Below are 55404 nucleotides of genomic sequence, written 5' to 3'. Positions count from 1 at the left end.
GGACGTCACCCTGCAGGGGAATCTGGTCCGGTTCGGGCCGGTGGATCTGGCCGATTCGAAGGTGCTGCGGCTCAACAGGCTGTACCCGAAGAGTCTGGTCAAGCCGCAACTGCGTACGATCCTGGTGCCGAGACCTGCCACCCGGCAGATCGGCGGTCAGCCGCTTCGCGACCAGGAGCTGCTGCAATGGTGTACCCGGTTGATCGACGACATCGTCGCCGAGCCGATCGTGGTACCGGCGTGACCTTTACTGGAGATGCGAGGAGATTTCGGTGAGCAGAGCGCTTAAGGCTCTCGGTGTGGCTGCGGCGACGATGCTGCTGGCGAGCGGCTGTGCGGCCGGCACCCACCCGGGTGCGGCGGCCGTGGTCGGGAGCACCGAGATCAGCGTCGGGGACGTCGACAAGACCTCGCGCGCGGTGTCCGACGCGCTCGGTCAGCCGTTCGAGACCAAGGTGACGCTGAGCGAGCTGGTCAACAACGCGCTCGTCAAGCAGGTCCGCGATCAGCGGTCGGTGGCCGTCAGCGACGCCGAGATCGCGACCGCGATGAAGCTCGTGGTCCGGGACCCGGCGGCGTACGCGAAGTTCGAGGCCGACCCGGTGGCGCGCGACTTCCTGTCCCAGGTGGCCTCGACCGCGGTGGCGACGATCAAGCTCGGCGGCGGCACCGGCGTGACCGACCCGCAGGTGGCGGCCGCGCAGAAGGCCGGTCTGACCGTGGTCAAGGACGCCTCGAAGAACATCAGCGTCGACATCTCGCCGCGGTTCGGCAAGTGGACCGACGGGGCCATCGACGGCGCGGTCTCCGGTTCGCTGTCCGACGAGTCCTCGCAGGCCAAGGCCAAGCGCGAGGCCGACGAGAAGGCGCAGCAGGAGCAGCAGCAACAGCAGCAGCCGCAGGGCTGAGGTTCTGCTGATGTCCGGTGCCCCCGGTGGGTCGATCACTGTTGTCCTGACCAGCCCCCGGGTCGCGCCGGGCCTGCTCACCCGCGTTGCATGGACGGCGTTGTCGTCCGCCGACCTGATCGGCGCCGACAGCGGTCCGTCGCGTGCGGATGTGCAGGCGATCGTGGGCGCCGGCTTCGTCGTGACCGCAGTGGTCGGGGACGTCCGCGACCACTGGGCGTGGCTCGCCGCTGCCGCGGTGGACGGCCGGCGCGTCGCCTGGCTCGTCGGTGAGGATGGCGAACCAGGGTTGCTCCGGCTCGTGGCCGAGCAACTCAGCCAGGAGCCGCGACCGCCGTACGAGGTGGAGATCCTGCACGGCTCGTACGACGTACCGGGTGCTCGGCTGATCGACCTCGTGCGCGTGATGGACCGCCTCCGCCGCAACTGCCCCTGGGACCAGGAACAGACCCACGAGAGCCTCGCGAAGTACCTCCTCGAGGAGACCTACGAAACCCTCGAGGCCATCGACACCGGCGACCGCATCCACCTCCGCGAGGAGCTCGGCGACCTGCTGCTGCAGGTCGCCTTCCACTCCCGGATCGCCGAGGACGACGGAACCTTCACCATCGACGACGTCTCCGGCGGCATCGTCGAGAAGCTCATCCGCCGCCACCCCCACGTCTTCGGCTCCGTCCACGCCCCCGACGCCGCCGCCGTCGAAGCCAACTGGGAATCCATCAAGGCCGCCGAGAAACAGCGCTCCTCAGTCCTCGAAGGCATCCCCACCGCCCTCCCGGCCCTGGCCCTCGCCGACAAGATCCTCGGCCGAGCCGCCAAGGTGAACCCAGCCGAACTCCCCGCCCCCACCGACGACCAGTCCCGCATCGGCACTCAGCTGTTAGCCCTGGTCCGCGAAGCCCGCGCCCTGGACGTAGACGCCGAACAAGCCCTCCGGACCACCCTGCTCCACCTAACCGAGCAAATCCGCGCCGCCGAGTCCTCCAGCTGACCCGGACCCCCATCACCCAGTAACTTCGCGTCACCTCACCCCCGCACGCTCAGCCCACGGCCCGGCCGCCCCCATTTCGGCACTTGGACGGTGGTGGCCGTCCGCCTGCTCCAGAGCACCGAGCCTGCACCCCCCCACTGACCAACCCGCGCCAGCTCCCGGCTCGCACGCTCAGCACCGGCTCGCCCGAGCCGCAATCCGCGACTTGGACAGTGTCAGCGGTCCGCCCACCCCAAGTAATCAGCTGCGGCCGCGGCTCCAGGGTGCCCAAAGGTGGGTCGCCTTCTCTTTGTGCACGAGCTTCATCTTTGGGTACCCACCAGTCGTTTTGGCGGGCTCTAGGTGGTTGGTGGGTTCCCAAAGATGAGCTTGGTGCACAAAGAGCGGCGGGGCGGGGCGGGGCGGGGCGGGGATTAGGGGTGGGTGAGGGAATGGGCGATGGCGGCTTCGGTTGTGGGCCAGTCGCGGAAGAGATAGCGGTGGGGGACTACTGGGGTGATCGCGGCGATCACGTCGGGTTTGTCGTCGACGAAGTGGGTCAGGCCGAGATCCGAGCAGTGGAGGGCTTTTTCGGGGCGGCGTAGGCAGAAGCGGACGTGGTCGGTGGGGATGCCGGTTCGGCTGAAGAAGTCGTGGTGATGGAGCCAGGCGAGCGACCGGGCCTGGATCCGTGGGCCGCATTTGGAGACGAGCCAGGTGTCGGTGAAGCGCGGGACGAGGCGGGCGATGGTTTCGAAGGCTTCGGGGACGGCGGGGGTTCGGAGCATGGCCGCGGTGTCGCCGGCGAAGAACGAGGTGTCGCCGGGGCCTGTTGTGCCGTTGATGATCACCCGGCCGATGTCGATTCCCCATCTGTTCATGGATCCAGGGTCGCGGCGCGAGGAATTCAGCGGAACTAGTAATTGTCGATAGAGCTATAGTTTGAGGCGATGACTCTGGTGGCTGAGGATCTGCGGGTGTTCGCGGTGTTCGCGCGGCATCGGAACTTCACGCGGGCTGCGGTGGAGCTGCACGTGAGCCAACCGGCGTTGCACACGCGGATCCGGAAGCTGAAGGAGCGGCTGGGGCACGACCTGTATGTGAAGCGCGGTCGCCTACTGCACCTCACCGACGCGGGCGAGCGGCTCGCGTTGTTCGCCAACGAAGAGGCGGACCGCGCGACCGACTTCCTGAGCACGTTGGGCGCCGCGCCACCGCGGCCGACCGTGTTGATGGCGGGCTCCGGCGCCTACCTCTACCTGCTGGGCGAGCCCATCCGCCGGTATGTCGGCAAAGGGCGCGAGCTGCGACTGCTCACCGGCGACGCCACGCGCACGCTGGAGGCGGTGCGCGAGGGAACCGCTGATCTGGGAGTGACCGCGCTGGGCGTCCCACCGGGGGATCTCGACTGCGAGCTGCTCGGGCAATACCCGCAGACGCTCATCACTCGCGCGGATCATCGCCTGGCGAAGCGGCGGACGGTTCGGCTCAAGGACCTCCAGGACGAGGCCCTCGTCGTACCGCCGAAGGGGCGGCCGCATCGGGAGCAGTTGGAGCGGGCGTTGCTGGATCAAGGGGTGCGGTGGTCGGTGGCGGTCGAGGCGGAGGGGTGGGATCTGCTGGTCCACTTCGTCCGGCTCGGGATCGGGCCCGCGGTGGTGAACGGCTCGGTCCGGACGACAGGCGCCGTACGGCGGATTCCGGTCAAGGATCTGCCGCCGATTCGGTACTACGTGGTGTCGCGTGGTGAGCGTGGTGCGGAGCTCAGGGGGATGCTGGTGTGAGCGCGGACAGCCGGGCGCTGTCGAAGCTGCTGCGGCACACCGCGGGTGAGCGTGGACTCGCGATGAGTGCGGACGGCTGGACCGCGATCGCCGACGTACTGAAGATCCTCGAGCTGGACCGAGCGCGGCTCGACACGGCGGTTGTGGAGAACGACAAGCAGCGGTTGCAGGTGGACGGCGACCGGATCCGGGCCTGCCAGGGGCATTCGCTCGCCGGGATGCCGGTGACGCGTGAAGCCTTGGAGAACAGTTGGGAACGCGTGCACCCGGAGCAGTTGCTCTGGCATGGAACTACTCAGCGTGTGGTTCCGGTGATCCGGCGTGAGGGACTCAGGCCGGGACGGCGTACACATGTCCATCTGGCGCCTGATCACCGCCGCAGAACCGGTGCCGACGTGCTGCTAGGTGTGAACCCCGTTAATTTGGCTGTGTATCGGGCGCCCAACGGGGTGTTGCTGGTTCGGGAGGTCCCGCCGGATGCGATCGTGGACGCGGTCCACCCTGCTCGGTGGTCTCAACGATAGGCTCGGAGCCGATTCGTCATCGAAACCTGGGAGTCAATTGTGGCCACCATCGAGGCCGTCGGCGCCCGCGAGATTCTCGACTCGCGCGGCAACCCCACTGTCGAGGTCGAGGTTCTCCTCGACGACGACACCGTTGCCCGCGCGGCAGTACCGTCGGGTGCCTCCACCGGTCAGTTCGAGGCCGTCGAGCTCCGCGACGGCGACAAGGCCCGGTACGGCGGCAAGGGTGTCCTGAAGGCCGTCACGGCCATCCTCGAGGACATCGACAAGGAGATCGTCGGGTACGACGTCCACGAGCAGCGGCTGATCGACTACGCGCTGCTCGACCTGGACGGCACCCCGAACAAGGCCAAGCTGGGCGCGAACGCCATCCTCGGCGTCAGCCTGGCGGTGGCGAAGGCGGCCGCGGAGAGCTCCGGCCTGCCGCTGTTCCGCTACGTCGGCGGCCCGAACGCGCACGTCCTGCCGGTCCCGATGATGAACATCCTGAACGGCGGCGCGCACGCGGACAGCAATGTCGACGTGCAGGAGTTCATGATCGCCCCGATCGGCGCCGCGACGTACGGCGAGGCCCTGATGCAGGGTGCGAGCGTCTACCACGCGCTGAAGGCGGTCCTGAAGGAGCGCGGCCTGTCCACCGGCCTCGGCGACGAGGGCGGCTTCGCGCCGAGCCTGGCCAGCAACCGTGAGGCGCTCGACCTGATCGCCGTGGCGGTCGAGAAGACCGGCCTGAAGCTCGGCACCGACATCGCCCTGGCGATGGATGTCGCGGCCAGCGAGTTCCACACCGACGGCGTCTACGCGTTCGAGGGCGGCAAGAAGTCGGCCGACGAGATGATCGCCTACTACGCCGACCTGGTCGCGTCGTACCCGATCGTCTCGATCGAGGACCCGCTGAACGAGGAGGACTGGGAGGGCTGGAAGAACCTCAGCGCCCAGCTCGGTGACAAGATCCAGATCGTCGGCGACGACCTGTTCGTCACCAACGTCGAGCGGCTGCAGCGCGGCATCACCGAGAAGTCGGCGAACAGCCTGCTGGTCAAGGTGAACCAGATCGGCTCGCTGACCGAGACCCTGGACGCGGTCGACCTGGCCCACCGCAGCGGCTTCACCTGCATGATGAGCCACCGCTCCGGCGAGACCGAGGACACCACGATCGCCGACCTCGCGGTCGCGACCAACTGCGGCCAGATCAAGTCCGGTGCGCCGGCCCGGTCCGACCGCACCGCCAAGTACAACCAGCTGCTCCGGATCGAGGAGGAGCTCGACGACGCCGCCACGTACGCGGGTCGCTCGGCCTTCCCTCGTTACCAGGGCTGACGTAGGAGACAGGTATGTCGTCCCGACGGGATTCCGGTGCACGTCCAGGTTCACGGCCGTCCAGCCGTACCCAGACGCGTCCACCGGCCCGCCGGGGTGACCAGCCCAAGCGCCGGCCGGCGGTCTCGGCCGGCTCCGGTCCGGTCCGGACCAGGGGCTCCCGCAACCTCACCGGCCGGGCAGCCGTCGTCCTGCTCGTGCTCGGTGCGCTGGTCGTGTCGTACGCGCAGAGCCTGCGGGTGTGGTTCGACCAGCACCAGCAGATCACCGCGCTGCAGCAGGAGATCCACGACCGCGAGAAGCGCGTCAAGGAGCTGAACGACGAGATCGACCGCTGGGACGACGACGCGTTCGTGAAGGCCCAGGCGCGGCAACGGCTCGGCTGGGTGATGCCGGGCGAGGTCGGCTACCGGGTGATCGGCGCCGACGGCAAACCGCTCGGCGCACCGCCGGAGCCGGGGACGCCGGTCGAGCCGGGCGACGAGGTCGCGAAGCCGGTTTGGTACACGAAGTTGTGGGGGAGTGTCGAGGGCGCCGGGAAACCGCCGGCGGCACCGACGAAGCGGCCGGTCACACCGACGCCGAAACCGATATTGACCCCCTCACCCGAAAGGTGATCCGTTGAGCGTCAGCCCCGACGACAGCGAAACCGTCGGCAAGCAGCTCGGCCGGACCGCGCGCGGTATCCGGTCCATCGCGCACCGCTGCAGCTGCGGCCTGCCGGACGTGGTCGAGACCGAACCCCGGCTGCCGGACGGTACGCCGTTCCCGACGACGTACTACGTGACCTGCCCGCGACTGGCGTCGGCGATCGGCACGCTCGAGGCCGAAGGTGTCATGAAGTCGATGACGGACCGGCTGGCTGAGGATGTCGACCTGGCCGCGGCCTACCGGGCTGCGCACGAGTCGTATCTCGCGCACCGGGAGTCGATCCAGCACGTCGACGAGATCGACGGGATCAGCGCGGGCGGGATGCCGACCCGGGTGAAGTGCCTGCACGTCCTGGCCGGCCACTCACTGGCTGCCGGGCGTGGCGTGAACCCGCTGGGCGACGAGACGCTGGACGCTTTGGAGGACTGGGGTCGTCGTGGGCCCTGTGTCTGAGCGGGTTGCCGCGATCGACTGTGGCACGAACTCGATCCGGCTGCTGATCGCTACGGCGGGCCCGGACGGGCTCGTGCAGCTCGACCGGCGGATGCAGATCGTTCGGCTCGGACAGGGCGTCGACGCGACCGGGCGGTTCGCTCCCGAGGCGCTCGAGCGGGTCTTCAAAGCCTGTGATGAGTACGCCGAAGTGATCCGCGCGGCCGGTGTGGTTCGGACTCGGTTCGTCGCGACGTCCGCAGCGCGTGATGTGAGCAACCGGGACGAGTTCTTCGCCGGGGTCGCCCAGCGGATCGGGGTGCAGCCGGAGATCATTTCCGGTGCGGAGGAGGCCGAGCTGAGCTTCCGTGGAGCCACCGGCGGGCTCGGGGCACTCGCCGTACCGGGGCCTTATCTGGTGGCGGATATCGGTGGTGGCTCGACTGAGCTGATCCTCGGGGACGCTTCCGGGGTGCTTGCGGCGGAGTCGCTGAATGTCGGGTCGGTGCGGATGACCGAGCGGCACATCAAGGCGGATCCGTCGACTGCCGGCGAGCTTGCGGCGACGATCAAGGACATCGACGCGCTGCTGGACTCGACGCGGGTGCCGGTGACGACTGCCCGGGCGTTGATCGGGGTTGCGGGGACGGTGACGACGGTCGCGGCAGTGGTCGGGAAGCTGGTCGACTACGACTCGGCCCGGATCCATCACGCGCGGATCTCGGGGCCGCAGTTGCGGGAGACGACGTACTGGCTGACGCGGTCGACCAAGGCGGAGCGCATCCAGAACCCGGCGATCCATCCGGGGCGGGTGGACGTGATCGGGGCGGGCGCGCTGATCCTGCAGCGGCTCTACGACCGGATGGCGGTCGGCGAGGTCATCGTCTCCGAGCACGACATCCTGGACGGCGTCGCGCTCTCCTTGCTGTAGTCAGCGGGCGCGGACGCCGTCGAGGGCGATGTGGAGGACCCGGTCGCGCTGGGCGTCGTCGACGAAGCCGGCGCCGGTCAGGCCGCTGACCATCCGGAGCATGTCGTCGAACGAGACGTCGGTGCGTGCTTCACCGGCTGCTTGCGCGCGCTCGAACAGCGGCGTACCGGCCGCGTACATCGCGTCGCGGGCCTCGCGGAAGCTGTCGGTCTCGCGGTTGAGCGACTCCCAGATCGCGCGCTTGGTGGCGACGTAGGCGACGAAGCGCTGCAGCCAGGTGGTGAGCGCCTCCCACGGCGGCAGGTCGGCGACGTCCTCGGCTGCGATGCAGAGCTCCTCGATCTCGCCGAAGTAGACCGCGGTCAGCAGGTCCTGGCGGGTCGGGAAGTTCCGGTAGAGGGTGCCGATGCCGACGCCCGCGCGGCGGGCGATGTCCTCGAGCGAGGCGTCGACGCCTTTGGCCGCGAAGGCCTCCCGGGCGGCGGTGATCAGGGCGTCGAAGTTCCGCCGGGCATCCGCGCGCTGGGGCCGCTTGATGTCGACCCGGAGCGCGGGCCTGGTCGTCTCTGTCGCCATGGCATCACCTTCCCACCTCTGCCCCGGTTGATACCGGAGGGGTGCCTCCGTTATAGTGGAGGCATACCTCGACTTTACCAGGCCGAGAAACTCCACACTTCTTTCGAAGGACTCACGCATGCCTGGAAACTCCTCGCGGCTTACGCTTGCGGTGCTCGCCACCGTGGTGGCCGCGTTTTCGATGCTGCAGTCACTGGTCAGCCCCGCGCTGCCGGTGATCCAGCACGATCTGCACACCACCCCGACGACCGTCACCTGGGTGTTCACCGCTCTGCTGCTCTCGGTCTCGGTCTCGACACCACTGCTCGGGCGGATCGGCGACATGTACGGCAAGGACCGCACCCTGCTGATCGGGCTGACCGCCCTCGCAGTCGGCTGCCTGCTCGCCGCCGTCGCGCCGAACATCGGCGTACTGATCATCGCCCGGATCATCCAGGGCGTGGGTGGCGTCGTCTTCCCGCTGTCGTTCGGGATCATCCGGGACGAGTTCCCGGCCGAGCGCGTCCCGGCGACCGTCGGGGTCGTCTCCGCGATCATCGCCGCCGGCGGTGGGCTCGGCATCGTCCTCGCCGGTCCGATCGTCGAGAATCTCGGCTGGCGCTGGCTGTTCTGGCTCCCGCTCGCTGTCATCACCGTCGCGATCGTGCTGGTACGGCGCTACATCCCCGCCTCCCCGAGTCGCGCTCCGGGCCGGATCGACTGGTTGGCCGCCGCCCTGCTGTCGAGCTGGCTGATCGCCTTGCTGCTGCCGCTGAGCAGCGGACGGTCGTGGGGCTGGGGATCGTTGCGGACGATCGGGCTGTTCGCCGCGGCCGTCGTACTGGCTGCTGCTTGGGTGACCGTGGAGCTGCGGTCGAAGAACCCGCTGATCGACATGCGGATGATGCGGCTGCCGGCGGTGTGGACGACGAATCTGGTCGCGCTGCTCTTCGGTGCGGCGATGTTCGCGGTCTACGCGTTCGTGCCGCAGTTCATGCAGATCCCGACCGCGGCCGGGTTTGGCTTCGGCTCGACCGTTTCGGAGGCTGGGCTGCTGATGCTGCCCATGCTGGTCACGATGGCGGTCACTGGCTCACTCAGCGGCCACCTGGCGCCGTACTTCCCGGTGAAGCTGCAGGTGATCGTGGGCTCGGCCCTGATCCTCGTCGCCTCGCTGGCGTTCGCCGAGTTCCACGACGACCCATGGCAGGTCGCACTCTCGACCGCCGTCTTCGGAATCGGTCTTGGTCTTGCTTATGCCTCGATGACCAGCCTTATCGTGCAGAGCGTTCCCCGTGAGCACACTGGCGCCGCGACTGGCATGAACGCCAACATCCGCACCATCGGCGGCTCCATCGGCACCGCACTGGCCAGCTCCATCATCACCGGCCACCTTCAACCCAACGGCCTCCCCGCCGAGTCCGGCTTCACCAACACCTTCCTGCTCCTAGCCACCTTCTCCGCCGCGGCCGTCGTACTAGCCCTAGCAATCCCGACCGCCCGCCGCACGGCGCTGCTCCAGCCCGTCGAGGAACTAGTGGTGCGTCGCGTCTAAACCTTGGCACTGGCGGCGCCCAGGCGGGCACCTCGCTGCGTTGGAGGAAAGGGCACGATGGAAAAACATCGAGCCCTTCCCTCCGCCTTGCGATGCACCCACCTGGACACCGCCAGCACTCAAGTTTTAGACGCGACACACCACTAGTCTGAACATGTGAAGTTGCCGCATCCGTTGACTGGGGAGTTGTTCGAGAGTCCGGTGCCGCCGGGGAGTGGGTGGCCGGAGGATCCGGCGGGGGCTGGTACGGCGGTTGCTCGGTCGGCGGGGGAGGTGCGCGAGCTGGCGGTGGGTGGGCTGGCTGAGGTGGAGGCTCGGGTTTCGGTGTGCCGGGCTTGTGAGCGGTTGGTGGAGTGGCGGGAAGAGGTTGCCCACAGCAAGCGTGCGTCGTTTGCGGACCAGCCGTACTGGGGCCGGCCCATTCCCGGGTGGGGAGCTGCGGAACCGCGGATCCTCATTGCAGGACTCGCACCGGCCGCGAACGGAGGTAATCGGACCGGTCGGGTGTTCACCGGCGATCGGTCCGGCGACTGGTTGTTCGCGGCGCTGCATCGCGTCGGCTTGGCCAACCAGGCGACGAGCGAGCATGCGGGGGATGGGCTGCGGTTGCACGCCACTCGGATGATCGCCGCGGTCCGGTGCGCTCCGCCGGCCAACAAACCCACACCGGTCGAGCGCGACACCTGCGCTCCGTGGTTCCGCCGCGAACTCGAGCTGGTGCTCCCTTCCACCCGCGTCATCATCTGCCTGGGGAAGTTCGGGTACGACGCTCTGCTGGCCGGGCTCGGTTCGCTGGGCGCCGCCGTACCGAAGCCGCGGCCGAAGTTCGGTCACGCCGTCGAACATCAGATCGACGGCGTCACCGTCATCGGCTGCTTCCACCCCAGCCAGCAGAACACCTTCACCGGCAAACTCACCGAGGCCATGACCGACGCGGTCCTCAACCGCGCGCGCGAGCTGGCTGGCGTCTGATCGGCGCGTAGTGATCGAGTTGCGCATCCACAACGGCCAGTCCGTGGGCCGCGCCGGTCAGTTCGTTGCGTAGGGCATCGACCGAACCGGTCCGCACAGCACCCTGTACGACGGCGAGCTCGCTCGACAGGGTGGTCGTTTCGCCGATCGCGCCGTACCGGCCGAGGACCTTCAGCACCTCCGGCATCGTGTCGCTCGGGAACTCGACGTTGACCCGGTCGATCGGTTCGCACACGGTGGTCCCGGCGTTCTCCAAGGCCTCCTTGACGACCAGGGCGGTCGTGTAGCGGACGTGGGCGGGGTGCGGGGCGGCCGGTGGGTAGCCGCTCTCGACGACGGTGATCTTGACGTCGGTGACCGGCCAGCCGTTCGGCCCGGCGGCCAGGGGCTCGTCGAGATACCGGTAGACGGCTTCGCGGAAGCCCTCGATGGTGCCGTAGACGTGCAGCGGAAGGCTCCCGTGCTCGGCGGCGACGACCAGCGAAACGCCGATTCCGGGCGCGGCCGGCTCGACGGTGACGCCCAGCGTGAACGGATACTGGTGGTCGGGTTCGCCATACCGCAGTACGGCGTGGCCCACCCCAGCCGGGCGTTCGACGCAGATCACGGACGGTTGGCCGAGCAGCACCTCGATGCCGTACTCGGTGGCGAGCGTCTCCGCGATCACCTCCTGCTGCACCCTCCCGTACAGACTCACGTGGAGTTCGTCGTCGCGGACCCGCAACGTGATCAGCGGATCGAGGTCGGCGAGCTCGGCCAGCGCCTTGTGCAGGTCGTGCTGCTGCCCGGGGTCTCGCGCCGTGATCGTGGACTGCAACGCGGGCGGCAGGAAGTTCGGAGCCGGTACGCCGCTCGGTCGCGGACCGATCCAGTCGCCGATACGCGCCTGATCGAGCCCTTCGACCTGCACGATCTGGCCAGCCGTCGCCCGCGTACCGGGCACCGCACCACCTGGCTGATGGATCTGCATCGCGGTCACGACGCCCTGCGCCACATGATCCCGTACGGCGAGGGATCCGGTTCGGAGGCGGATCGAGCAGAGGCGTGCCCGCTTGCTCGTGCGCTCGATCTTGAAGACCTGCCCGGAGGTCGGACCGCCGGCGTCGCCGCTCGAGGTGGGGAACAAGCGCCGCGCCGCGTCGATCACCTGCTGAACGCCGACGACTGTCCGCGCCGAACCACACAGGACCGCAGAGGCGTGCGTGAGCGACCGAAGGCTCTGCCAGAGCCGCTCCCGCGAGGGCAGCCCGTGGTCGATCCACTCGGCCAGCAGTTCGTCATCGTGGCCGGCGAGCTCCGCGCACAGTTGCTCGCGTCCGACATCCTCGACCCGCGCGTCCGGCGTACCGGCGTTGTGCACGACGCTCAACGGGACAACGGATTCGGTGAGGTGCCGTTGGATCTGCCGAATCGTCCGGCCCGCATCGGCGCCCATCCGGTCGACCTTGTTGACGAAGAAGATCGTCGGTACGTCGAGACGCCGCAGCGCACGGTGCAGCACGATCGTCTGCGCCTGAACGCCTTCGACCGCGGAGACCACCAGCACGGCGCCGTCCAGGACGGACAACGATCGGTCCACCTCGGCGATGAAGTCCGGGTGGCCCGGGGTGTCGACGAGGTTCACGCCCACATCGGCCACGTGGAAGGTCGCGACGGCGGCGCGGATCGTGATGCCCCGGCGGCGTTCCATCGCCAGGCTGTCCGTCTGCGTCGTACCGTCGTCGACCCGGCCGGCCTGCGCGACAGCGCCGCCGAGCTGCAGCAGCGCCTCGGTCAGGCTGGTCTTGCCGGCGTCGACGTGCGCCAGCACGCCAAGATTCAGCCAGCGTCGGGGGAGATCGGGAGTGCGGTCCATGTGTGTCCTCGTGAGCAGTAGGTGCGGGGCAGCAGGCTCACGAGTTGGCGCATGGGTTGATCGACTCCTTGATCGGTGAGTTGCCACGGTCCTCGACCGCCGTCACCCATGTCAACCGAATAAAGGCCGGGGAGAACTGGGGGCGATCCCGGGTGCTCTTCGTTCGTCGGCCCGGTCAGGGTGGAGGAATGATGAGACGTGTCGGGTTGGTTGTCGTCGCGATCGCCTTGCTGGCTGCGCCATTGCGGGCCGAGGCAACGCCGTACGGGCTGCAGCGCGGGCTGGACGAGGTGGTGAGCGCGGCCGGGGTCGGAGCGCAGGCTCAGGTGCGGGACGGCGCCACGGTCTGGCGTGGGCGGAGCGGAGTTTCCGAAGTCGGGACTACGCGGCCGGTGCCGTTGGCGGGGAGGTTCCGGATCGGGAGCGTCACGAAGACGTTCCTGGCGACGGTGGCGCTGCAACTGGTTGCCGAGAAGCGCCTCGGGCTGGACGATCCGGTCGACCGTTGGCTGCCGGGGCTGCCGACCAACGGAGCCACGGTGCGGCAGTTGATGAACCACACGAGCGGCCTGTACGACGTGCTGTACACACTGCCGCGACCGCCGCAGCCGGAGTTCTACGCGAACCGCTGGCGGACGTGGACCGCGGACGAGCTCATCCAGCGAGCGCTCGCGAATCCGCCGACCTCAACCGTTCCTGGCAAGGTCTACAAGTACTCGAACACGAACTATCTGCTCCTCGGCGAGATCGTCGAGAAGGTCACCGGCCACAGCTATGCGTTCGAGATCGAGCGTCGGGTGATCCGGCCCCTGCATCTCCACGACACGAGCGTCCCGGGCACGGACCCGCGGCTCACTGGCCCCCACGCTCACGGCTACGTTCCGTCTCCGGATGGCAAGCTGCTCGACTTCTCCGTGATGAACCCGTCGATCTTCGGTGCGGCCGGCGAGATGATCTCGTCGACCCACGACCTGGATCGCTTCGTCACGGCTCTACTCGGTGGCCACCTGCTCCCGCGGGGGCTTCTACGGCAGATGAAAACCCCCGGAACCGAGAACGGCCACTACGGCCTGGGGCTGGCCTGGCGCACCACCACCTGCGGAACCACCGTGTACGGCAACGACGGTGACGCCCTTACCTACCAGGCCTGGTCATTCGCTTCCGAAGACCTCCGCCGCCGCGCGACCCTCGTCCTGACCCCCAACTTCGCCGCCGACTCGGACGGCCCCGTAGACACCTTCCTCGACAAAGCCTTCTGCGACTGAGCTGCCAGCGGGTGACGCGGACCTGCGCCACTGACCAACCCGCCGCCGAGCCCTCCAGCGAGGGCATGCTGAGCGTGAACCACGCGGGCCGCGAGCAGTTGGTGAGTGGTGGCGGTCCGCCGGGGCGAGTGCTGTCGGTGCCCGGGACGGGATTCGAACCCGTACGCCTTTCGGCTGCGAGGTTTAAGCTCGCTGCGTCTGCCGTTCCGCCACCCGGGCGCGGGTCGAGGGTACGTTATTTGTAGACCTTGCGGGGGTGTACGGCGTGCGCTCCGGCGACTCGGTCGAGGAAGAGTTTGCCGTTGCAGTGGTCGATCTCGTGCTGGAGGGCACGGGCTTCGAAGGCGTCGGTGGTGATGGTGACCTGGTCCGTCGTACCGGGGAGGACGCCGGTGACCGTCAACCGGGTGGCGCGTTTGACGTCGCCGGTGAAGTCGGGGACGGACATGCAGCCTTCGCGGGCCTTCTCCTGGCGGGAGGATTCGACGACGACGGCGTTGCAGAGGACGAAGACGCCGTGGCAGGTGCGGGTCTTGGGGTGGCCGGTGACGTCGAGGGCGAACATCTGGGCGGAGATGCCGACCTGAGGTGCGGCCAGGCCGACGCAGCCGGGGGAGACGCGCATGGTGGCGACCAGGTCGGCCGCGAGGGCGACCATCACGGGGTCGAGCGGGTCGACGGCCAGACCGGGGGTGGCGAGGACCGGGTGCGGGGCGCGGACCACTGCCAGTACGTCGCCGACCGCGGCGAGCTGGGCGGGGCTCCAGGTGGCGAGGGTCTGGTTGAGGTGGGCGACGCTCACAGGTCGTCGCTCTCCGCCGGGCTCAGGCTGACGCCGACGCCGAGCTCTTCGGCGGCGATCTCCAGCGCGCGGTCCAGCGTCTCTAGGTCGGCAGTGAGCGGCAGCTCGACCTCGGCGGTCAGGACGTAGAGGTCGCCGCTCAGCCGGGTGGCCAGGTCGGTGATGGTGCCGCCGGCGGCCGCGAGCATCCGGGTGACCGCGGCGACGATGCCCGGGCGGTCGGCGCCGTGGACGCTCAGCAGGTACGACGGCCCGATCGCGGCGTGCTCGTTCTCCGGGCCCATCGCGCGGACCGTGATGACCAGGTCGCCCCGCAGCGGTTCGATGGCCGCGGCCACCTCGTCCAGCGAGCCGGAGCAGACGATCATCATCGCGAAATGACCGCGCAGGAGCGTCATCGTGGAGTCCTCGAGGTTGACCCCGGTCCCGGCGAGGGCCTCGGTGACGTCCGCGATGATGCCCGGGCGGTCCGGGCCGATGACGGTGACTGCGAGCTGGCTCATGCCCGGGAACCTACCGCCAACCAAAGGAGGAGATCACCTCGACTTCGGTATCCGGACAGCCCGGAACGCGGCGGAGAGCGGTTTCTCGGCGGTACCGTCGTCCTCATGGACCGGTCCGCGCAACGTCGCCGCAGTACGCGGGACTGGATCGTGGACAGTGTCGTCTTCCTGGTCGCGGTGGTCTTCGGTCTGACGGTCTGGGACGAGAGCAAGCAGACACTGCACTCCGAGACGCTGGCCGCGCTGGACCTCTGGGCCGGGCTCGCGATGTGCCTGACGCTGTGGTTCCGGCGGCGGTGGCCGGTGCAGTTGGCGCTGCTGGCCTCGGTCGTTTCGACCTTCTCCGACATGGCCAGCGGCCCGACGCTGGTGCTGATCATGTCGGTGGCGATCTACCGGCCGTGGCGGACCACCGCGCTGGTCTTCGGCGTGAACGCGCTCTCGCTGATCGCCTACCTCCAGATCCGGAAGCAGGACGACGACGCTGCGCTCGTCATCGCCGCCACCTCGCTGTACCTCGCCACCGCGGGCTGGGGCCTCTACATCCGCTCCCGCCGCCAGCTTCTGCAGACCCTGCGGGACCGCGCCGACCGGGCTGAGACCGTGGCCCGCCTGCAGGCCGAGCAGGGCCAGCTCCGAGCCCGGGAAGAGATTGCCCGGGAGATGCACGACGTACTGGGCCATCGGTTGTCGTTGCTGAGCGTGCATGCCGGAGCGCTCGCCTATCGTCCCGACGCGTCCGCCGAGCAGGTTGGCGAGGCTGCCGAGGTCATCCGAGCCAGCGCGCATCAAGCGCTCCAGGATCTGCGCGAGGTGATCGGCGTACTGCGAGCTCCGGTCGGCGAGCTGCCGCAGCCGTCCTTCGCGGACCTTCCCGCGTTGATCGAGGCGTCCCAGGCGGCCGGCGTACCGGTCGAGCTCGAGCGGGAGGTGGCCGGGACGCTCCCCGATCACATCGGCCGTACGGCGTACCGGATCGTCCAGGAAGGTTTGACCAACGCGATGAAGCACGCGCCGGGCGAGCGGGTCACGATCGGCGTGACCGGTGCCGCAGGCAACGGACTCGAGGTCGAGGTGCGGAACCCGGCTCCCGGCCTTCGACGCGGCGAAGGGCAAGGGCTACGAGGCCTGCAAGAACGCGCGGCCCTCGTCGAAGGCCGGCTGGAACACGGCCGCACCCCCGACGGCGACTTCCGGCTCTACGCCTGGCTACCGTGGCCGTCATGATCCGGGTACTCATCGTTGACGACGATCCGCTGCTGCGCGCCGGCCTGAAGCTGATGCTGGGCGGCGCGCCGGACATCCGCGTGGTCGGCGAGGCCGGCGACGGGACCGGTGTCACCGGGCTGATCGAGCGGCTCGCGCCGGACGTCGTACTGATGGACATCCGGATGCCGAACACGGACGGCCTCACCGCGACCGAGACGGTACGCCGTCGCCCGGGCGCGCCCGAGATCATCATCCTGACCACGTTCGACGCCGACGAGCACGTCCTGCGGGCCCTGCGCGCCGGAGCCGCTGGGTTCGTGCTGAAGGACACCCCGCCGGCCGAGATCGTCGAGTCGGTACGGCGGGTCGCAGGCGGGCAACCGGTGTTGTCGCCGGCCGTCACCAAGCGACTGATCACCCGGGTCGCGGCCTCGGGGCAGGACCAGCGCAAGACCAAGGCGGTCAAGCGGCTGGCCGACCTGAACGAGCGGGAGCGCGAGATCGCCGTCGCGGTCGGCGAGGGGAAGTCGAACGCGGAGATCAGCGCGACCCTCTATCTGAGCGTCCCGACGGTCAAGACCCATGTCTCGCGGATCCTGACCAAACTCGATCTGAACAACCGCGTGCAGATCGCGCTGCTGGTTCACGACGCGGGCCTGCTGCACGAATAGACCTTGCGCAAGACACCTACCGGTCACCTGCGGCTTCTATCGTTGGAACGTTCGTCCGCCCACCGGGAGGCCTCCCCATGCGCTTGGTCGCAGCCGCTCTGACGCTCGCTCTGCTGGTCCCCGCAGTACCCGCCGAGGCGACGTACCGGCCTCCGTCTTACGACCCCGCCGCTTCTGTCGATCCGCTGATCGGTTCGCAGCGGGACGGGACGACGTGGCCGGGCGCGGTCCGGCCGTTCGGGATGATCTCGTGGAGCCCGACGAGCACGCGCGGCGACCAGACCAGCACTGGTGCGGCGAACGGTTATCAGTACGACGTGACGCGCGTCCGCGGGTTCAGTCTGACCCACCTCAGCGGCGCGGGCTGTAACCCCGGTGCGGCCGGTGACATCCCGATCCTGCCGTACGTCGGGACGGTCGATTCGTCGCCGACGGCCGACACGAAGGATGCGAAGTACGCGTCGAACTTCAGTCACGCCAACGAGAAAGCGGTCCCGGGCCGCTATACGGTCACGCTCGATTCCGGCGTGAAGACCGACCTGGCGGTGACCACTCGCGCCGGGGTCGGCGAGTTCACCTTCCCGGCCGACCAGACGCCGAACCTGCTCTTCCGTACGTCGAACTCGCTGAACGGCAGCGAGGACGCGGAGATCACCATCGACCCGAGTGGGCGGAAGGTGACCGGATCCGTGCTGACCGGAGCCTTCTGCGGTCGCCGGGCCAATGGCGGGGTGAACAACCGGAAGACCTACTACCGGCTGTACTTCACCGCGTCGTTCGATCAGCCGGTCGTTGCCAACGGCACCTGGAAGAACGGCGACCTGGCCGCGGGCAGCACGCACACCACCGGCGGTGAAGGTTACGCGACCGGTGCTGATCGGGCCGGGCGTGGTTCGGGCGGTTACGTGACGTTCGCGCCGGGCGCCAAGGTGCGGATGCAGTTGGGGATCTCGTACGTGAGTCTGGCCGGCGCCGAGCAGAACCTGCGCACCGAGGTACGGCGGTCCGCGACTGTGGACCGGATCGCGGCGGAGGGGTACGCGGCGTGGCAGCGGGAACTCCGGGCGATCGACATCACCGGCGGCACGGCTGCGCAGCGGACTACTTTCTATACAGCGCTCTACCACGTGCTGCTGCAGCCGAACATCTTCAATGATGTGGACGGGCGGTATCTGGGGGCCGACCTGAAGATCCACCGGCTCGCACGCGGTCAGAAGGCGCAGTACGGGACGTTCTCCGGGTGGGATCAATATCGGGCGCATATTCAGTTGCTGGCGCTGCTCACACCGGATGTCGCGGGCGACTTCGCACAGTCGATGTATCAGTTTGCCCAGCAGAACAAGGGCGTTTGGGATCGCTGGCTGCACAACAACGGCCCGACGCACGTGATGACCGGCGACCCGGCCGCGCCGACGCTGGCCACGTTTGCCGCGATGGGGGTGCGCAACTTCGACGTACGGGGTGCGTTCGAATCTCTTGCGGAGCAGGCGCGGGTGCAGAACGCCGATGCCGAGAACGACGGTGGTTGCCCAGGGCAATGTACCGGGCAACGACCTGCGCTGGACAACTACCTGGCACATCAATACGCACCTCAAGATGCCTGCCACTGTTGGGGCGGTGCCGCCGAGACTTTGGAGAACTCCCTGGCCGACTACTCGTTGGCGCAGTGGGGGCAGCGGCTGGGCGCCGACGTACAGGATCTGAAGGCACGGGGGAGTTGGTGGAAGAACACCTTCGACCCGGCCGTCGGCTACCAGCGTGCGCGCCGCTCCGACGGGACCTGGGAGCCGAACTTCACCCCGTCCACCCAGACGGGATTCGCGCAGGGCTCGAGCGCGACGTACACGTGGATGGTTCCGCAGGACGTCTCCGGCCTGGCCGCGCTGATGGACGGCAAGGCGGTTGAGCGGCTCGATGCCTTCTTCCACGACGAGAACGGCAACTGGGCGGTCAAGGGCGGTAGCGCGGTCCGCTACGACCCGACCAACGAACCCGGTCTGCACGCGCCCTGGCTCTACAACGGCCTCGGCGTACCGTGGAAAACCCAAGCCACCACCCGCGAGATCGTCGACACCGTCTACGGCACCGGCCCCGCCGGCCTGCCCGGCAACGACGACCTCGGCACGCTGTCGGCCTGGTACATCTACGCCGCCATCGGCCTCTTCCCCCAGACCGCCGGCCGCGCCGAGCTGCTGGTCGGCAGCCCCCTCTTCCCGAAGGTCGAGCTGCGCCGCAGCAACGGCGTACGGATCACTGTGGAAGCACCAGCAACCTCAGACACCAACCAGTACGTCGCCGCCCTCCGCCTGAACGGCCGCCCCCGGACCGAGTCCTGGCTCCCCGAGTCCTTCACCACGCACGGTGGGCGGATCGACCTACAGATGGGAGCGGCGCCCACGACCTGGGGCACCGCTCCGATCGACCGCTAGTCAGGACTCGGTGGCGCGGCGGAACTCTTCTCGGGGGGCCTGGAGGGTGCCCAGGGAGGTGACCTCGCGGCGGAAGAAGAGGGCCAGGGTCCAGTCGAGGATGACGCGGGCCTTGCGGTTGAAGGTGGGGACGCGGCTGACGTGGTACGTGCGGTGCAGGAACCAGGCCGGCCAGCCCTTGATCTTGATGCCGAACAGCTGGGCGACGCCCTTGTGCAGGCCGAGGCTGGCGACCGAGCCGACGTACTTGTGCTCGTAGTCCTGCGGCGGCTTGCCGTCGACGGTCCGCAGGATGTTGGCGGCGAGGCGGTTGGCCTGGCGGACGGCGTGCTGGGCGTTGGGTGCGCAGTACGCGCCGGTGTCGGAGGTGAGATCCGGTACGGCGGCGTTGTCGCCGGCGGACCAGGCGTCGGTGACACCCTCGATCCGCAGGTTGGCCAGGCACTTGACCCGGCCCTTCTCGTCGAGCGGGAAGTCCGTCGCGGCCAGTGCCGGGTTCGCCTTCACGCCGGCGGTCCAGACGATCGTGTCGGCGTCGAACTCCTCGCCGTCACTGAGGACCACGCGGCCCTTCTCGCAGGACTCGAGCCGGGTCTCCAGCTTGATGTCCATGTTCCGCTTGCGCAGCTGGTCGACCGTGTACTTGCCCAGGTCCGGGCCCACCTCGGGCAGGATCCGGTTGGTCGCCTCGACGAGGACCCAGCGCATGTCCTCGGGCTTGATGTTGTCGTAGTAGCGGGTGGCGTAGCGGGCCATGTCCTCGAGCTCCGCGAACGCCTCGACCCCGGCGTACCCACCGCCGATGAAGACGAAGGTCAGCGCGGACTTGCGCAGCGCCGGATCCGGCTGCGAGCTCGCGACGTCCAGGCGGTCGAGCACCTTGTTGCGCAAGGCGATCGCCTCTTCGACGTTCTTGAACCCGGCCGCTTCCTCGGCCAGCCCCGGGATCGGCAGCGTGCGGGCGATCGAGCCGAGCGCGACCACGACCTGGTCGTAGGCCAGCTCGTACTCCGGGCCCTCCTCGGGCATCACCTTCGCGACCTTGTGCGCGTGGTCGATCCCGACCACCCGGCCGGTCACCACCCGGCATCCCTTGAGGGTCTTGCGCAGCGGCACCACCACGTGCCGCGGTTCCACCGAACCGGCCGCCGCCTCCGGCAGGAACGGCTGGTAGGTCATCACCGACCGCGGGTCCACCACGGTCACCCGGATCTTGCCTTTCCTGGCCGCGCGACGCAGTCCGTACGCGGTGTACATCCCGACGTAACCGCCTCCGACGACGAGGATGTGCGGCACCTGGGCTGTCATGCGGTTCACTCTCCCTGAGTGGTTCTACGACTTCATGTCTACTTCAGGTTATCGGCTCGTGAAAACTTTCACAAACCCTCTGGGGAGTGATCTCACCCACCGGAATCCCTCGCTGGAGTGATCATCCACAGCCCTATCGTGACCCTGTTCCCCACCCACACCGAGCTATCCACCCACCCGTCACGCAACCGCAAGACACCACCTACTCGGTAGGCCCCTCCAACGCCAGCCGATACCCGCTCGGCGTCCGCAACAGCAACCGCCGGTACGTCCAGTCCGGCGCCGGCCGATTGACCTCCAGCTCGAACTCCAGCCCGGCCGCCCGGCACCGCTCCGCCGCCAGGTCGACGTCGGACACGCCGATCTGCCAGGTCAGCACACTCGGCGGATCGTTCTCCCGGCTCGCCTGCTGGATCCCGAAGTGGATCGTCTCGGTCCCGAACGCGATGAACTCCGGATACTCGTCGCCCTCGTAGATCACCGGCAGCCCGAGCTTCTCGTAGAACGCCCGCTCCGCAGCCAAGTCGGACACATTCAGCACCGGCGCCAACCGCGTGAACAACGCTTCCTCACCCATGCACAGCAGTATGCGTGGGACTGCAACCCGTTCGGTCGATCGAGGTGCACGTGGCTTGTGGTTCCGTGTTGTTGTTCAGGTCAGTGGAGTGAGCGGACCCCAGACACTCACCAATCGCCGGCGTGCCCGTCGGCCGAGCGTGGCTTGGGCTCCGAACGTGGAGGAAACGTGGGTTGGTGAGTGGGGGCGGTCCGTTGGTGTTGTCGCGTTCCACGCCGAAGTCGAGAGGTACGCCGCGGTCGGGTCGGCCGCCTACTACTCGTTCTCCGGTACGGCGTCCAGTCGGTAGGTGGAGATGTGGGAGGGGGAGTCGGCGGTGAAGGCGGCTCCCTGCCAGTTGGCGTGGCGGGAGGCGAGGGTGAAGCCGGCTAGTTGGGCCATGAGGTCCAGTTCGGCGGGCCAGATGTAGCGGTGGGGGGAGCGGTCGAGGTGGGCCTCGGTGGTGTCCGGGGTGAAACGGAAGTGGTACGAGGTGACGTGCTGGTTCAGGACGTCGTAGGTGTCCAGGAGGATGTAGTCGGGGTCGGCGATGCCTACGGTGGCGGGGGTGCCGGGTGGGAGGCGGCGGAGTTCGGGGACCCAGAGTTCGATGACGAAGTGGCCGCCGGGGGTGAGGTGGCGGGCGGCGTTGCGGAAGCAGGCGACCTGGTCTTCCTGGGTGAGCAGGTTGGAGATCGTGTTGAAGACCAGGTAGACGAGGGAGAACTCGCCGGGCACCCGGACGGCGGACATGTCGCCGATGGTGACCGGGATGGTGGCCTCGTCGGCCTTGGTGCGTAGTTGCTCGACCATCGGCGGGGAGAGCTCGATACCGCTCACCGGTACGCCGCGTTCGGCCAGCGGTACGGCGACTCGGCCGGTTCCGATCGCGAACTCCAGGGCGCGGCCGGTGCCGGCCAGTTCGGCCAGGCGGGCGGTGGTCGGGCCGAGGAGATCCGGCGACCACATGCCCACGCCTGGGGTGTCGTACTTCGAGGCGACGTCCGCCGTCCAGATGTCGCGGCGCCAGCGGAGTTTGTCCTCGCGGTCGTCCGCGGCGAACTGCCGGAATCCGAGGCGCTCGTAGAGGCGGCGGGCGTTGGTGTTGTCGCGTTCCACGCCGAGGTCGAGCGGTACGCCGCGGTCGGCCGCTTCCTGCTGGAGTTCGCGGATGATCGCCGTACCGATGCCTTGGTTCTGGACGGTGGGGTCGAGCTGGATGCCGCAGAGCTCGATGGAGGCGGGGTGGCGGGCGACGCGGAGGCGGCCGATCGGGCGGCCGGCGAGCTCGATGACGCTGGTTCCGGTGGGATCCGCGGCGAGCTGCTCGCGGGTCAGGTCGTCGAATCCCTCGCGCCAGCCTGGTTCGTCGGCGGCGGCCGAGAGGCGGCCCTGGGCGCGGGTGGCCTCGATGGCGACGTCCAGCAGGAAGTCGACGTCGTCGAGCGTGGCCGGGCGAAGGGTGTGCATAACTGAGCACGGTAGGACCCGGCGGCCGGAGGTGGCCACTGGATTACGGCTGATAGACGTTTGCGAGAAGGGTTGAACCGAAGCGGGTCGGCGAGGCTCAATGGAAGTGTGAATCGCAATCGGGTGCTCGCGGTCGGGCTGGTGGTTCCGCCGGCGGTGTGTGGTCTGCTCGCGCTGCTGCGCGACAGCTTCGACAACGCGAACGCCGCGTTGCTGCTGGTGGTGGTGATCGTCGCGGTGGCCGCCTCCGGGTACCGGTCGGCGGGTGTGCTCGCGGCAGTGTCGAGCGGAGTGTGGTTCGACTTCTTCCTGACGGTTCCGTACAACCGGCTCACCATTGACAGTCGCGACGACATCGAGACCGCGATCCTGCTGGTCGTGATCGGTGTCGCGGTGAGTGAGATCGCGATCTGGGGCCGTCGGCAACAAGCCCGCGCGTCCCGGCACCGCGGCTACCTGGACGGCGTGATCACGACGTCCCAGGCCGTCTCCGAGGGCGGTTCCACCCAGGATTTGATCGACCGCGTCTGCGCGGAACTGACCGTCGTACTGGGGATCGACGGGGTGAAGTTCGTTGCTGGCGGCAACCGTACGTCGGCCCCGCAGCTCAACTCCGACGGCACCGTCACCCGCGGTGGCCGGGTCCTCAAGGTCGAACGCGACGGCCTGCCCACCAATGCCGAGATCGAGCTGCCGATCCAGCACGCGGGCCGGGTCCGGGGCCGTTTCCTCCTCACCGCGGCGACCCACATCGCCCGCCCGGACCTGCAGCAACGCCAGGTCGCGGTCGCCCTGGCCGACCAGGTCGCGACCGCCCTCATCGCTCAACCCCACTGACCGGCCTGCGGGAGCACGACGTCCTGGGTGGCCGCCGGCAAGCGTCGTACCTGCCCATACAGGTACGACGCAAAGCCGCGTTCCCGGCGGAAACTCCATTGGTGCCCGATTGAAATGCGCAACCTGTTATGGGGTTGGGTTTCGGTTGGGGAACGAGCGCCGGTTTCTCAGATGTTGTTAAGGGTGGGAACGTAGTATTTCGTCACGGCCCCGGATGTGGGTCACCAGGAGGAATCTCATGCAGAGCAGTAACCCGGTCCTGAACCGGTCGAGTGCGTTCGCGCCTGGCCATGGCCAGGCATATCCGGGGGCCGCTCCGTACGGTCAGCAGCCCGGTCAGTACGGCGGACCGGGTGTGCCGCCCCAGCAGTACCAGGGTGCACCGGCCGGCAGCCGCCCCATGACGCTGGACGACGTCATCGTCAAGACGGCGATCACGCTGGGTGTCGTGGCCGTGGTCGGCGCCATCGCGTGGAACAGGGTGCCGGACAGGTTGGTGCTGCCGGCGTTCCTCGGCGGTGCGCTGCTGGCCTTCGCGCTCGCGATGGTGCTGTCGTTCTCGCGCAAGATCAATCCCGTGCTGGTGATGGTCTACGCGGCGTTCGAGGGTGTCTTCCTCGGTGTCGGCAGCAAGGTCATCGTCAGGTGGGTCGGTGGCGACTCCAGCATCGTCGTGCAGGCGATCCTGGCCACGCTGGTGACGGCCGGCCTGACACTGGCGGCGTACAAGTACTTCGCGATCAAGGTGACACCGCGTTTCCAGAAGATGGTCATCCTGGCGACGATGGGCTTCGCCGGGGTGCTCCTGGTGAACTTCGTGCTGGGACTGCTCGGCTTCAGCACCGGGATCAGCGGGATGGGCCCGATGGGCCTGCTGTTCGCGGCGCTCGGTGTCGGCCTCGCGGTCTTCAACCTGATCCTCGACTTCGACATGGTGGAGCAGGGCGTCCGCGCCGGAGCCCCGCAGAACGAGGCCTGGCGGGCAGCCTTCGGCCTGACCGTGACACTGGTCTGGCTGTACTGGAACATGCTGCGCATCCTCGCCATCCTCCGCGGTGGCGACTAACCCCTCAGCACCACGACAATCCGAAGGGCCGGCTCACCACGAGCCGGCCCTTCGGCCGTTGTAGGTAACAAAGTCCTCCGAACGACGAAGGCCCGCCCCTCCACCTGTAGGGGCAGGCCCGCGCCAAAAACTCTTCTCCTGTTCGGCTGTCAGCTCATTCGCCGGTGCGCCTTGACCAGGTCGTACTCGTGCACGATGGCGGTGGCGTGCCCGTGCGCGAGTTCGTACTCGCTGGAGAGCCACCGCACTCTGTCGTCAAAACGCAGGAACGACGGACCGTCGTTCATCAGCTGGAACCACTCGGTCATACCGCGTCCGGTGCATCTGGGCACCTTCTCCACCAAACGCTGGTGCGTTTCCTCGGAGTGGTTCAAGCCCATCTTCGCCTCCCGATATCGGGGTACCACGTTGCTATCGACTGTGCACCACGAAGACGCCTACAGGCAAGGGGTTCTTCATGAAAGTACCGTTGCGGGAGGCCAGATTTCAGGAATCGCCGCTCAGTACTTGGTGTAACGGGCCCAGTCGTACGTAGCGGTCAGTTGTCCGGTGTACTTGAACGGGCCGAGCCAGCCGTCGACACCGATGCCCGGCCAGAGGTTCAGCATCATCCGCATCGGACGAGTCGGCAACGGTCCGCGGGAGCCGTTCTCCTGATGGACGAGCCGCCCGTCGACGAACCAGTTGATGGTGCCCTGGTTCCACCATTCGATCGCGTAGTCGTGGTAGCCGGCCGCGGCATCGAAGCCCAGGTTGATGATCGTCTCGTGGCCGCCGGTGCCGTTGGTGAAGTAGTTGGTCTGCATCTGCGTGGTGTTCTTGCCGAGGATCTCGACGTCGATCTCGTCCCAGGGCTGGTTGTCGCTCGGGCCGGTGTAGGTGAAGAACGACGTCACCGTGCCGGATGCCCTGACCGCCTTCATACGGGTCTCGAACCGGCCGTACGAGAAGAGGTCGTTGGTGCGGTACTCACCGGAGGCGTAGGGCTTGCCCGAACAACCGCCCGGGCAGGACGCGTTGTCCAGGTTCAGGCCCATCACGCCGCCGTTGAACCAGACGTGGTCGGCACGCCAGCCGACGTTGAACATCGAGCCGTTGCTCCAGCCGTCGGCCTTGTGCCAGCGACCGGTGTCGAAGCCGTCGAAGTTGTCGGTGAAACTGCCGCCGATCGCGGTGACGGCGGCCTGACTGCCGGTGGGCGTCAGGACGCCGCCCAAGAGCGTGAGCGCGGCCAGTGCGAGCAGGGCGGGGCGGAACCTGGTCATGAAGACCTCCGGAGCGGTGGGGGCGGGGTCCGATCGTGTGACTGGAAGCGCTCCCAGTCAACGGCCCACCGGTTCCGGAACTTGATTCAGATGTTGATCAAAGGCTCGGATCCAGGCTTGCTGTCCGACTCGGCCACCCGGTCGACCTCGGCCTTCGGGTGCCGGCGGCGGTGCCGCAGCGCGGCCCAACGGCCCCGCGGACCGCGCTCGCGCCCTGCCACCTCGGTCGCCGCGACCTCGGTGCCCGCCGTCCGGGCAGCCTGTACGGCGGCCTCGGCGATCGGCAGGATCGCCTCGCCCCGGAAGGACTCGGGGTGCACGAACGACTCCGGCCCGACCCCCATCGCGGCCGCCACGGAAGGCAGTAGCGCGGCGGAGGCAGCGGCGTACCCGATCGCGGAGGGGTGGAAGTTGTCCCGGCCCCACATCGTCGGGTCGGCCTTGAAGGCCGGTCCGAGCATCGAGCCGAGCGAAACCGTCCGCCCACCGGCCTCGACCACGGCGATCGTCTGCGCGGCGGCGAGCCGGTGGCTCCAGGCGCGAGCGAACTGCCGCAGCGGCGGCATCATGGTCGGTACGACGCCGAGATCCGGGCAGGTGCCGACGACGACCTCACAGTTCGCCGCGCGCAAACGCCGTACCGCGGCCGAGAGCAGCCGGACCGAGACCGACGGCGACATCTGCGCCTTCACGTCGTTCGCGCCGATCATGATGACGGCGACGTGCGGGCCGGCCTGCAGCGCGGCGTCGACCTGCTGGGCCAGATCGGTCGACTTGGCGCCGGTCTTGGTGACGTCGACCAGCCGGACCGGGCGCTCGGCCAGGTCGGTGAGGCCGGAGGCGAGCATCACGCCGGGCGTCTCGTCCGGCGAATCGGTGCCGTAGCCGGCCGCGCTGGAGTCGCCGAGCATGGCGAAGGTGATCGGAAGTCCTGGGTATCTGCCGTACAGACCGCTCCCCGGAGTGGGGTAGTAACGCATCGGGCCGATCACGCGCTTCGCATACTCGGCCTCTGCGGTCAGTACGCCGTACAACGTGGCACCGATGAGTCCGAGTCCCCCGCCCCCGAAGGCAGCGGCCTGGGCGAGCCGCTTGGCCGCCCTGGCTTTGCCTTTACTCATGAGTACAAGGATTACACGCTGTCACGTACAAGCAAGCGAAATAGGGGAAACGACACGAGGATCGGACGGCTCGTCGAGGAGCATTCGGCACCAATGCCCCTCGACGAGCCGCTACCCTGAAACCGTGCGCTACGCAGAATCTCTCCTGGACCTCGTCGGCAACACCCCGCTCGTGAAGCTGGGAAAGACCACGGACGGGGCCACCCCTCTCGTCCTGGCCAAGGTCGAATACTTCAACCCCGGCGGCTCGGTGAAGGACCGGATCGCGGTCCGGATGATCGAGGCGGCGGAGGCCTCCGGCGAGCTCAAGCCGGGCGGCACGATCGTCGAACCGACCTCCGGCAACACCGGCGTCGGCCTCGCGATGGTGGCCCAGCAGAAGGGCTACAAGTGCGTCTTCGTCTGCCCGGACAAGGTCAGCGAGGACAAGCGCAACGTGCTCAAGGCGTACGGCGCCGAGGTCGTGGTGTGCCCGACCGCGGTCGCCCCCGAGCACCCGGACTCCTACTACAACGTCTCCGACCGCCTGGTCCGTGAGATCGAGGGCGCCTGGAAGCCGAACCAGTACGCCAACGAGAACAACCCGCGTTCGCACTACGAGACGACCGGTCCCGAGCTGTGGGAGCAGACCGAGGGAAAGATCACCCACTTCGTGGCGGGGGTCGGCACCGGCGGCACCATCAGCGGCACCGGCAAGTACCTCAAGGAGGTCTCCGGAGGTCGCGTCCAGATCATCGGCGCGGACCCCGAGGGCTCGGTCTACTCCGGCGGCTCCGGCCGGCCGTATCTGGTCGAGGGCGTCGGCGAGGACTTCTGGCCGGAGACCTACGACCGCGACATCTGCGACCGGATCATCGAGGTCTCGGACGCCGATTCGTTCGCGCTGACCCGGCGGCTGGCGCGTGAAGAGGCGATGCTGGTCGGCGGCTCGGCCGGGATGGCGGCCGCGGCCGCGATCCGGCTCGCGCACGAGATCGACGACCCCGAGGCCGTGATCGTCGTGCTGCTGCCCGACGGCGGCCGCGGCTACCTGACGAAGGTCTTCAACGACGACTGGCTGGCGCAGTACGGATTCCTCGCGCACGCCAAGCAGGGCACCACGCTCGGTGACGTGCTGGCCGGCAAGGACGGCAGCCTGCCGCCGCTGGTGCACACCCACCCGCACGAGACGATCGCCGAAGCGGTCGCGATCCTGCGCGAGTACGGCGTCTCCCAGATGCCGGTGGTCCGCGCGGAGCCACCGGTGATGGCGGCCGAGGTGGCCGGCGCGGTGTCGGAGCGGACGCTGATGGACGCGTTGTACTCCGGCAAGGCGCGGCTGGCCGACATGGTCGAGCAGCACATGGACCCGGCTCTGCCGTCCCTGGGTGCCGGCGAGGCCGTCACCAAGGCGGTCGAGCTGCTCGAGGGTCGCGACGCCCTGATGGTGCTGGACGACGGCAAGCCGGTGGGCGTACTGACCCGGCAGGACCTGCTGGTCCATCTGTCCGCCGACTGACCTCTCCCAGATTCGGGAGAGGACTTGGAATCAACGGTCTACGACCGAAGGCACGATGGCGAGCAGGGCCATCACGATGATGCCGATGACGATGGCTGCTGCTCCCGCGATCTGAAGGATTTCCATATCTCAAGGTTCTTTCAGATCGCCCTCGCGGACATCGGTCTCTGGACCGGTCTTGCCTTCATCCCAAGGTCGTACGTCCGACCCTGAGGTGTCATCCTTCCGGAGTCCGGGCTACCCCTACTTGACCAGCACGAAGTCGGAGGGATCGAGCTTGCGGGTACGGCGCCAGTAGGCGACGGTGAAGTCCGGCCAGATCGCCGAGTTCCGGCCGCTGGCGTCCAGGTACCAGCTCGTGCAGCCGGCGTCCCAGACGGAGCCCTTGAGGTCGTCCTGGAGACCGTCGACGAACTTCTGCTGGGACTCCTCGCGGACCTCGACGTAGCTCGCGTCCCGGCGCCGGAGCAGGTCCAGGGCCTGCATGACGTACCGGACCTGCGCCTCGATCATGAAGACCGAGGACGAGTGGCCGGTCGACGTGTTCGGCCCGACCAGGAGGAACAGGTTGGGGTAGCCGGCGACGGTGATGCCGAGATGGGCGCCGACGCCCTCGCGCTTCCAGTGCTCGCCGAGATCGGTGCCGTCCTTGCCGAGGATCGGCATCCGGGTCAGGTTGTCCATCACCGAGAATCCGGTGCCGAACACGATCGTGTCGCAGGGCCGCTCGATCCCGTCGGCGGTGACGACGCCGGTCGGCGTGACCCGGGTGATCGCGGTGGTGACGAGGTCGACGTTCGACCGGTTGAAGGCCGGGTAGTAGTCGTTCGAGACCATCACCCGCTTACAGCCGATCTGGTAGTCCGGGGTCAGCCGGGCGCGCAGGTCGGGGTCCGGGATCTGCTTGCGGAGATGCTGTTTCGCCTGTCGTTCCAGGACTTTGATGAACTTCGGGTTGGCCGCGAAACCGGCGCCGCGGGCCTCCAGCGCCCAGTAGATCGTGTTCCGGATCAGCCGCTGCCCGGCCGGGAAGGCGGCGTGCACGCGGCGTTCCAGCGGTCCGATCCCACGGTCCGGCTTCGGCGTGATCCACGCCGCCGACCGCTGGTACACATCCAGCTGCTCGACCTGCGGGGCGATCTGCGGCACATACTGGACGGCCGAGGCGCCGGTCCCGATCGCAGCCACCCGGCGGCCGGTGAGGTCGTGGCTGTGATCCCAGTGCGCCGTGTGGAACGCCGTACCGGCGAACGAGTCGAGGCCCGGGAGGTCGGGCAGCTTGGGCTCGTGCAGGCCGCCGACCCCGGTCACGAGCACCTGGGTCTCGATCGTCTCGTCGCCGTTGACCGTCACGGTCCACCGGCCGGTCGCCTCGTCGAACGCCGCCTCGGTGACCTCCGCGCCGTACCGGATCTTGTCGGCGACGCCGTACTTGTCCGCGCAGTACTCGAGGTATTCGAGGATCTCGTGCCAGGGCGCGAACATCCTGGTCCAGCGCGGGTTCTGCTCGAACGAGAACGAGTAGAGGTACGACGGGATGTCGCACGCGCAACCGGGATACGTGTTGTCCCGCCAGGTGCCGCCGAGGCGGTCGGCCTTCTCCAGGATGACGAAGTCCTCGCATCCGGCCTGCCGCAGTTTGATTCCCATGCACAACCCGGCGAACCCGGACCCGATGATCACGACCTCTGTCATAGGGCCCGAGGTTACCGGTGAGTCATTCCGCAGGGAACGGTTCTGTCCGGTTCATGCAGACAGTTCCCACCGCCGGCTGCCTATTTCAGGCGGTGCAGGACCTCACCGGCATTCGGTACGACGAGGGTGTCCGGATCGGCCTCGTAGTCCGCGAGAGTGACGGTGGCCGGGTCGAGGTAGTTGAGGTTCGCCCGGCGGACGACGTCCTCGGGGATGCCGGTCGCCAGGGTGACCTGGACGCGGAGGTGCTCGCCGGTGACCGGATCCCAGGTGCCGGCGCCGCGGAGGTGGGTCGAGTGCGCCAGGACGCCCCAGTGGACGTCGCGGAACTTCTCCCACTGGCCGAGGAAGTAGTCGCGGCAGTGGTAGCCGATCTCCTCGATCTCCGGGTGCATCGCGGCGATCCGGGTCACGTGCGGCGCGTAGAGGATCACCTCGCCGCCGTCGGCGACCACCGGCTCGAGCTTGTAGAAGCCCTTGGCCGCGGTCCAGATGTCGGCGTACTTCGCGGGCATCACCGAGACGACCCGGCGGACCGGACGGTCGAGATAGGTCACGTGGGTCTGCGCGGAGACCTTGGCGGCCTCCTCCCAGGCCTCGACGGTATCGCCGAAGGCGACAGCGTGCAGGGCGTCCGTGCCGGACTGGGCGACCACGGCGAGCGCGAGCTTCTCTGCCGGGATCAGCGCGGCCGCCTCGTTGATCAGCGCCCGCACCGGCGTGACGCCGAGGGTGCCGATGATGCTCGCGCTGGTGATCAGGGCGCCGAGCCAGTGCGAGACGTCGATGACCTCCTGGCCGGCGACACCGGGGAAGAAATACTTGTTGCCGCCGGAGAAGCCGACCACCTCGTGCGGGAAGACCGGGCCGACGACCAGCGCGACGTCGTGCTCGACGACCGCCTTGTTGAGCCGGACCGGCACCTCGTCGGTCAGCAGCCCGCCGGAGATCTCCTGGACGCGTTCGGCGCTGATCGTGCCGAGGTCGACGAACGTCTCCGGCTTCCACCACTCGTGGTTCAGCACACCGTCGTACTCGGCGCCGAGGTGTTTGCTCAGCTCGTCCGGGGTCATCTCGGCATGGGTGCCGAGGGCAATCAAGATGGTGAGCTTGCTGACGCGCTTGTCCAGCGCGGTGTGGACGGCGCGGATCAGCAGGGGGAGCGGGCAGCTGCGGGTCGCGTCCGGGACGATCACGCAGACGCTGCGGCCCTCCAGGCCGGCGCCGGCCAAGGCGTCACCGACGAAGGTCGTCACCTCGTCCTCGCTGAGGACCTGACCCGGGCCGCCGATGATGCTCACGGGTCCGACCTTACGTGGTTGAGTTCTGCTCCGTCTTGGGCGTCTCGTTTGCAACGGTTGCAGCCTTGGTCCACTGGACGTGGGTGACGACGGCGAACGTGATGGCGGCGAGCGGGGCCGCCCAAAGACGGAAGAAGGGCAGTTGGCCGGTGACGGCGGTCGCCACGAAGACCACGCCGTAGAGGATGGCGCCGGTGGCGGCGCCCCGGCGGCGGCTGGCGAGGGCGGTGCTGGGGAGCGGGCCGGTGTGCCGGTCGAGTACGACGGCGAGCGCGGCCAGGAGGAGGACCGCGGCGAACGCGAACAGCACGCCGCCGATGATCTCGCCGAAGATGATCGCCGCCGCGTTCAGCGCGGTCAGGACCGCGACAACGACCAGTAGGTCGAGGGCGCCGTACAGGAGGTGGTTGCGGTGCCGGCGGGTCAGGTCGACGCCGTCCGCCGATCTGATCGGCCCGGGCTCGCCCTTGAGGCTCTGGAGGGTCAGGACGATGCCGGCCACGACGAGCGCTCCCACCAGGATGCCGATGACCGACAGGACCACCGATTGGGTGGTGCTCAGGTAGTCGCGGACGTCGCCGCCGCCGAAGTCGCAGGTCGCGGACGGCGGGAACCAGCCGGTGTGGACGGCCGCGTCCGGGCCGACCAGCGGGCCGAGCTTCTCGAAACAGGACTTGCTCGGGTCCCACCAGCTCGGCATCGAGGCCGACACGACCGCGGCCCAGATCAGTCCGAGCACGAGTCCGGCCGCCAACGACCACCGCTTGAATGCCTGCACGCGTCCAACCCTCTCATTCGGCGCAATGTCGGCGGTGCTGGGTCGGATCAGAGCTCGTAGCAGCGTTTGGTGCCGTAGGCAACGAATCCGATGCGGCGCAGGATGGGGGCGCTGGTCGTCACGCGGGCGCTGACGAGGGCCAGGTCGGCTCCGGCGGCGAGCGCGATCTCGCAGCGGGCGGCGATCAGGGCGCGGTAGACGCCGCGGCCACGGGCCTTTGCCAGCACGCCACCACCCCACAGGCCGACCGTGTCGCCCATCAGCCGGTATCCCGCCGAGCCCACGACCTCGCCGTCGAGCTCCGCCACGAATCGCTGCGACAACAGGTCACCGCGGGCTATCGTCGCGGCTTCGCTGTCGAGCTCGTTCCGGCTCGGCGGCGGCCAGTCGAACACCTCGGAGTCCACCAGCGCGGCGCGCTCGATCGTCTCGGCGTCCAGTGCCTGCCGCACCACGACATCCTCGGGTACGGCGAGCTCCTCGGTCAGCTCTGCGCTGATCGGGCGCGCGAGGATCTCCAGGTCCTCGACCTCGGTGAACCCTTTGCCCTGGAGGAACTCAGCCGTGTTCGCTGGTTGCGTCTGCGCGTCGACCCACCAGCGCAGCCGCGTACCGGCCGGAATCCGCTCCCGCATCTCGGCATGCACCACCTCGAGCGGCCGGGTCGTGGATGACCACTGCACAACCGGCCCGCGGCTGTACACGATCAGCCGGTAGTCGTCCGCGACGATGTCCTCGGCATCGTCCGGCACCCAGACCCACTCAGCGGCCGCCTTCAACACACGCTCACGCATCAATACCTCCGTCAGTCAGTACGGCGTACCGCAGCAAACCCGCGAATGGGCTCCACTTGAAGGTATCCAACGCTTGCACGAGATCCTGCCGCTCGTCAGGGGTGAGGTAGCCCAGCCGCGCGATGTAGGTCGCGGCGCAGGCGTTCAGTACCGGTTCGTCCTGCCGCCGCGAGTCCCGGTTCACCGCTGACACCGCCGCTACCAATCCCAGCCGCGTCGCGCCACCCGGCCACCTCGGTCGGAACAGCGCCCGGTCAGCCGGCCGAAGCTGACGTTGCCCGTTCCGCTTCTCCACGGCCCGCCGGGACGCGAGCTCGCGCATTTCGGACAGCCGGATCGCGCGGCTCGCCTGAATGATCGCCACGACCCGCGTCAACGCCGCCGCGTCGTACCGGATGTCGCCGTCCGGCCGCGCCTCCGCGGTCACGTAGGCCCAGCTCGCGGTGTAACCCAGTGGGGAGTAGTCGGTCATCGCTTCCCGCAACGACAAGTACCGCCGACCCATCGGCAGGGTCTCGTCGAGCACCTTCCGGATCTGTACGCCGTACCCCATCCCGAAATCCTAAGGCGGGTTGCGGCTCAGGCTGACATGCTTTTGCGATGGTCACTCGCGCTGAGATCGCTGACGGGTTGCGTCAGCTGGGGCTGGATCGGTCGTCCGACGTGCTCGTGCACTCCTCGTTGAGTTCCTTCGGGTACGTCGACGGTGGGGCGGAGGCGGTGTGCCAGGCGCTGGTGGACACCTGTGGGACGGTGCTGATGCCGGGGTGGACGTTCGACCTGACCAGCGTTCCGGCGCCGCCTGGGCTGGTGCGGCCGCACAACGCTTATCCGCCGGCCGCGCACTGGGAGACGTTCGACGCGGCGGTCGCGCGGGCGACGGCGTACCGGGATGGCCTGCCGGTCGATCGGTGGCTCGGGCGGATCCCCGACGTACTGCGGACGTCGTTCGGACCGCTGCGGAACTCGCATCCGCTGATGGCGTTCCAGGCGGTGGGGGAGCGCGCGGCGGAGGTGCTGGCGGCGCAGCGGTTCGACTTTCCGCTCGGGCCGATCGAGGCGCTCGACGGGGACGTCCTGCTGCTGGGCGTCGGGCACACGTCGAACACCACGATCCACCTGGCCGAGCAGTATCTGGGGCGGTCGCGCTTCCACCGCTACGCGAAGATCGGCGACGGGTCGTGGGCGGAGCTCCCGAACATCTCCGGCTCGAGCGAACACTTCGATCTCCTCGAGCCATTGTTGCGTCCGGCAACGACCGAGGTGATGATCGGCGCCTGCCGAGCCCGCCGGGTGCCGATCGCCGCGGTCCTCGCCGCGACTAGGCAGGCAGTCCTCGACGATCCGGGCGCGCTGCTGTGCACCGACGATCACGACACCCGCTGCCCCGCCGCCATCCAGCAGCGACTACAGCAGCTCTAGGTCGCGCTCGGCGTACAGGGTTCAGCTCAGGACCTTGGTGAACATGAGGGTGAGGGAGTCGTCGTTGCGGACTGTCTCCATGGGGGCTACCTGGCGGCCGTCGTAGATGAGGCCTCGGCCGTCGGGGAGGTAACCGCGGCGGACGTACATGCGTTGGGCGTTGCCGTAGTCGGGGTAGAGGCCGACGCCGATGCCGACGGTGGTGGAACGGGTGGCGACGCGGGCCTCGGCGGCGTCCATGAGGGCGGTGCCGATGCCTTGGCGGCGGAGTTCGGGGAGGACGTTGAAGTCCTGGATCTCGGGGATGCCCTCGAACGGCTCGTACGGCGATTCCCAGCGGATCGTGACGTAGCCGGCGTACTGGTCGTCGATCCACGCCACGAGTACGTCGCGGGTGCCTTCGTGCTGGTCTTTGAGGTACTGGTCGTACTGGGAGACCGGTTTGGGCCAGCCGAGCTGCTCGAACGCGGCGGCGATGACGGGCGGGTCCTCGGGCTGGAGTGCGCGAATGGCCAGGTTCATGGGGCGCAGCCTAGGTTTCGGGCTGTTCGGAAGTCTTCTGGATTTCGTTTAGTAGAGGACACAAGCTGACCGCTACCCCTTCTAGAGTCGAAGCATGACGACGAACGAGCGGGACGACATCATCGACTTCCTGGGTAAGCACCGGCAGTTCCTGCGGTACTCCGCGCAGGGGCTGACCGACGAGCAGGCCAGCACGCGCAGCACGATCAGCGAGCTGACGATCGGTGGGCTGATCAAGCACGTGAGCACGGTCGAGCAGCACTGGGCCGACTTCGCGCAGACGGGTGAGAGCGCGGCGACGCCGACCGAGTACACCCCGGAGGTACTCGCCGCATGGGCTGACCAGTTCCGCCTGACCGACGGTGAGACGCTGGCCGACGTACTGGCGGCGTACGAGAAGATCGCCGCGGCCACCGACGACCTGGTTCGCACTCTCGACCTCAACGCGAGCTACGAACTCCCCGCCGCTCCGTGGCAGCCGCCGGGTGTCTTCTGGTCCGTGCGCCGCGTCTTCCTGCACATCACCGCGGAGACCGCCCAGCACGCCGGCCACGCCGACATCATCCGCGAAGCCATCGACGGTCAGAAGTCGATGGGCTGACCTGCTGGACAGTCCCGGAGGACTAGGTACGGTCCTCCGGGTCGACGTACGCGAAGGTCGGGCCGGGGGTGGTGCCGTCGGCCTCCTTCAGGGCGAGGAGCTGGAGCATGTTGGCCTTGAGGGCGAACATGGTGCGGGTCGCGTCGCGGATGAGCGCGGGCTCGCCGTTGAAGGCCTGCTCCAGCAGGTAGAGCACCACGCAGTACGTGTTGTCGAAGGCCTGCTGGGCCTTGCGGATCTCGGGGTCCTCGGACGGGCGCGGGTTGGCCTGCATCGGGATGATGCCGGCTGGATCCACGACGACCGGATCGCCGGTCGGACCGGAGCGCGGGTTGTCGCCGCGCTGATACCGGCGACCGAGCTTCAGCTCCTCGAACCGGTAGTAGTGCGCGACCTCATCGCGATCGGGGTGGAAGAAGTCGCCGTCGCCGTCCCAGATCGCGCCGCTCGACGTCCCCTCGCCTTGTTCGACGATCTCCTCGAGTGCGGCCAACGCCGACTTGAGATCCGTGACCTCGCCCAGCTTCCCATCCGTGTGATGGAACGGGCCTGCAGTCACCTGCCGAGCCGGGTCGCCGGTGAACACCTGGTCCTCACCGAGCTGGTCGCACAGATACCGCAGCCCGGCCTCGATCGCGTCGTAGAACTGGCCGATCGTCTCGTAGTGGTCGCCCTCCGCCGGCGCACCGGCAGCCTCCGGCTTCTCCAGCCGCAGGAACATCTCGAGCGCCGCCGCCCCGAACGGCAGCAGCTCCAACTCCACCTCGCCATGTGGCAACAGCCGCGGATACCTCGGCAGCATCTCCGCCGTATCCAGGCGCGGTGCCCCGCCCACGGCGTTCAGCAGATTCGCCGCCAGGGAGAGGTGGATCATCTCCTCCACGAACACACTGCTGACCAACTCGACCGCATCCTCGTTCACCCCAGGATCCAGCGAGTACAAGGCACACAGGTACGGCGGCAACGTCGCATGCTCCAGCTCCACCGCCCACTGCAAGTGCTCCCGCAGGTCCGCAACCGTCTCGATCATTCGCTCCTCGCTCTGTCCGCCCGTCCTTACAGAGCCAAGACAGAAGAGGGTCGCCACCTGTGACAGGGCCGGAGCGGTCGGGAAGGACACGTAGTAGTGGTCGCGTGCTCACTGGGTCAGGCGGGGGTGGAGCGGCGCGCGGCGGGAAACCTGGACTACTACGTGTCCTTGGCGACGGTCATCACCGCGCGGCGACACACGCCCAACGACAGGACATAGTCGTCTGCGTAGATGCCGGCGCCCGTCGGAGATTGGTGCGCGCCAACGGTCGTGGGCGTATATGTCCTGTCGTTGCGCAGATTGCCGGCGAACCATAGGCGAGCGGACAGCGTCTCCGGAAGGTGAACGAAACCGATGCGCGCTACCTCTACCTGGTCAGACATGGCGAGGCCCTGCCGGACGAGAGCGGCCTCACCGAACGCGGCCGGCGCCAAGCAGTCCTGCTCGGCCAACGTCTACGCGACATCCCCTTCACCGCGGTTCACCACAGCCCGCTCACACGGGCCGTCGAAACCGCTCAGCTCATCAATCACCAAGCCCCACTCCGCCCCTCCGAAGCAGCCGGCGACTACATCCCATACGTTCCGCGGCGAGAAGACCTTCCGGTGGACTCGGCCGACTATTACCTTGACTTCCTTCACCAGGCCACCCCCGAAGAACTCAGCCAAGGTCCCCACCTGGCCCGCGAAGCCCTCGCCCAGTTCACCGCCCCCACCGGCCACGAGCTCCTGGTCACCCACAACTTCCTGATCGCCCACCTCGTCTGCAACGCCCTGGACGCCCCACCCTGGCGCTGGCTGACCCTCAACCACTGCAACGCAGCCCTAACCGTCATCCGCCACACCCCCAACCGCCCAACCACAGTCCTCCTCTACAACGACATGACCCACCTCCCCGAACCCCTCCGCTGGACCGGCTTCCAAGCCCACCAAGGGTTTTGAGACCGGTCACTCAGGTTCTTGCAGGATGAGGTCGTCGAGGTCGTACCAGCCGACGGTGTCTATCTGGGTGAGTACGCCGGGGGAGCGCTCCAGGAAGGCGATGAGCTGGTTGGCGGCGGCCACCGACTCGTCGTACCGGGACATGATGATCTGCATGCCGACCACAGCCGACGCCGTCCTCAGGTGTGCCTCCACCTTCTCGTGCGCCGCAGGCGATCCCCTGAGGTCGTCGAGGGACTCCAGCAGTTCCTCGAGCTCCTCGCGCACCTCAGCTTCGCCGGTGATCAGATCCGCGATCAGTACGGCGTCCCCGGCCGGATCGTGGATCTCGAAGTCCGCCCAACCATCCCCGCTCACCACGAATCCGTCGCTCTGCTCACCGACGAACGCCACCAGCTCACCAAACTCGTGCCCAGGCCAACTGCTGATGACCGCACGCATGTAGACACCCATGCAGCGGATGCTGCCACATTGGCGGGTGGGCGAGGTCTGCAGCTCGACGTGGGTTTGCTCCGGGCGGGGGAGACTGCGTTCTATGACTGATGACGTGGAGCCGCAGTGTCCTCCTTGGGTGTCTTCGATGGGTGGGCCGCTCATCGTCGTACCGGTGTCCGCACTGGGCGACTGGCGCGGGGGTAGGCCTGAGGGGAATGTCACTGGGCCTGACGATGACTACGACCGGGCCTGTGCAGTGGAGGAGTGGGCTGGGGTTATTGAGGTGGGGGACTCCGCTAGTGCGCTGGTGCTGAGCGGAGACCCTGCGACCACTCGGTACCTGCCGGATGAGCGAATGTTCCTGCGTTGGCTGGCGGCGGACTCCGAGGCTGAGTTGCTGGCTGCCGCTCAGGTTGTGCTGAATGACCCTGAGCGAGAGTGGGAGTCGTGCGGGGTATGGGAGACCGATGGTGCCGCGGTCTTGATGGACTCGGCCGCGGCGGGTGGTGAGTCGGAGGAGGAGGCGCCGGTTGACGTGCCCGCTGGACGCTGGAACGTCCTCGTGATGGACGACATCGAAAAGGGACCGTCGTGGCTTTGTCTGGTGCGGCTTGTGCCTGCGACCTGAAGGGAAAATGACAGGCGTCGGCGTGGGGTGGGTGTCAGGATGGCGGGATGGTTGAGCGGGCGTTGAGTTTTGGGTCGGTGGCGGAGACTTATGAGCGGTTCCGGCCTGGGTATCCGGTGGAGCTGTTCGAGTTGGTGCGGGGGTACGCCGGGGGGCCGATTCGGAGTGCGCTTGAGTTTGGGGCTGGGACGGGGAAGGCGACGCGGTTGTTCGCGCGGGACGGGATTGCGGTCACGGCTAGCGAGCCGGATGGGCAGATGCTTGCTGAGCTGCGTAAGCACCTGCCGGCGAGTGTGACGACGGTGGAGGCTACGTTCGAGGAGCTGCCGCTGGATGCGTCGTACGACGTGGTGTATTCGGCTGCTGCGCTGCATTGGACCAAGCCTGAAGGGCGGTGGGAGCGGATGGCTGCGCTTCTGCGGCCGGGTGGGGTGTTTGCCTCGTTTGCTTCGCCGGTGCAGCTGGCCGATCCGGAGCTGAAGGCGGCCGCGCGGGCGGCGCGGGCGCCGTACCTGGAGAACGACGGTGTGCCGTGGCCGGACGAGCGGCTGCCGGCGGATCGGCCGATGGATTGGCCTGGCACGGAGCTGCTGGAGTCCGAGTGGTTCACGGATGTCCGGCAGGAGGTTGTTGAACAGCGCTTGACGATGAGCGCCCAGGACTACATCGGACATCTCTCGACGGTCTCGGCGTACGTGATGTTGCAGCCCGCCGACCGGGAGCAGGTCTTCCGCCTGGTCCTCGACGTCCTTCCCGAAACTGTGGAGGTCAACGCCGAGGTCACCACCCACCTCGCCCGCCGCGCATAGCAAGACGCCCAGCGCAGAAGCGCCGGGCGTCTAGGAGTGTTAGCTGGGGAACGGTGCGCCGGTGTTGCTGTGGCAGCGGTAGCCGTTCGGGTTCTTGTGCAGGTACTGCTGGTGGTAGCCCTCGGCGTAGTAGTGCGAGCCGAGGGGTGCGATCTCCGTGGTGATGTCGCCGTAGCCGAGGGGCTTGATGACGGGGGCGTAGAGGTCGCGGGTGCGTTCGGCCTCGGCGCGCTGCGCGTCGGTCGTGTAGTAGATCGCCGAGCGGTACTGGGAGCCGAGGTCGTTGCCCTGGCGCATGCCCTGCGTCGGGTCGTGGGTCTCCCAGAAGACCTTCAGCAGATCGGTGAAGGTGGTCTTGGTGGGGTCGTAGACGATCCGGACTGCCTCGGTGTGGCCGGTGCCTCCGGTGCAGACCTCTTCGTACGTCGGATTGGGGGAGTAGCCACCGGCGTACCCGACTGCGGTGGTGTAGACGCCGGGGAGCTGCCAGAAGATCTCCTCGGTGCCCCAGAAGCACCCGGTACCGAACCAGACCTCCTCGAACCCCTCAGGGGCCGGTGCGGTCTGCGGTGTGTGCAGCACGATGTTCTCGGCCGGTACGGCGTAACCGGGGGTGGGGCGGCCGGGCAGTGCGGCCTCGGCCTCGACCAGTGCTGTGTTCCGCTTGAAGAACGACATTCTCACGCCTCTCGCAGTTGACTCTCATAGTCTCTCAACACCCCCACCCAGGCGAACCTTCCCCGGCCCCCTTACGGCGCGATGACGTCAAACAGTCACCGTCAAGCGGTCACCGTCAGGCGATCATCGCCGGGGTGAAGCCCGCGCTACTCCGAGTGGCGGTGAGGGAGTGGTACGACGCGGCCAGCTGGCGGACGCCGTCCCGGAGTGCATCTGGTTCCAGGGTGTACGGCAGGCGGATGAACGACTCCAGACCGCCGTCGGGGGAGAAGCGGGAGCCAGCCACCAGCAGTACGCCGTTTCGCTGCGCCACCCCGACCAGACTGGAACCGACGGGCTCCGGGAGCTCGCACCACAGGGACAGTCCGCCGCCGGGGACCTCGAAACGCCACTCGGGGAGCTCAGCTGACACAGCCGCCGCCAGTGCGTCACGCCGAAGGGCCAGGGTGGCGCGGCGCTCCGGCAGCAGGGTCGCGCGGTCGCGGAGTAGCTGGGCGACTACCAGCTGGTCGAGGACGGGAGCACCCAGGTCGAGTGACGCGCGCGCGTCGAGCACGCGGGCGACCAGTGACGACGGCACTCGCATCCAGCCGATCCGCAGCCCACCCCAGTACGACTTGCTGACCGAACCGACCGTGATCACGCCCTCCGGGTGGTACGACGCGAACGGCGGCGGCATCTCCTGTCCGTCCAGCCAGAGTTCGCTGAGCGTCTCGTCGATGATCGCGGTCGTCCGGCTGCGGGCGAACGCGATCGCCAGCCGCTGCCGGTCCGCGGCCGCAAGTAACCAACCGGTTGGATTCTGGAAGTCGACCACCATCCAGGCCGCCCGCGGCGCCGTCTGCCGAATGGTTGCCTCCAGCAAGGGAAGGTCCCAGCCGCCCGGGCTCATCGGTGCCGCGACGACCCGGCAGCCACTGCGCCGGATCGCGTCCACCGAGTTCGGGTGCGTCGGGCTCTCGGTCAGCACCCGGTCGCCGATCTGCGTGAAGGCCCGGATCGCGATCGAGGTCGCGGCCAGCGCCCCGGCGGTCACGATGATCTGGTCCGGCGATGTCGGCAGCCCGTGCTCGTTGTACGTCGCGGCAATCTCCGCCCGCAGCTCCGGCAACCCCTGCGGGTGGTACCCCGGCGTCGCCAGGTGCCCCGGCAACTCCACGACAGCCGCGGCAACCGCCGTACTGATCCCTGGTACGGCGGCCGGCGCGGCGCAGGTGAAGTCGTACAACCCGTCCGTGTCGATCCCCGGCGCGTGGTGCCGCCCGAGCTCCGGCCCGACCTTCGACGGCAGCGCGGTCACACTCCCGGACCCGCGCCGGCTGACCAGGTAGCCACTGTCCCGCAGTTCCCGGTACGCCGATGCGACCGTCGTCCGGCTCACTCCGAGCGCGTCGGTCAGCTCCCGCTCACTCGGCAGCCGCGCGCCGGGCATGATCCGCCCGTCCGCGATCAGCAGGCGGAGCCGCTCGGCGAGCACCCGGTACGCCGGTCCGGTGTCGTCGGACCAGCTGCCGAGCAGACCACCGAGCGTGCTGGCAGGAAGCTGTTGCCCAATCATGCAGTCCACTATTGCGCAATTGGCTATCGATCACCAGGCCAATTGGACCGCAAACTAGAGAAGTGACCGCCACCTCCGCAGCCCCACCTCGTCAGCTCGCCGCGCTCAACCCGATCCAGCAGCTCAAAGCAGGCCACCTGCCGCGCCGCCTGGTCCAGCTGTACGTCGGGCTGGTCCTGTACGGCGCCTCGATGGGCCTGATGGTCCAGGGCAACCTCGGCCTGGATCCGTGGGACGTGCTGCACTCCGGCATCATCAAGCACATCCCGCTGAGCTTCGGGACGGTCGTCATCCTGATGAGCTTCGTGGTGCTGCTCGCCTGGATCCCGCTGCGGCAGTGGCCCGGTCTCGGCACCGTGAGCAACGCGATCGTGATCGGCCTGGCCACGGACCTCACGCTGTCGACGGTGGATCGCCCGGACGCGCTCTGGCTGCGGATCGTCTTCATGCTCTGCGGAGTGTTCGTCAACGCGCTGGCCGGCGCGCTCTACATCGGCGCCCAGTTCGGACCCGGTCCGCGCGACGGCCTGATGACCGGACTGGTACGGCGTACCGGCCTGAGCATCCGGTTGGTCCGGACGACGATCGAGATCGCGGTGGTCGCGATCGGCTTCCTGCTCGGCGGGGTGATCGGCTTCGGCACGGTCATCTACGCGCTGTCGATCGGCCCGCTGCTGCACTTCCTGCTGCCCCTGTTCACGGTCCGCCTCAAGACTGAGCCGACCGAATAAACGGCGGTGGGATCCCGGACCAGGGGGCCCGGGATCCCACCGCTTTCAAGGCTGGGTGTCGAGGTGGGACCTGAGTGCGTCGAGGTTGGAGTCCCACTGGTTGGCCAGCGCGGCCAGGAACTGCTGCGCCAGCTGGATAGGTCCCGAGTGCAGGCGGTAGCGGACGCGGCGGCGCTCACCGGGCTCGGCGATCAGCAGACCGGCCTCGGATAGCAGTGCTAGGTGTTTGGCGATCGCCTGCCGGGTGATCGGGAGCCGGTCAGCCAGATCGGTCGCCGTGGCCGGGCCGCCGGCCGCGAGCTCGGCGAGGATCGTACGCCGGCTCGGATCCGCCAGCGCCACGAACACCTGCTCGGCGACCGCCTCGCGATCGGTGGTTGGTTCAGGCTGCATTGAGGTATTCGACCAGCTCGCCGAGCTCCAGCGTCCAGCCCTCGGTGTTTCCGCCGTACGCCTTGGCGTAGTCGTCCTCCGGCAGCTGCGCGAACCCGGACTCGACCACGGTCAACCGGGTGCCGCTGTCGATCGGCTCCAAAGTGAACTCCACATAGGTACGCCGGGGGTCGTCGGCAGGCAGTCCGTAGATGTGCCACGTGTAGCCGAAGACGGTCGGCTCCTCGAGCCGCTCGATCCGCAGCTCGGCCTTGTCGCCGCTCTCCCAGGTCAGTACGGCGGCGCCGCCCGTCTGCAGGTCGACCGTCGCCTGCTCCCCGAACCAGGTCCCGAGCCCCTCGGCCGTGGTCAGCGCCGCCCACACCTTCGCCGGCGGGTGCCCGAGCTCCATCGTCCGTTCGATCCGATCCGGAAACGCCATCACAGCCTCCATTTATAGCAACCGAGTAGTTGCCATAAATGTATGGCAACTACCCGGTTGCGTCAAGCTGGAGATCTGTGCGGGGTCATCCCACCTCCGAGCGGGGATGCCACCTGCCAGATCACGGAAACGATTCAGTGGTTACGGCCACCGCCACTGGAACTGCCAACCACCACCGCAGGACGTCTCGGGTGTGCACGTCGCCTCCGGATCCAGCCAGAAGAGGTCCGTCACGACAAAGCCGTTGTGCTGGGAGATGTTCCGCAGGTTGATGCATTTGTCTTTGTCCGCACCGCAGGCGGTGGTGTGCCACGGTTCTGATGCCTGAGCCGCTGCCGCGCCACCGGTGATCAGGGCCACCGCGACCCCGCCCATCGCGACCATTCGCCCGATCGATCTCATGGAGAAACTTCCTTTCCCGTCGAAAATCGTTGCCTTACGCAACGCCTTGGCAAGCTAGTACCGCCTTCGACGGCCCGCCAAACGATTCGATCCTGCTGAAATGGTCTGTGCGGCGTGGGCCGAAAGGAGGCCCGGCTGTCTCAGGGGCGGAACGGGGTTTCGGGGTGGGGTAGACCAGGCCGTACGCTGGTCCGGTGAATTCCGAACACCACTACGGCTTCGAGACGCTCGCCATCCACGCCGGGAACGAACCTGACCCGACCACTGGCGCTGTCGTCCCGCCGATCTACGCGACCAGCACCTACAAGCAGGACGGCGTCGGCGGTCTGCGCAACGGGTACGAGTACTCCCGTTCCGCGAACCCGACCCGGACGGCGCTCGAGGAGTGTCTGGCCGCGATCGAGGCGGGTACCCGCGGGTTCGCGTTCGCGAGCGGCCTGGCCGCCGAGGACACGCTGATCCGGTCGCTGTGTGTGCCCGGTGACCACGTGGTGTTCCCCGACGACGCGTACGGCGGCACCTTCCGGCTGTTCTCGAAGGTGCTGGGCGCCTGGGGTGTCGAGATGACCCCGGCCGCGGTCACCAACCCGGAGGCGATCCGCGCCGCGATCCGCCCGGGCAAGACCAAGGTGGTCTGGCTGGAGACCCCGACCAACCCGCTGCTGAACGTCGCGGACATCGCCATCGTCGCGCAGATCGCGCACGAGGCCGGCGCAGTGCTGGTCGTCGACAACACGTTCGCCTCGGCGTACCTGCAGCAGCCGCTGGAGCTGGGTGCGGATGTCGTCGTGCACTCGACCACGAAGTACATGGGCGGGCACTCCGACGTCGTCGGCGGCGCACTGATCGTCCGGGACGCCGGGCTCGCCGACAAGATCGCCTTCCACCAAAACGCGATCGGCGCCGTCGCCGGCCCGTTCGACTCGTTCCTGGTGCTGCGCGGCATCAAGACGCTCGGTGTGCGGATGGACCGGCACAGCGACAACGCCGAGAAGGTCGTCGAGTTCCTGCAGCGGCACAAGTCCGTCAGTCAGGTGCTCTACCCGGGCGTCGAGGGCCACCCCGGCCACGAGACCGCCGCGAAGCAGATGAAGCGGTACGGCGGCATCGTGTCGTTCCGCGTCACCGGTGGCGAGGCGCAGGCGCTCGACATCTGCAACAAGGCCGAGGTCTTCACCCTGGGCGAGTCGCTCGGCGGCGTCGAGTCGCTGATCGAGCACCCGGGCAAGATGACGCACGCGTCGGTCGCCGGCACGCCCCTCGAGGTCCCCTCCGACCTCATCCGCCTCAGCGTAGGCATCGAAACCGTAGAAGACCTCCTCGAAGACCTCGAACGCGCAATGTCCTGATCCCCGACCTGCCGCCATCTGATGGGTTAACCCATCAGGTGGCGGGTTCTGTACCCGCATGCGATGGGGGAACCCGCAAGCTCGTGGGGGAACCCATCAGATGGCGGGGGACCCATCGGGCGGGGGAGTGACGAGCGAGCGGGGGTGGGTGCGGATGGTGCTGGTGGTGGCGGTTGACTTCGGGTCTACGTTTACCAAGGCGATCGCCGTTGATGTGGGCTCGGGTGATCTGGTCGCGCGGGCCGAGCATCGGACCACGATCGACACCGACGTGATGGACGGTTGGCAGGCTTGCCGGGCCGCCATGCTGGCGGTTGATCGCGGGGTGGCGCAGGCCGACGTACTGGCTTGTTCCAGTGCGGGTGGTGGATTGCGGATCGGGGTTGTCGGCAACGAAGAGTTGGTGACCGCGGAGGCGGGCAAGCGGGTCGCGTTGTCCAGCGGCGGGCGCGTGGTCGCCGTGGTCAGCGGCGGGCTGACTCCGACCTCGCTGAAGGAACTGCGCAAGGACCGGCCGGATGTCGTGCTGCTGTCCGGCGGGACCGATGGTGGCAACTCGGCCGTCATCCTCAAAGCGGCCAAGACGCTCGCGACCTACAAGTGGCGGCGACCAGTCGTTGTCGCAGGCAACAATGAGGCCCAGGCGGAGCTCGCCGACATTCTCACGGATGTTCCGCACGTGCTGGCGGACAATGTCGTGCCCGAGATCGGCGTGTTCGCGCCGGACGGCGCCCGGGCCGCGATCCGCGAGATGTTCCTCGCCCACGTGATCGGCGGCAAGAACCTGTCCCGCGATCCCGCCTTCGCCCGGATGGTCCGCGCGGCCACGCCGGACGTCGTACTGCGGGGTGTCGAGGTGCTGGCCGGTCTGCACGGCGATGTCGCGGTCGTGGACATCGGCGGCGCGACCACCGACGTCCACTCGGTCATCGAGCTCGACCCCGAGGACGCGAACCTCGGCCGCGAGGTGGTCGCGACCCACCCGGTCACCCGCACGGTCGAAGGTGACCTCGGCATGCGCTGGAGCGCCGTACCGGTGGTTGCTGCAGGCATCGAATCCGGTCTCGTCGCCGACGAAGAAGCACTCGGTACGGCGGCCGCCCGGCGGCACGCGGATCCGTCGTACCTGCCGGATTCACCGATCGAATCCCAGTACGACGAGATGCTGGCAACTGTGGCTGCGACCGTGGCGCTGCGTCGGCACGCCGGTCGGCAGCGGGTGGTGTTCGGGCCTGGTGGCCGGGTGATCGAGCGGTCCGGGAAGGATCTACGCGAGGTCGACCTGCTCGTCGGTTCGGGTGGTGTGCTGCGGCACAACGGTCCGGAGGTAGCGGCGCGCATCCTCGGGGCGGTCGCGGTCAATGCCCGGGAAGAGGGTTGGCTGGTGCCCGAGAACGCCGAGATCTGTGTGGACAAAGACTATGTACTCGCGGGTGTCGGGCTGCTCGCCGACGAGAATCCGGAGGCCGCGCGGGGCCTCGCCGCCCACATTCATGGAACTGTCCGGACCGGGCACTAGTCTCGACAGCAAGCAAAGCTGCGGAGGGGTGCATGAGCGAGGACGGCAAGGCCAAGGACGAGAGTCCGGTCGCCGACAACGACGTTGTCGAGCAGACAGCCGACACGGTGGTGCCCACGGACGATCACGTGATGGCGACGTCGAGCCGCGGGCGGATCGACACCGGCGTGACGCCGGGGATGCAGATCGCGAGCGCGTGGTCGTGGCGGTTCCTGGTGATCGTGGCCGCGGTGGCCGTGATCGGGTACGGGATGCAGTATCTGTCCGAGGTTGTCGTGCCGGTGACGGTCGGCATCCTGCTGACCGCCCTGCTCGTGCCGATCACCAACGGGCTGCAGAAGCTGCGGCTTCCGCGTGGTGCGGCGGCCGGGATCACGGTGGTCGCGACGATCGTGCTGGTCGCCGGCCTGCTGACCCTGGTCGGGACGCAGATCGCCGGACAGTTCGAGAGCCTGTCGACGCAGGTCGGTGAAGGCGTGCAGAAGCTGCGCGAGCTGGCCCGGCTCAACTTCGGGCTGACCGACAAGGACATCACCGACGCCTTCAAGCAGCTGCAGGACACGATCACTTCCGGCGGTGCGCTCGGTCAGCGCGCGGCGGAGGTCGGTTCGACGGCCACCCACGTGGTCGCAGGGCTGTTCATCTCGCTGTTCTGCCTGTTCTTCTTCCTCTACCAGGGCGACCGGATCTGGGCCTGGCTGGTCCGGCTCTTCCCGCGCCAGGCGCGCGAGAAGGCCGACTCGTCCGGCCGGAAGGCGTGGGTCTCGCTGACCGCGTTCGTCCGGGCCACGATCATCGTCGCCGCGGTGGACGCGATCGGCATCTCGCTCGGCGCGGCCATCATCGGTCTGCCGCTGGTGAGCGCGATCGGCATCCTGGTCTTCGTCGGCGCGTTCATCCCGGTCGTCGGCGCCCTGGTCAGCGGCATCGTCGCCGTCCTGGTCGCGCTCGTCGCGAAGGGCCCGGTCGTCGCCATCGTCATGCTGGCGGTCGTCATCGGCGTTCAGCAGCTCGAAGCCCACGTCCTGCAGCCGTTCCTGCTCGGCCGCGCGGTGAGCGTGCACCCGCTGGCCGTCATCCTCGCCATCGCGACCGGCGTCGTGATCGCGGGCATCGTCGGCGCGCTGATCGCCGTACCGACAGCCGCCGTCCTCAACGCCATCGTCAACCACTTGGCCGGCAACGACGTAGACCCAGAACCACCCCGCCCGCTACCCCGCCGAAAACCTCGCGTGATCGAGCCCCCGGTGGAGGCAGCGGAAGGCTAGACCTGACCGCCTCCTTCCGCAGTCCTGGCAGCGTGTCGTGAGGAGCGATCAAATGCTGGCCGAAGTCCGGGTACTGGTCTAGCCGAATCGGTGTACCCGCGCCGGCACCGGGGCGATCCTGAAACCTCTCAACCGGAGGTGGACAGGTATGCGACTCGTCGGCATTGGTTCCGCACTGGCTCTGCTGGCGGGGGTGCTGGTGGCAATCGGCGCGCCCCCGGCAGCGGCCGTCACCACGGACGTCTGGACCGAATCGTCGTACGCGAGTGTGTTCCGTGACAGCGGTCCGTCGGCGGATGCGGGCCGGGTGTTGCGGCTCGACACCGCGCGGAACGAGTACGAGGCGGCGCAGATCGTCGTACGGCGGAACGAGGCGTTCACCGTCAAGGCGGTGACACCGTCCGCGCTCACCGGGCCGGGCGGGACCATCGCGGCTGCCAACGTCACGTACAACTTCGTCGACTACCAGTACCTCAACAACAACACCCACAACGGCAACACCGGGAAGATGGACATCTATCCCGCCGTCCGCGTCGGTGCGGGTCTGTACCCCGACCGGTTGACGAACGAGCGGGCCAAGCAGGTCGCGGCGCGATCCACACAGTCCATCTGGGTCCGCGTGTTCGTTCCGGCGACCACGGCGGGCGGTGTCTACAGCGGCACTGTCAATGTCGTCACCGACAAGGGCACAGTCGCCGTACCGGTCCGGGTCGACGTCCGGGCGGTGACACTGCCCGAGTCGGACCAAGGTGCTTTCACCAACAGCTTGTGGCAGCTCTTCACCGGCAACATCAGCTGGGACGAGGAGGCCGGCGAGACGGTCGAGCTACCGACGGTCGGCTACGGCTATCCGCGGTACAGCCCGCAGTGGTGGGATCTGATGCGGAACGTCGCCACGATGTTCAAGCAGTACCGCACGAACAACCTGATGCTCCCGGTGATCAAGATCCTCGCGGACTCGGGTTCGCTGCCGGACGGGCGCGGCGGCTACACCTTCGACTGGACCAAGTTCGACCAGATCGTCGAGCTCTTCCAGGCCGCCGGTGCGGTCAAACGCCTCGAAGGATTCCCCGAGCCCGCGTTCACCACCCTGCCCGACCACGGTGACGGCGCTGTTCGCGACGTCCAGGTCATCCGCAACGACGGTGGCCGGCCGAAGCTGGTCTGGGTCGACTGGACGTCGGCGGAAGGGAAGAGCTGGCTGGAGAGCTATCTACCGGCCCTGCGAGCCCATCTCGAGAGCAAGGGCTGGGCCGACACCTTCTGGATGCACGCCGGCGACGAACCACAGCCGAACAACGTCGCCGACTACATCCGCCTCGCCAAGCGCATGCACGAGATCTGGCCCGGTATCAAGCTGGGAGATGCGGTCGACATCCCCGAGGTGCACCCGCAGATCATGGCCCTGAACCACCAAGCCGTCGCCCAGGAGGGCGTGTACGACAGTCAGCGGGAGTACTACGACCAGGTCGTGGCCAGTGGCAAGGAGGTCTGGCTGTACAACTGCACAGCGCCGCGGGGCAACTATCTGAACAGGTTCATCGACCAGCCGGAGTGGTACCAGCGAATGACCATCTGGTACGCCTACAGCCGTGGCCTGAACGGCTATCTGCACTGGACGATGAACAACTGGCAGACGCCGATGGATACTCAGGACGCCAAGGGTGACTTCCTGATCGTGCGGCCGGACAAGGAACGCAACACGGTCGAGGTGACACCGCGGTACGAATCGCTCCGCGACGGCATCGAGGACTACGAGCTGCTCAACCTGGTAGGCCAACGGGACAAGGGGCTGGCGCGCGGCCTGGCCGCGGGGCTGGTGCAGCGGAGCGACAAGTTCACCCCCGATACCGCTTATATGCAACGAATCCGGGCGATCGCGCTTGACGCAGCGGCAGGCAAGCCACTGGCCGCCGACCCCGCTCACGGCGCCACGGCCACCTCCTCCGCCGGAAACGGCGCCCTCGCGGTCGACGGCAACCCCGCAACCAGTTGGCAGCCCGGAACGGGCTCGCAGTGGCTGCAGGTCGACCTTGGACGCCAGGTGCAGCTCGACGGCGTCAACCTGCGCTGGACGACACCCGGCGCCGGCTTCAAACTCCAGACGTCGTACGACGGGAGCCGCTGGACCGAGGTGTCCGCCGAGCCGGCGAGCGACGGCGGCACCGACTTCATCGGCCTGAACGGGAAGGGCCGCTACCTCAGGCTGGCAACGACAACCGGTACGCCGTCCTTGGCGGAACTCGAAGTCGCCGGAGCACCGCTCGCGAAGACCAACCTGGCCGGTGGCCGGACCTACACGCTGTCCAGCGCGCCGAACGGCCAGCCGGACTCGGGGATCGAGTCCACTGACGGCGTGCTGGCAGATGCGTGGGACGACCAGCGCACCTACAGCTACGAGGCGCCGACCGGGACAGTGACCGTCACCATCGATCTCGGCAGCGCACAGAACGTCGACAGTGCGGCCGTCCATGCCTATGAGGAGTACCCGGGCTACCGGCCGGACAAGGTCCGGATCGCGACGAGCGTCGACGGCTCGACGTACAAGTCACGCGGCCAGCAGTTCACACCGCAGGGACCGTCCGGCGTCTGGTACAGCTTCCAGTTCCCGCAGACGACCGCCCGGTACGTCCGGATCACCTTCGACAAGGCCTACACGGCGGATGCGTCGTCGCTGATGATCGATGAGATCGAGGTCTACGCGGCCGATGCCCCGAGCCTCACGGCCGGCCTCCCGTATCGCAAATCACGGGCAGTACCGACAGATCTGTCGTACCCGGATGTGGATGGCAAGGAGTCGACCGACGGCGTGGTCGCCACCGGCTTCGGCGCGGGCTACGGCTACCGGCTGGCTACTGCGGGCGAGAGCCTGACCGTCGACCTCGTCGTCGATCTCGGCGCCGCTACGGCGATCAGCAAGATCCGGGCGAGCAAGTACGACGACGGCATCCATGACTATGCCCCAACCGCGGTCCGGGTCTCCACCGGCGACAGTCCGGTCAACCTGACCTCGCGCGGTACGGCGACCTTGAACGGCCGATGGTACGAGCTGCCGGTCAGCGCGACCGGTCGCTATGTCGGGCTCCGGTTCGAGAAGACGCGGACCCACGACTTCGCGGACTACCTGTTTCTCGATGAGATCGAAGTACTGGATCAAGCAGGCACGAACCTCGCGCTCCACAAGCCCTACCGGACAACACGCCCAGCCGAGCCCGATCCGGCGTACCCGGACACCGGCGGCAAGGAATCCACCGACTCGGTCATCGCCGGCCCCTTCGGCGACACCCTCGGCTACGGCTACCACCTCACGACCGCGGGCGAAACAACAAGCGTGGACCTCACGTTCGACCTGGGTACCAGCCGCCCGCTGTCCACCGTGCGCGTCCGTGCCTACGACGATCACGTCCACGACTACTCGCCCGACAACGTCCAGCTCCTCGCCGGCGACAACCCCTTGGCCCTCGAGCCCATCGTCGAGACATCCACCGCCAACGCCCAGTGGTTCGACCTCCCCGTCCCCGCCACCACAGGCCGCTACGTCACCATCCGCCTCACCAAGACCCGCACCAACAACTTCGCAGACTTCCTCTTCCTCGACGAGATCACCGCTACCTGACGGCTACTGCCAGATTCCGCCGGATCCCGGAGTGGCGAGCTCTGGGAAGGTGTCGTGCCAGCGGCGGACGCAGTAGCGCGGTGGGCGGAGCTGCGGCCAGAGCGCGAGCAGCAGGTCCTTGTTCAGAGCGCTGCACAGCTCGGTGACCGTAGCGGCATCGACGAGCACGTGTTCATAGAACGCGTGCTGGGCGTCGGCGTCGTCGAGGTCATAGGTACGGCGATCGCCGCGCGGCCAGGTGACTGAGCCGTGCCGAGGTCCGGTCAGGTCGTCCAGCGAGTGCGGCACGACGTAGGGGAACCGGGAGGCGTAGCTGTCTCCCGGCTGAGTGGTCATTACTGCATTGTGCCGGACATGCGACGACCGGCCGCCTCGGGTGAGGCAGCCGGTCGTCGAGGTGATGCTGGTTAGTGCATCGAGGCGGCGGCCGAAGCCTCCAGTGCGACGTCTTCGTCGGACTTGGGGCCTTCGGCGCGGCCCGCCAGGCGCTGCTCGGGAGTGATGATGGCGAGCACCAGGGCGATCGCCAGGAACGGCAGGGAGACGAGGAACACGTCGCCCATCGCGTCGACCAGGCCGTGCAGGGCCCAGCCCTTCATCGGCTCCTGGAGGGCGTGCAGCATCGGGACGCTGTTGGCCGCTTGGCTCAGCTTCTCGATCATGCCCGGGGCCGCGTTCGGGACCAGGTCGGTCAGGTGGTCGGTCAGGCGGCTGGTCAGCACGGTGCCGAAGACCGCCGTACCGATCGCGCCACCCATGGAGCGGAAGAACGTCATCGTCGAGGTCGCGGTCCCCATGTGCTGACGAGGAACGCTGTTCTGCGCGGCGGTGACGGTGATCTGCATCGACAGTCCCAGACCGGCGCCCATGATGAACATGTAGATGGCCAGGTGCCAGTACGGCGTGGTCATGCTCAGCGTGGACAGCAGCAGCATCGCGCCGGCGACCAGGATGGCCGAGAGGATCGGGTAGATCTTGTAGCGACCGCTCTTGCTCATCAGCTGACCGCTCGAGATCGACGCGGAGAAGATCCCGACGATCATCGGCAGCAAGGCCAGCCCCGAGCGGGTCGGGGACATGTCCTTGACCGCCTGCAGGTAGAGCGGCAGGAAGATCAGCGCGCCGAACATCGCGACACCGAGCAGGAACGCGAACCCGGCGTACCCGGAGAAGATCCGGCCCTTGAAAAGGTCCATCGGGATGATCGGCTCGGCGACCCGCAGCTCGACGAAGACGAACGCGACGGCGAGGACGACAGAGGCGACCAGCAACGCGATGGTGGTGGCGGTGCCCCAGCCGTTGGTCGGGCCGCTCCACGAGATGGCCAGCAGCAGCGTGGTGACGGCCGCCGTGACGACGGACGCGCCGACGTAGTCGATCTTGTGCGAACGCTTCACGTGCGGCAGCTTGAGGACGGCGGCGACGACGCCCAGGGCGACCAGGCCGATCGGCAGGTTGATCCAGAAGATCCAGCGCCAGCCGGGACCGTCGGTGAGCAGACCGCCGAGCAGCGGGCCGGCCACGGAGGACAGGCCGAAAACGGCACCGAAGTACCCCATGTACTTACCGCGCTCGCGCGGCGGGATCACGTCGCCGATGGTGGCGAACGCGAGCGACATCAGACCGCCGGCGCCCAGACCCTGGACGGCCCGGAAGCCGATCAGCATCTCGATGTTCTGCGACAGCGCGGCCAGCACGGAGCCGGCCAGGAAGGTGACGATCGCCGCGATGAACAGCGGGCGGCGGCCGTAGAGGTCGGAGATCTTGCCCCACAGCGGAGTGGAGGCGGTCGAGGTCAGCAGGTACGCCGTGACCACCCAGGACAGTTTGTCCAGGCTGTTGAACTCACTGACGATCTGCGGCAGCGCGGTCCCGACGATGCTCTGGTCGAGTGCGGCCAGGAACATGCCGGCCATCAGGCCGCCGAGAACGACGAGGATCTGCTTGTGGGACAGGTACTGCGGCCCTGATTCAGGCGCAGGGGCCGCGCCGCCGGCGGTGGCAGGCTCGGTGGTGCTCATGTGGTGCTCTCCAGGTTCTTCTCGGTGTTCTCGCGGGCGGTGTCGTCGTCGACGCCGGGCGCGGAGTCTTGGGTGCGGCGGGCCATGGCGGCCCAGCCTTTGTCGGCCCACGCCATGCCTGGCGGGGCTTCGATCCGGGCGGTGACGGCGTCGGCGAACCGGGTCATCAACCGTCCGAAGGTCTCGATGTCTTCTTCGGACCAGCCTTCGAGTGCGGCGCCGAGCAGCTCCATCCGGCGGCGGGCGTTGTCCTCCCACTGCTCGAGACCCTGCTCGGTCAGCTCGACGCGGAAGGCGCGGCCGTCGGCGGGATCCGGGGAGCGGCGGACCAGGCCGAGCTGTTCCAGCGCGCGGACGTGCCGGCTCGTGGTCGACGCGTCCAGCTCCATCCGGGCGGCCAGCTCGGACAGGCGCAAGGCGCCGCTGCAGCGCAGCGCGAACAGCGCGATGTGGGCGCTGTGGTCGATCGTGTCGCCGGGCTGCTTGGCCTTCAGCCGGCGGCCGATCCGGGTGAACGCGTGCATGACACCCTCGATCGGGGTCTGCGGGGTGTACGCGTCGTTTACTTGCATGCTGCAAGCATATACATAGTTGTATTACGCACGCAAATAGTTTCCGTTACCAACGAGTGAGTTGCCACTCATTTGCTCTTTGTGTCCGAATCATCACTCTTCGCAGTCATGGTGGAGTTAGTACCACCTGGATGGGTGGTTCAGGGTCCTCGCGGCTACCGTCCGTGGCCATCAGGCTGACGGGGTGACGATGACCGCGCTGCAAGAGAAGACGACGACGAGACGCCGATTGGTTGAGTTCGGCGTGATCTGCCTGGTGCTGACCTGGGTGCCCTACCTGTTCCTGGGCGTGCTGAAGGTGGATATCGACCAGCCGGTGGGCCGGCTGATCTTCGGGCTGGCGGCCTCGGGGCCGTCCCTGGCCGCCCTGGTGATGTGGCTGCGCTACCGCGACCGCCGACGTGGGGTGCGCTGGTCGCCGAGCTGGATGATCGCCGCCGTCCTGATGGGCGTGGCCGCACCGCTGGCGGCGACCGCGATCAGCGGGAAGTGGGGTGAGCTGTCCGGTCATGCGAGCGCCGAGGTCGCGGGGATCGGTGGGGTCCTCGCCGCTGCCGTCTACACACTGGTGGCCGGTCCGCTGGCGGAGGAGTTCGGTTGGCGCGGCTACGTCCAGCCCCGGCTGCGTCAGTACTTCGGTCTGCGGGCGACTACTGCGATTCTCGGTACGGCGTGGTGGCTGTGGCACGTGCCGCTGTTCTTCCTGCCGGGCACCGGTCAGCACGAAGGCGGTCTGTTCACCCAGTTCGGCCTGATCTTCTTCCTGGAGATCTTCCCGCTGACCTTCCTGATGCTGTTCGTCACCGAACGGCTGCGCGGCGGCGTACCGGCTGCGATCCTGCTGCACTCGGCCTGGAACCTGACGACCGAGCTGATCCCCCCGCTGGGTAACGGTGTCTGGATCGAGTTCATCGGCCTGACGGCCGTGGCGGCCGGTGCTGCTGTGTACTGGCGGCGTACCTTGCCTGCATGAATCAGGTGGCTGTGGTGACCGGTGGCGGGTCGGGGCTCGGACGAGAGATGGCGCTGGCGCTGGCCGCGGCCGGGTACGACGTACTCGTCACCGGACGGACCGAATCGAAGCTCCAGGAGACGGTGGCGCTCGGTGCGGTCAAGGGGTACGGCGTACTCGACGTGAACGACGGAGCCGCCGTACGGGCGTTCTTCGGGGAGCTGGAGCGCATCGATGTGCTGGTGAACAACGCTGGGACCGGTGCGCCGGCGGCCGCCGTACCGGATGTGTCTGAGGAGGACTGGCGGCGGGTGATCGACACCAACCTGACCGGGTCGTTCCTGTGTGCGCAGGCCGCGTTCGCGCGGATGCTGACGCAGGACCCGAAGGGCGGGCGGATCATCAACAACGGCTCGATCTCCGCGCATGTGCCGCGGCCGCAGAGCATCGCGTACACCGCCAGCAAGCATGCGATCACCGGACTGACCAAGCAGCTGGAGCTGGACGGTCG

At 68.0% G+C, this 55404-nt stretch carries 57 protein-coding genes and 1 tRNA gene (2 of these 58 running past the window's edge); 30 read left to right on the top strand and 28 right to left on the bottom strand.

Annotated elements, in window-relative coordinates; all coding sequences use genetic code 11:
* The 3 genes in view from mfd to OG474_RS07980 are tightly spaced (at most 28 nt apart) and all read left to right on the top strand, a layout consistent with a single transcriptional unit that may run on beyond the window.
* On the top strand, nt 1-244 hold the 3' portion of the coding sequence (gene mfd, locus OG474_RS07990) for a transcription-repair coupling factor (RefSeq protein ID WP_405061576.1). It extends 3380 nt beyond the left edge of the window; 244 of the gene's 3624 nt are visible here — the last part of the coding sequence; its start codon lies off the left edge, out of view; its stop codon occupies nt 242-244.
* Between the two features lie 28 nt (nt 245-272).
* The gene (locus tag OG474_RS07985) at nt 273-908 is read left to right on the top strand and encodes a hypothetical protein (protein ID WP_405061575.1); all 636 of its coding nucleotides are present in this window, start codon (nt 273-275) and stop codon (nt 906-908) included.
* 10 nt (nt 909-918) lie between these two features.
* Complete coding sequence (locus OG474_RS07980) at nt 919-1899, top strand: MazG family protein (protein ID WP_405061574.1); 981 nt, start codon at nt 919-921, stop codon at nt 1897-1899.
* Between the two features lie 413 nt (nt 1900-2312).
* On the opposite strand, the gene OG474_RS07975 is transcribed toward OG474_RS07980, so the two are convergent.
* Nucleotides 2313-2759 (bottom strand): hypothetical protein, encoded by a 447-nt coding sequence (locus tag OG474_RS07975; protein ID WP_405061573.1) that lies wholly within the window; start codon nt 2757-2759, stop codon nt 2313-2315.
* A 69-nt stretch (nt 2760-2828) separates the two neighbouring features.
* Between OG474_RS07975 and OG474_RS07970 the strand changes: the two genes are divergently transcribed.
* From OG474_RS07970 to OG474_RS07945, 6 genes are read left to right on the top strand one after another with little or no spacing between them, the layout of a single operon-like run.
* Nucleotides 2829-3662: a LysR family transcriptional regulator gene (locus OG474_RS07970; RefSeq protein WP_405061572.1), complete on the top strand. Its 834-nt coding sequence runs from the start codon at nt 2829-2831 to the stop codon at nt 3660-3662.
* Nucleotides 3659-4186: an RNA 2'-phosphotransferase gene (locus OG474_RS07965; RefSeq protein WP_405061571.1), complete on the top strand. Its 528-nt coding sequence runs from the start codon at nt 3659-3661 to the stop codon at nt 4184-4186. The genes OG474_RS07970 and OG474_RS07965 overlap by 4 nt, the downstream gene beginning before the upstream one ends.
* A gap of 39 nt (nt 4187-4225) precedes the next feature.
* Nucleotides 4226-5506: a phosphopyruvate hydratase gene (gene eno, locus OG474_RS07960; RefSeq protein ID WP_405061570.1), complete on the top strand. Its 1281-nt coding sequence runs from the start codon at nt 4226-4228 to the stop codon at nt 5504-5506.
* Between the two features lie 14 nt (nt 5507-5520).
* Nucleotides 5521-6123, top strand: a complete 603-nt coding sequence (locus tag OG474_RS07955) for a septum formation initiator family protein (RefSeq protein ID WP_405061569.1) — start codon at nt 5521-5523, stop codon at nt 6121-6123.
* Between the two features lie 4 nt (nt 6124-6127).
* Nucleotides 6128-6610 (top strand): DUF501 domain-containing protein, encoded by a 483-nt coding sequence (locus tag OG474_RS07950; protein ID WP_405061568.1) that lies wholly within the window; start codon nt 6128-6130, stop codon nt 6608-6610.
* Nucleotides 6603-7520 (top strand): exopolyphosphatase, encoded by a 918-nt coding sequence (locus tag OG474_RS07945; protein WP_405061567.1) that lies wholly within the window; start codon nt 6603-6605, stop codon nt 7518-7520. Before OG474_RS07950 ends, OG474_RS07945 begins: the two co-directional genes overlap by 8 nt.
* Here the strand turns inward: OG474_RS07945 and OG474_RS07940 are convergent, their stop codons facing one another.
* Nucleotides 7521-8096: a TetR/AcrR family transcriptional regulator gene (locus tag OG474_RS07940; RefSeq protein ID WP_405061566.1), complete on the bottom strand. Its 576-nt coding sequence runs from the start codon at nt 8094-8096 to the stop codon at nt 7521-7523. It lies immediately after the preceding gene.
* A 118-nt stretch (nt 8097-8214) separates the two neighbouring features.
* Here OG474_RS07940 and OG474_RS07935 point away from each other — a divergent pair, with 118 nt between their 5' ends.
* Together OG474_RS07935 and OG474_RS07930 are read left to right on the top strand one after the other, a co-directional pair.
* Nucleotides 8215-9630, top strand: coding sequence for an MFS transporter (locus OG474_RS07935; RefSeq protein ID WP_405061565.1), 1416 nt, complete (start codon nt 8215-8217; stop codon nt 9628-9630).
* A gap of 156 nt (nt 9631-9786) precedes the next feature.
* Nucleotides 9787-10602 (top strand): uracil-DNA glycosylase family protein, encoded by an 816-nt coding sequence (locus tag OG474_RS07930; protein WP_405061564.1) that lies wholly within the window; start codon nt 9787-9789, stop codon nt 10600-10602.
* Here OG474_RS07930 and OG474_RS07925 read toward each other — a convergent pair.
* A complete protein-coding gene (locus OG474_RS07925) occupies nt 10571-12457 on the bottom strand; it encodes a GTP-binding protein (RefSeq protein WP_405061563.1) in 1887 nt (628 codons plus the stop codon). The genes OG474_RS07930 and OG474_RS07925 overlap by 32 nt on opposite strands.
* Before the next feature lie 188 nt (nt 12458-12645).
* On the opposite strand from OG474_RS07925, the gene OG474_RS07920 reads away from it, so the two are divergent.
* The gene (locus OG474_RS07920; RefSeq protein WP_405061562.1) at nt 12646-13722 is read left to right on the top strand and encodes a serine hydrolase domain-containing protein; all 1077 of its coding nucleotides are present in this window, start codon (nt 12646-12648) and stop codon (nt 13720-13722) included.
* A gap of 138 nt (nt 13723-13860) precedes the next feature.
* Here OG474_RS07920 and OG474_RS07915 read toward each other — a convergent pair.
* The 3 genes from OG474_RS07915 to OG474_RS07905 all read right to left on the bottom strand — a co-directional run bounded on the left by OG474_RS07915 (nt 13861) and on the right by OG474_RS07905 (nt 15027).
* Nucleotides 13861-13941: transfer RNA gene (locus tag OG474_RS07915), tRNA-Leu, on the bottom strand.
* Nucleotides 13942-13957: 16 nt separating this feature from the next.
* Nucleotides 13958-14524 (bottom strand): peptide deformylase, encoded by a 567-nt coding sequence (locus OG474_RS07910; protein WP_405061561.1) that lies wholly within the window; start codon nt 14522-14524, stop codon nt 13958-13960.
* Nucleotides 14521-15027: a glycine cleavage system protein R gene (locus OG474_RS07905; RefSeq protein ID WP_405061560.1), complete on the bottom strand. Its 507-nt coding sequence runs from the start codon at nt 15025-15027 to the stop codon at nt 14521-14523. The genes OG474_RS07910 and OG474_RS07905 overlap by 4 nt, the downstream gene beginning before the upstream one ends.
* A gap of 105 nt (nt 15028-15132) precedes the next feature.
* On the opposite strand from OG474_RS07905, the gene OG474_RS07900 reads away from it, so the two are divergent.
* The 3 genes from OG474_RS07900 to OG474_RS07890 all read left to right on the top strand — a co-directional run bounded on the left by OG474_RS07900 (nt 15133) and on the right by OG474_RS07890 (nt 19336).
* Nucleotides 15133-16254 (top strand): sensor histidine kinase, encoded by a 1122-nt coding sequence (locus tag OG474_RS07900; protein ID WP_405061559.1) that lies wholly within the window; start codon nt 15133-15135, stop codon nt 16252-16254.
* Nucleotides 16251-16907: a response regulator gene (locus OG474_RS07895; RefSeq protein ID WP_405061558.1), complete on the top strand. Its 657-nt coding sequence runs from the start codon at nt 16251-16253 to the stop codon at nt 16905-16907. Before OG474_RS07900 ends, OG474_RS07895 begins: the two co-directional genes overlap by 4 nt.
* A 77-nt stretch (nt 16908-16984) precedes the next feature.
* On the top strand, nt 16985-19336 hold the full coding sequence (locus OG474_RS07890) for a GH92 family glycosyl hydrolase (RefSeq protein WP_405061557.1): 2352 nt from the start codon (nt 16985-16987) through the stop codon (nt 19334-19336).
* Here the strand turns inward: OG474_RS07890 and OG474_RS07885 are convergent, their stop codons facing one another.
* The 3 genes from OG474_RS07885 to OG474_RS07875 all read right to left on the bottom strand — a co-directional run bounded on the left by OG474_RS07885 (nt 19337) and on the right by OG474_RS07875 (nt 22670).
* A complete protein-coding gene (locus tag OG474_RS07885) occupies nt 19337-20644 on the bottom strand; it encodes an NAD(P)/FAD-dependent oxidoreductase (RefSeq protein WP_405061556.1) in 1308 nt (435 codons plus the stop codon).
* A 202-nt stretch (nt 20645-20846) separates the two neighbouring features.
* Entirely contained in the window at nt 20847-21221 is a 375-nt protein-coding gene (locus OG474_RS07880) for a VOC family protein (protein WP_405061555.1), read from the bottom strand.
* Between the two features lie 255 nt (nt 21222-21476).
* Entirely contained in the window at nt 21477-22670 is a 1194-nt protein-coding gene (locus OG474_RS07875; protein WP_405061554.1) for a GNAT family N-acetyltransferase, read from the bottom strand.
* 108 nt (nt 22671-22778) lie between these two features.
* Between OG474_RS07875 and OG474_RS07870 the strand changes: the two genes are divergently transcribed.
* Together OG474_RS07870 and OG474_RS07865 are read left to right on the top strand one after the other, a co-directional pair.
* Nucleotides 22779-23507 carry a DUF4118 domain-containing protein gene (locus tag OG474_RS07870; RefSeq protein ID WP_405061553.1) on the top strand — a complete coding sequence of 243 codons (729 nt, stop codon included), beginning with the start codon at nt 22779-22781 and terminating at the stop codon, nt 23505-23507.
* Nucleotides 23508-23745: 238 nt separating this feature from the next.
* Nucleotides 23746-24573, top strand: a complete 828-nt coding sequence (locus tag OG474_RS07865; RefSeq protein WP_405061552.1) for a Bax inhibitor-1/YccA family protein — start codon at nt 23746-23748, stop codon at nt 24571-24573.
* Nucleotides 24574-24722: 149 nt separating this feature from the next.
* Here the strand turns inward: OG474_RS07865 and OG474_RS07860 are convergent, their stop codons facing one another.
* The 3 genes from OG474_RS07860 to OG474_RS07850 all read right to left on the bottom strand — a co-directional run bounded on the left by OG474_RS07860 (nt 24723) and on the right by OG474_RS07850 (nt 26959).
* Nucleotides 24723-24953, bottom strand: coding sequence for a DUF4287 domain-containing protein (locus OG474_RS07860; RefSeq protein WP_391546123.1), 231 nt, complete (start codon nt 24951-24953; stop codon nt 24723-24725).
* 120 nt (nt 24954-25073) lie between these two features.
* A complete protein-coding gene (locus OG474_RS07855; protein WP_405061551.1) occupies nt 25074-25838 on the bottom strand; it encodes a glycoside hydrolase family 16 protein in 765 nt (254 codons plus the stop codon).
* Nucleotides 25839-25924: 86 nt separating this feature from the next.
* Complete coding sequence (locus OG474_RS07850; RefSeq protein ID WP_405061550.1) at nt 25925-26959, bottom strand: SGNH/GDSL hydrolase family protein; 1035 nt, start codon at nt 26957-26959, stop codon at nt 25925-25927.
* Between the two features lie 124 nt (nt 26960-27083).
* Here OG474_RS07850 and OG474_RS07845 point away from each other — a divergent pair, with 124 nt between their 5' ends.
* Entirely contained in the window at nt 27084-28457 is a 1374-nt protein-coding gene (locus OG474_RS07845; protein WP_405061549.1) for a cystathionine beta-synthase, read from the top strand.
* Between the two features lie 243 nt (nt 28458-28700).
* On the opposite strand, the gene OG474_RS07840 is transcribed toward OG474_RS07845, so the two are convergent.
* The 5 genes from OG474_RS07840 to OG474_RS07820 form a co-directional block, all read right to left on the bottom strand.
* Nucleotides 28701-30152, bottom strand: a complete 1452-nt coding sequence (locus tag OG474_RS07840; protein WP_405061548.1) for a flavin-containing monooxygenase — start codon at nt 30150-30152, stop codon at nt 28701-28703.
* 80 nt (nt 30153-30232) lie between these two features.
* A complete protein-coding gene (locus OG474_RS07835) occupies nt 30233-31453 on the bottom strand; it encodes a lactate racemase domain-containing protein (protein WP_405061547.1) in 1221 nt (406 codons plus the stop codon).
* A 10-nt stretch (nt 31454-31463) separates the two neighbouring features.
* The gene (locus OG474_RS07830) at nt 31464-32231 is read right to left on the bottom strand and encodes a hypothetical protein (RefSeq protein WP_405061546.1); all 768 of its coding nucleotides are present in this window, start codon (nt 32229-32231) and stop codon (nt 31464-31466) included.
* A 47-nt stretch (nt 32232-32278) separates the two neighbouring features.
* Nucleotides 32279-33025 carry a GNAT family N-acetyltransferase gene (locus OG474_RS07825; RefSeq protein WP_405061545.1) on the bottom strand — a complete coding sequence of 249 codons (747 nt, stop codon included), beginning with the start codon at nt 33023-33025 and terminating at the stop codon, nt 32279-32281.
* Nucleotides 33018-33578, bottom strand: a complete 561-nt coding sequence (locus tag OG474_RS07820) for a hypothetical protein (RefSeq protein ID WP_405061544.1) — start codon at nt 33576-33578, stop codon at nt 33018-33020. The genes OG474_RS07825 and OG474_RS07820 overlap by 8 nt, the downstream gene beginning before the upstream one ends.
* Nucleotides 33579-33625: 47 nt before the next feature.
* Here OG474_RS07820 and OG474_RS07815 point away from each other — a divergent pair, with 47 nt between their 5' ends.
* Nucleotides 33626-34447, top strand: coding sequence for an AAC(3) family N-acetyltransferase (locus OG474_RS07815; RefSeq protein WP_405061543.1), 822 nt, complete (start codon nt 33626-33628; stop codon nt 34445-34447).
* 21 nt (nt 34448-34468) lie between these two features.
* On the opposite strand, the gene OG474_RS07810 is transcribed toward OG474_RS07815, so the two are convergent.
* On the bottom strand, nt 34469-34969 hold the full coding sequence (locus OG474_RS07810; protein ID WP_405061542.1) for a GNAT family N-acetyltransferase: 501 nt from the start codon (nt 34967-34969) through the stop codon (nt 34469-34471).
* A gap of 94 nt (nt 34970-35063) precedes the next feature.
* Between OG474_RS07810 and OG474_RS07805 the strand changes: the two genes are divergently transcribed.
* On the top strand, nt 35064-35570 hold the full coding sequence (locus OG474_RS07805) for a DinB family protein (protein ID WP_405061541.1): 507 nt from the start codon (nt 35064-35066) through the stop codon (nt 35568-35570).
* Nucleotides 35571-35592: 22 nt separating this feature from the next.
* On the opposite strand, the gene OG474_RS07800 is transcribed toward OG474_RS07805, so the two are convergent.
* Nucleotides 35593-36600, bottom strand: a complete 1008-nt coding sequence (locus tag OG474_RS07800; protein WP_405061540.1) for a ferritin-like protein — start codon at nt 36598-36600, stop codon at nt 35593-35595.
* Between the two features lie 341 nt (nt 36601-36941).
* Here OG474_RS07800 and OG474_RS07795 point away from each other — a divergent pair, with 341 nt between their 5' ends.
* Nucleotides 36942-37541 carry a histidine phosphatase family protein gene (locus tag OG474_RS07795; protein WP_405061539.1) on the top strand — a complete coding sequence of 200 codons (600 nt, stop codon included), beginning with the start codon at nt 36942-36944 and terminating at the stop codon, nt 37539-37541.
* A 6-nt stretch (nt 37542-37547) separates the two neighbouring features.
* Here the strand turns inward: OG474_RS07795 and OG474_RS07790 are convergent, their stop codons facing one another.
* Nucleotides 37548-37994, bottom strand: a complete 447-nt coding sequence (locus OG474_RS07790; RefSeq protein WP_405061538.1) for a type I secretion C-terminal target domain-containing protein — start codon at nt 37992-37994, stop codon at nt 37548-37550.
* A gap of 82 nt (nt 37995-38076) precedes the next feature.
* Between OG474_RS07790 and OG474_RS07785 the strand changes: the two genes are divergently transcribed.
* Together OG474_RS07785 and OG474_RS07780 are read left to right on the top strand one after the other, a co-directional pair.
* Nucleotides 38077-38604, top strand: a complete 528-nt coding sequence (locus OG474_RS07785) for an Imm21 family immunity protein (RefSeq protein WP_405061537.1) — start codon at nt 38077-38079, stop codon at nt 38602-38604.
* 77 nt (nt 38605-38681) lie between these two features.
* Nucleotides 38682-39413: a class I SAM-dependent methyltransferase gene (locus OG474_RS07780; protein WP_405061536.1), complete on the top strand. Its 732-nt coding sequence runs from the start codon at nt 38682-38684 to the stop codon at nt 39411-39413.
* Nucleotides 39414-39452: 39 nt separating this feature from the next.
* On the opposite strand, the gene msrA is transcribed toward OG474_RS07780, so the two are convergent.
* Together msrA and OG474_RS07770 are read right to left on the bottom strand one after the other, a co-directional pair.
* Nucleotides 39453-40091, bottom strand: coding sequence for a peptide-methionine (S)-S-oxide reductase MsrA (msrA, locus tag OG474_RS07775; RefSeq protein WP_405061535.1), 639 nt, complete (start codon nt 40089-40091; stop codon nt 39453-39455).
* 115 nt (nt 40092-40206) lie between these two features.
* On the bottom strand, nt 40207-41649 hold the full coding sequence (locus tag OG474_RS07770) for a PLP-dependent aminotransferase family protein (RefSeq protein ID WP_405061534.1): 1443 nt from the start codon (nt 41647-41649) through the stop codon (nt 40207-40209).
* 62 nt (nt 41650-41711) lie between these two features.
* Between OG474_RS07770 and OG474_RS07765 the strand changes: the two genes are divergently transcribed.
* A complete protein-coding gene (locus tag OG474_RS07765; protein ID WP_405061533.1) occupies nt 41712-42380 on the top strand; it encodes a YitT family protein in 669 nt (222 codons plus the stop codon).
* A gap of 45 nt (nt 42381-42425) precedes the next feature.
* Here the strand turns inward: OG474_RS07765 and OG474_RS07760 are convergent, their stop codons facing one another.
* From OG474_RS07760 to OG474_RS07750, 3 genes are all read right to left on the bottom strand, one after another.
* A complete protein-coding gene (locus OG474_RS07760; RefSeq protein WP_405061532.1) occupies nt 42426-42773 on the bottom strand; it encodes an ArsR/SmtB family transcription factor in 348 nt (115 codons plus the stop codon).
* Nucleotides 42763-43194, bottom strand: coding sequence for an SRPBCC domain-containing protein (locus OG474_RS07755; protein WP_405061531.1), 432 nt, complete (start codon nt 43192-43194; stop codon nt 42763-42765). Before OG474_RS07755 ends, OG474_RS07760 begins: the two co-directional genes overlap by 11 nt.
* Nucleotides 43195-43335: 141 nt before the next feature.
* Entirely contained in the window at nt 43336-43596 is a 261-nt protein-coding gene (locus tag OG474_RS07750) for a hypothetical protein (protein ID WP_405061530.1), read from the bottom strand.
* 194 nt (nt 43597-43790) lie between these two features.
* Between OG474_RS07750 and OG474_RS07745 the strand changes: the two genes are divergently transcribed.
* The 4 genes from OG474_RS07745 to OG474_RS07730 all read left to right on the top strand — a co-directional run bounded on the left by OG474_RS07745 (nt 43791) and on the right by OG474_RS07730 (nt 51348).
* On the top strand, nt 43791-44945 hold the full coding sequence (locus OG474_RS07745; protein ID WP_405061529.1) for a cystathionine gamma-synthase: 1155 nt from the start codon (nt 43791-43793) through the stop codon (nt 44943-44945).
* Between the two features lie 154 nt (nt 44946-45099).
* Complete coding sequence (locus OG474_RS07740; RefSeq protein WP_405061528.1) at nt 45100-46464, top strand: glutamate mutase L; 1365 nt, start codon at nt 45100-45102, stop codon at nt 46462-46464.
* Between the two features lie 32 nt (nt 46465-46496).
* Entirely contained in the window at nt 46497-47732 is a 1236-nt protein-coding gene (locus OG474_RS07735; RefSeq protein ID WP_405061527.1) for an AI-2E family transporter, read from the top strand.
* Between the two features lie 148 nt (nt 47733-47880).
* On the top strand, nt 47881-51348 hold the full coding sequence (locus OG474_RS07730) for a glycoside hydrolase domain-containing protein (RefSeq protein ID WP_405061526.1): 3468 nt from the start codon (nt 47881-47883) through the stop codon (nt 51346-51348).
* Between the two features lie 3 nt (nt 51349-51351).
* Here the strand turns inward: OG474_RS07730 and OG474_RS07725 are convergent, their stop codons facing one another.
* The 3 genes from OG474_RS07725 to OG474_RS07715 all read right to left on the bottom strand — a co-directional run bounded on the left by OG474_RS07725 (nt 51352) and on the right by OG474_RS07715 (nt 53941).
* Nucleotides 51352-51684 (bottom strand): hypothetical protein, encoded by a 333-nt coding sequence (locus OG474_RS07725; protein WP_405061525.1) that lies wholly within the window; start codon nt 51682-51684, stop codon nt 51352-51354.
* Between the two features lie 71 nt (nt 51685-51755).
* Nucleotides 51756-53369: an MDR family MFS transporter gene (locus OG474_RS07720; protein ID WP_405061524.1), complete on the bottom strand. Its 1614-nt coding sequence runs from the start codon at nt 53367-53369 to the stop codon at nt 51756-51758.
* Complete coding sequence (locus OG474_RS07715; protein ID WP_405061523.1) at nt 53366-53941, bottom strand: MarR family winged helix-turn-helix transcriptional regulator; 576 nt, start codon at nt 53939-53941, stop codon at nt 53366-53368. Before OG474_RS07715 ends, OG474_RS07720 begins: the two co-directional genes overlap by 4 nt.
* A gap of 190 nt (nt 53942-54131) precedes the next feature.
* Between OG474_RS07715 and OG474_RS07710 the strand changes: the two genes are divergently transcribed.
* Both OG474_RS07710 and OG474_RS07705 read left to right on the top strand, forming a co-directional pair.
* A complete protein-coding gene (locus OG474_RS07710) occupies nt 54132-54914 on the top strand; it encodes a type II CAAX prenyl endopeptidase Rce1 family protein (RefSeq protein WP_405064551.1) in 783 nt (260 codons plus the stop codon).
* A protein-coding gene (locus OG474_RS07705; protein ID WP_405061522.1) for an SDR family oxidoreductase crosses the window boundary here: on the top strand, nt 54911-55404 show its 5' portion. Its footprint extends 232 nt past the window's final position; only the first 494 of its 726 coding nucleotides appear in the window; its start codon is at nt 54911-54913; its stop codon lies beyond the right edge, outside the window. Before OG474_RS07710 ends, OG474_RS07705 begins: the two co-directional genes overlap by 4 nt.

Source organism: Kribbella sp. NBC_01505 (genome assembly GCF_045040285.1).
GTDB lineage: Bacteria > Actinomycetota > Actinomycetes > Propionibacteriales > Kribbellaceae > Kribbella.
The sequence above is the reverse complement of the archived record's forward strand: the minus strand, read 5'-3'. Positions and strand labels throughout refer to the sequence as shown.

Excerpts from the sequence above, each read along its gene's own strand:
- OG474_RS07980 (WP_405061574.1), top strand. The coding sequence starts at position 919 with ATGTCCGGTGCCCCCGGTGGGTCGATCACTGTTGTCCTGACCAGCCCC.
- OG474_RS07975 (WP_405061573.1), bottom strand. The coding sequence starts at position 2,759 with ATGAACAGATGGGGAATCGACATCGGCCGGGTGATCATCAACGGCACA.
- OG474_RS07970 (WP_405061572.1), top strand. The coding sequence starts at position 2,829 with ATGACTCTGGTGGCTGAGGATCTGCGGGTGTTCGCGGTGTTCGCGCGG.
- OG474_RS07955 (WP_405061569.1), top strand. The coding sequence starts at position 5,521 with ATGTCGTCCCGACGGGATTCCGGTGCACGTCCAGGTTCACGGCCGTCC.
- OG474_RS07940 (WP_405061566.1), bottom strand. The coding sequence starts at position 8,096 with ATGGCGACAGAGACGACCAGGCCCGCGCTCCGGGTCGACATCAAGCGG.
- OG474_RS07935 (WP_405061565.1), top strand. The coding sequence starts at position 8,215 with ATGCCTGGAAACTCCTCGCGGCTTACGCTTGCGGTGCTCGCCACCGTG.
- OG474_RS07925 (WP_405061563.1), bottom strand. The coding sequence starts at position 12,457 with ATGGACCGCACTCCCGATCTCCCCCGACGCTGGCTGAATCTTGGCGTG.
- OG474_RS07920 (WP_405061562.1), top strand. The coding sequence starts at position 12,646 with ATGATGAGACGTGTCGGGTTGGTTGTCGTCGCGATCGCCTTGCTGGCT.
- OG474_RS07905 (WP_405061560.1), bottom strand. The coding sequence starts at position 15,027 with ATGAGCCAGCTCGCAGTCACCGTCATCGGCCCGGACCGCCCGGGCATC.
- OG474_RS07900 (WP_405061559.1), top strand. The coding sequence starts at position 15,133 with ATGGACCGGTCCGCGCAACGTCGCCGCAGTACGCGGGACTGGATCGTG.
- OG474_RS07895 (WP_405061558.1), top strand. The coding sequence starts at position 16,251 with ATGATCCGGGTACTCATCGTTGACGACGATCCGCTGCTGCGCGCCGGC.
- OG474_RS07890 (WP_405061557.1), top strand. The coding sequence starts at position 16,985 with ATGCGCTTGGTCGCAGCCGCTCTGACGCTCGCTCTGCTGGTCCCCGCA.
- OG474_RS07885 (WP_405061556.1), bottom strand. The coding sequence starts at position 20,644 with ATGACAGCCCAGGTGCCGCACATCCTCGTCGTCGGAGGCGGTTACGTC.
- OG474_RS07880 (WP_405061555.1), bottom strand. The coding sequence starts at position 21,221 with ATGGGTGAGGAAGCGTTGTTCACGCGGTTGGCGCCGGTGCTGAATGTG.
- OG474_RS07875 (WP_405061554.1), bottom strand. The coding sequence starts at position 22,670 with ATGCACACCCTTCGCCCGGCCACGCTCGACGACGTCGACTTCCTGCTG.
- OG474_RS07865 (WP_405061552.1), top strand. The coding sequence starts at position 23,746 with ATGCAGAGCAGTAACCCGGTCCTGAACCGGTCGAGTGCGTTCGCGCCT.
- OG474_RS07860 (WP_391546123.1), bottom strand. The coding sequence starts at position 24,953 with ATGGGCTTGAACCACTCCGAGGAAACGCACCAGCGTTTGGTGGAGAAG.
- OG474_RS07855 (WP_405061551.1), bottom strand. The coding sequence starts at position 25,838 with ATGACCAGGTTCCGCCCCGCCCTGCTCGCACTGGCCGCGCTCACGCTC.
- OG474_RS07850 (WP_405061550.1), bottom strand. The coding sequence starts at position 26,959 with ATGAGTAAAGGCAAAGCCAGGGCGGCCAAGCGGCTCGCCCAGGCCGCT.
- OG474_RS07840 (WP_405061548.1), bottom strand. The coding sequence starts at position 30,152 with ATGACAGAGGTCGTGATCATCGGGTCCGGGTTCGCCGGGTTGTGCATG.
- OG474_RS07825 (WP_405061545.1), bottom strand. The coding sequence starts at position 33,025 with ATGCGTGAGCGTGTGTTGAAGGCGGCCGCTGAGTGGGTCTGGGTGCCG.
- OG474_RS07820 (WP_405061544.1), bottom strand. The coding sequence starts at position 33,578 with ATGGGGTACGGCGTACAGATCCGGAAGGTGCTCGACGAGACCCTGCCG.
- OG474_RS07815 (WP_405061543.1), top strand. The coding sequence starts at position 33,626 with ATGGTCACTCGCGCTGAGATCGCTGACGGGTTGCGTCAGCTGGGGCTG.
- OG474_RS07810 (WP_405061542.1), bottom strand. The coding sequence starts at position 34,969 with ATGAACCTGGCCATTCGCGCACTCCAGCCCGAGGACCCGCCCGTCATC.
- OG474_RS07805 (WP_405061541.1), top strand. The coding sequence starts at position 35,064 with ATGACGACGAACGAGCGGGACGACATCATCGACTTCCTGGGTAAGCAC.
- OG474_RS07800 (WP_405061540.1), bottom strand. The coding sequence starts at position 36,600 with ATGATCGAGACGGTTGCGGACCTGCGGGAGCACTTGCAGTGGGCGGTG.
- OG474_RS07790 (WP_405061538.1), bottom strand. The coding sequence starts at position 37,994 with ATGGGTGTCTACATGCGTGCGGTCATCAGCAGTTGGCCTGGGCACGAG.
- OG474_RS07785 (WP_405061537.1), top strand. The coding sequence starts at position 38,077 with ATGACTGATGACGTGGAGCCGCAGTGTCCTCCTTGGGTGTCTTCGATG.
- msrA (WP_405061535.1), bottom strand. The coding sequence starts at position 40,091 with ATGTCGTTCTTCAAGCGGAACACAGCACTGGTCGAGGCCGAGGCCGCA.
- OG474_RS07770 (WP_405061534.1), bottom strand. The coding sequence starts at position 41,649 with ATGATTGGGCAACAGCTTCCTGCCAGCACGCTCGGTGGTCTGCTCGGC.
- OG474_RS07760 (WP_405061532.1), bottom strand. The coding sequence starts at position 42,773 with ATGCAGCCTGAACCAACCACCGATCGCGAGGCGGTCGCCGAGCAGGTG.
- OG474_RS07755 (WP_405061531.1), bottom strand. The coding sequence starts at position 43,194 with ATGGCGTTTCCGGATCGGATCGAACGGACGATGGAGCTCGGGCACCCG.
- OG474_RS07750 (WP_405061530.1), bottom strand. The coding sequence starts at position 43,596 with ATGAGATCGATCGGGCGAATGGTCGCGATGGGCGGGGTCGCGGTGGCC.
- OG474_RS07740 (WP_405061528.1), top strand. The coding sequence starts at position 45,100 with ATGGTGCTGGTGGTGGCGGTTGACTTCGGGTCTACGTTTACCAAGGCG.
- OG474_RS07735 (WP_405061527.1), top strand. The coding sequence starts at position 46,497 with ATGAGCGAGGACGGCAAGGCCAAGGACGAGAGTCCGGTCGCCGACAAC.
- OG474_RS07730 (WP_405061526.1), top strand. The coding sequence starts at position 47,881 with ATGCGACTCGTCGGCATTGGTTCCGCACTGGCTCTGCTGGCGGGGGTG.
- OG474_RS07725 (WP_405061525.1), bottom strand. The coding sequence starts at position 51,684 with ATGACCACTCAGCCGGGAGACAGCTACGCCTCCCGGTTCCCCTACGTC.
- OG474_RS07720 (WP_405061524.1), bottom strand. The coding sequence starts at position 53,369 with ATGAGCACCACCGAGCCTGCCACCGCCGGCGGCGCGGCCCCTGCGCCT.
- OG474_RS07715 (WP_405061523.1), bottom strand. The coding sequence starts at position 53,941 with ATGCAAGTAAACGACGCGTACACCCCGCAGACCCCGATCGAGGGTGTC.
- OG474_RS07710 (WP_405064551.1), top strand. The coding sequence starts at position 54,132 with ATGACCGCGCTGCAAGAGAAGACGACGACGAGACGCCGATTGGTTGAG.